This window comes from Lamprocystis purpurea DSM 4197, from assembly GCF_000379525.1.
Lineage (GTDB): Bacteria > Pseudomonadota > Gammaproteobacteria > Chromatiales > Chromatiaceae > Thiodictyon > Thiodictyon purpureum.
In genome coordinates, this window is the sequence record NZ_KB902523.1 from 1 (window position 1) to 51,513 (window position 51,513).

At 67.1% G+C, this 51,513-nt stretch carries 34 protein-coding genes; 11 read left to right on the plus strand and 23 right to left on the minus strand.

Features of this window, described 5'->3' with window-relative positions; genetic code table 11:
* On the minus strand, window positions 1-999 hold a 999-nt coding region (locus A39O_RS41160; RefSeq protein WP_020506951.1), incomplete at its 3' end, for an IS5/IS1182 family transposase.
* Window positions 1,000-1,269: 270 nt separating this feature from the next.
* Here A39O_RS41160 and argE point away from each other — a divergent pair.
* Entirely contained in the window at window positions 1,270-2,424 is a 1,155-nt protein-coding gene (gene argE / locus A39O_RS0122635) for an acetylornithine deacetylase (protein WP_026199662.1), read from the plus strand.
* Between the two features lie 40 nt (window positions 2,425-2,464).
* Here the strand turns inward: argE and A39O_RS0122640 are convergent, their stop codons facing one another.
* From A39O_RS0122640 to tagH, 7 genes are read right to left on the minus strand one after another with little or no spacing between them, the layout of a single operon-like run.
* Window positions 2,465-3,217 carry a PP2C family protein-serine/threonine phosphatase gene (locus A39O_RS0122640; RefSeq protein WP_040528519.1) on the minus strand — a complete coding sequence of 251 codons (753 nt, stop codon included), beginning with the start codon at window positions 3,215-3,217 and terminating at the stop codon, window positions 2,465-2,467.
* Window position 3,218: 1 nt separating this feature from the next.
* Entirely contained in the window at window positions 3,219-3,965 is a 747-nt protein-coding gene (gene tagF / locus A39O_RS0122645) for a type VI secretion system-associated protein TagF (RefSeq protein WP_020506954.1), read from the minus strand.
* Entirely contained in the window at window positions 3,962-7,540 is a 3,579-nt protein-coding gene (gene tssM / locus A39O_RS0122650; RefSeq protein WP_020506955.1) for a type VI secretion system membrane subunit TssM, read from the minus strand. The genes tagF and tssM overlap by 4 nt, the downstream gene beginning before the upstream one ends.
* Window positions 7,537-8,958, minus strand: a complete 1,422-nt coding sequence (icmH, locus tag A39O_RS0122655; protein WP_020506956.1) for a type IVB secretion system protein IcmH/DotU — start codon at window positions 8,956-8,958, stop codon at window positions 7,537-7,539. Before icmH ends, tssM begins: the two co-directional genes overlap by 4 nt.
* Before the next feature lie 3 nt (window positions 8,959-8,961).
* Window positions 8,962-10,296, minus strand: coding sequence for a type VI secretion system baseplate subunit TssK (gene tssK, locus A39O_RS0122660; RefSeq protein ID WP_020506957.1), 1,335 nt, complete (start codon window positions 10,294-10,296; stop codon window positions 8,962-8,964).
* 10 nt (window positions 10,297-10,306) lie between these two features.
* Complete coding sequence (gene tssJ / locus A39O_RS0122665) at window positions 10,307-10,828, minus strand: type VI secretion system lipoprotein TssJ (protein ID WP_020506958.1); 522 nt, start codon at window positions 10,826-10,828, stop codon at window positions 10,307-10,309.
* 53 nt (window positions 10,829-10,881) lie between these two features.
* Complete coding sequence (tagH, locus tag A39O_RS0122670; RefSeq protein WP_020506959.1) at window positions 10,882-12,603, minus strand: type VI secretion system-associated FHA domain protein TagH; 1,722 nt, start codon at window positions 12,601-12,603, stop codon at window positions 10,882-10,884.
* A gap of 134 nt (window positions 12,604-12,737) precedes the next feature.
* On the opposite strand from tagH, the gene A39O_RS34690 reads away from it, so the two are divergent.
* Window positions 12,738-14,390, plus strand: coding sequence for a serine/threonine-protein kinase (locus A39O_RS34690; RefSeq protein WP_051088872.1), 1,653 nt, complete (start codon window positions 12,738-12,740; stop codon window positions 14,388-14,390).
* Window positions 14,391-14,717: 327 nt separating this feature from the next.
* Here A39O_RS34690 and A39O_RS0122680 read toward each other — a convergent pair whose 3' ends face one another.
* Window positions 14,718-15,140: a tellurite resistance TerB family protein gene (locus A39O_RS0122680; protein ID WP_020506960.1), complete on the minus strand. Its 423-nt coding sequence runs from the start codon at window positions 15,138-15,140 to the stop codon at window positions 14,718-14,720.
* Between the two features lie 38 nt (window positions 15,141-15,178).
* Here A39O_RS0122680 and A39O_RS0122685 point away from each other — a divergent pair, with 38 nt between their 5' ends.
* The 6 genes from A39O_RS0122685 to A39O_RS37005 all read left to right on the plus strand — a co-directional run bounded on the left by A39O_RS0122685 (window position 15,179) and on the right by A39O_RS37005 (window position 29,685).
* Window positions 15,179-15,865, plus strand: coding sequence for a hypothetical protein (locus tag A39O_RS0122685; RefSeq protein WP_020506961.1), 687 nt, complete (start codon window positions 15,179-15,181; stop codon window positions 15,863-15,865).
* Window positions 15,866-15,954: 89 nt separating this feature from the next.
* Window positions 15,955-16,533, plus strand: coding sequence for a peptidylprolyl isomerase (locus A39O_RS0122690; RefSeq protein ID WP_020506962.1), 579 nt, complete (start codon window positions 15,955-15,957; stop codon window positions 16,531-16,533).
* A gap of 419 nt (window positions 16,534-16,952) precedes the next feature.
* A complete protein-coding gene (gene aceE, locus A39O_RS0122700) occupies window positions 16,953-19,607 on the plus strand; it encodes a pyruvate dehydrogenase (acetyl-transferring), homodimeric type (protein WP_020506964.1) in 2,655 nt (884 codons plus the stop codon).
* A gap of 34 nt (window positions 19,608-19,641) precedes the next feature.
* Window positions 19,642-21,294, plus strand: a complete 1,653-nt coding sequence (aceF, locus tag A39O_RS0122705; protein WP_020506965.1) for a dihydrolipoyllysine-residue acetyltransferase — start codon at window positions 19,642-19,644, stop codon at window positions 21,292-21,294.
* Between the two features lie 810 nt (window positions 21,295-22,104).
* Complete coding sequence (locus A39O_RS42880; RefSeq protein WP_020506967.1) at window positions 22,105-25,473, plus strand: PAS domain S-box protein; 3,369 nt, start codon at window positions 22,105-22,107, stop codon at window positions 25,471-25,473.
* Between the two features lie 27 nt (window positions 25,474-25,500).
* The gene (locus A39O_RS37005; RefSeq protein WP_245561962.1) at window positions 25,501-29,685 is read left to right on the plus strand and encodes a CHASE domain-containing protein; all 4,185 of its coding nucleotides are present in this window, start codon (window positions 25,501-25,503) and stop codon (window positions 29,683-29,685) included.
* A 15-nt stretch (window positions 29,686-29,700) separates the two neighbouring features.
* Here the strand turns inward: A39O_RS37005 and A39O_RS0122725 are convergent, their stop codons facing one another.
* From A39O_RS0122725 to A39O_RS43240, 7 genes are all read right to left on the minus strand, one after another.
* Window positions 29,701-30,150, minus strand: coding sequence for a hypothetical protein (locus A39O_RS0122725; protein ID WP_020506969.1), 450 nt, complete (start codon window positions 30,148-30,150; stop codon window positions 29,701-29,703).
* Window positions 30,151-30,672: 522 nt separating this feature from the next.
* Window positions 30,673-31,443: a PqiC family protein gene (locus tag A39O_RS0122730; protein ID WP_020506970.1), complete on the minus strand. Its 771-nt coding sequence runs from the start codon at window positions 31,441-31,443 to the stop codon at window positions 30,673-30,675.
* Entirely contained in the window at window positions 31,440-33,155 is a 1,716-nt protein-coding gene (locus A39O_RS0122735) for a PqiB family protein (RefSeq protein WP_020506971.1), read from the minus strand. Before A39O_RS0122735 ends, A39O_RS0122730 begins: the two co-directional genes overlap by 4 nt.
* Window positions 33,088-34,413, minus strand: coding sequence for a paraquat-inducible protein A (locus A39O_RS0122740; protein ID WP_020506972.1), 1,326 nt, complete (start codon window positions 34,411-34,413; stop codon window positions 33,088-33,090). Before A39O_RS0122740 ends, A39O_RS0122735 begins: the two co-directional genes overlap by 68 nt.
* A gap of 709 nt (window positions 34,414-35,122) precedes the next feature.
* Entirely contained in the window at window positions 35,123-35,425 is a 303-nt protein-coding gene (locus A39O_RS34710) for a hypothetical protein (RefSeq protein ID WP_020506973.1), read from the minus strand.
* A gap of 120 nt (window positions 35,426-35,545) precedes the next feature.
* A complete protein-coding gene (locus A39O_RS39065; RefSeq protein WP_157640347.1) occupies window positions 35,546-37,093 on the minus strand; it encodes a CHAT domain-containing protein in 1,548 nt (515 codons plus the stop codon).
* A 49-nt stretch (window positions 37,094-37,142) separates the two neighbouring features.
* A complete protein-coding gene (locus A39O_RS43240; protein WP_281170104.1) occupies window positions 37,143-37,268 on the minus strand; it encodes a hypothetical protein in 126 nt (41 codons plus the stop codon).
* A 210-nt stretch (window positions 37,269-37,478) separates the two neighbouring features.
* On the opposite strand from A39O_RS43240, the gene A39O_RS0122760 reads away from it, so the two are divergent.
* Together A39O_RS0122760 and A39O_RS0122765 are read left to right on the plus strand one after the other, a co-directional pair.
* Window positions 37,479-37,934 carry a DNA polymerase III subunit chi gene (locus A39O_RS0122760; RefSeq protein WP_020506976.1) on the plus strand — a complete coding sequence of 152 codons (456 nt, stop codon included), beginning with the start codon at window positions 37,479-37,481 and terminating at the stop codon, window positions 37,932-37,934.
* Window positions 37,935-38,087: 153 nt separating this feature from the next.
* Entirely contained in the window at window positions 38,088-38,432 is a 345-nt protein-coding gene (locus A39O_RS0122765; protein WP_020506977.1) for a TusE/DsrC/DsvC family sulfur relay protein, read from the plus strand.
* 24 nt (window positions 38,433-38,456) lie between these two features.
* Here the strand turns inward: A39O_RS0122765 and A39O_RS0122770 are convergent, their stop codons facing one another.
* The 7 genes from A39O_RS0122770 to A39O_RS0122800 all read right to left on the minus strand — a co-directional run bounded on the left by A39O_RS0122770 (window position 38,457) and on the right by A39O_RS0122800 (window position 49,647).
* A complete protein-coding gene (locus A39O_RS0122770) occupies window positions 38,457-39,506 on the minus strand; it encodes a protein-glutamate methylesterase/protein-glutamine glutaminase (protein ID WP_020506978.1) in 1,050 nt (349 codons plus the stop codon).
* A 17-nt stretch (window positions 39,507-39,523) separates the two neighbouring features.
* Window positions 39,524-40,126: a chemoreceptor glutamine deamidase CheD gene (cheD, locus tag A39O_RS0122775; RefSeq protein ID WP_026199664.1), complete on the minus strand. Its 603-nt coding sequence runs from the start codon at window positions 40,124-40,126 to the stop codon at window positions 39,524-39,526.
* A gap of 114 nt (window positions 40,127-40,240) precedes the next feature.
* Entirely contained in the window at window positions 40,241-41,092 is an 852-nt protein-coding gene (locus A39O_RS0122780) for a CheR family methyltransferase (protein ID WP_020506980.1), read from the minus strand.
* On the minus strand, window positions 41,082-41,378 hold the full coding sequence (locus A39O_RS0122785) for an STAS domain-containing protein (RefSeq protein ID WP_020506981.1): 297 nt from the start codon (window positions 41,376-41,378) through the stop codon (window positions 41,082-41,084). The genes A39O_RS0122780 and A39O_RS0122785 overlap by 11 nt, the downstream gene beginning before the upstream one ends.
* Complete coding sequence (locus A39O_RS43245; RefSeq protein WP_020506982.1) at window positions 41,378-43,459, minus strand: methyl-accepting chemotaxis protein; 2,082 nt, start codon at window positions 43,457-43,459, stop codon at window positions 41,378-41,380. The genes A39O_RS0122785 and A39O_RS43245 overlap by 1 nt, the downstream gene beginning before the upstream one ends.
* A gap of 77 nt (window positions 43,460-43,536) precedes the next feature.
* A complete protein-coding gene (locus A39O_RS0122795; RefSeq protein WP_020506983.1) occupies window positions 43,537-44,043 on the minus strand; it encodes a chemotaxis protein CheW in 507 nt (168 codons plus the stop codon).
* Between the two features lie 33 nt (window positions 44,044-44,076).
* Window positions 44,077-49,647: an alpha-2-macroglobulin family protein gene (locus A39O_RS0122800; RefSeq protein WP_020506984.1), complete on the minus strand. Its 5,571-nt coding sequence runs from the start codon at window positions 49,645-49,647 to the stop codon at window positions 44,077-44,079.
* Window positions 49,648-50,192: 545 nt separating this feature from the next.
* On the opposite strand from A39O_RS0122800, the gene A39O_RS0122805 reads away from it, so the two are divergent.
* Window positions 50,193-51,239, plus strand: coding sequence for an IgGFc-binding protein (locus tag A39O_RS0122805; RefSeq protein ID WP_020506985.1), 1,047 nt, complete (start codon window positions 50,193-50,195; stop codon window positions 51,237-51,239).
* The last annotated feature ends 274 nt before the right edge of the window (window positions 51,240-51,513 follow it).

The window sequence follows — 51,513 nt, forward strand, 5'->3', positions numbered from 1 at the left end:
ATGCACGGTCGTGAGCAGGTGGGCGTCGGGAACACTCGCCACCGTGGTCTCGACGTTCACGATCACATGCGCAGTCCCCGGGTCGCAGGTCTCCGTGAAGTGAACTTTGTAGCCAACCCAGTCCACGCTGCGCTTGGTGCTGTAGCGCGCCTGCGGGTCGTAAGGCGACTCGACCCGCTCGGCTAGAGCGGATAATTCGTGCCCCGGGCGCCACGCGAGCGCGCCGTCGCGCAGGCAGTATTGCTGCTCCCACACCTGCCGCAGTGTCTGTATCGCCGGGAGGTTGTTGAGCCAGGCCTGCGCGGGCGCCGCGTCGATGGCGTCCAACAGCACGTGCCCATCGCTCCCGATCTCGGCCGCCAGACCGTCGCGCGCCTCCTTGCCCGGGGGCAAGCGGTAGTTTTCGATGCGGTGGCCATAACGCTCGTACCAGGCGGACGGGGCGATCGTGCACAGCCAGTCGGGTACTACGCTTGCTACGGCATTCAACGCGGCACGCAGCGTTTCGCCGACCCGTTCCAGTCGGTTGAGGGTGCGTACCGCGGCCAGGATATGGGTCGAATCGGTGCGTTGACGACCGCGCGCCTTGAGCAACCCCATCTCCTGCAACTGCACCAGCAAGGTGTCGAGCAGACGCTGTTCGGCCTGTCCGGTCGTCAGGCGCGCACGAAATTCGCTCAACACGGTATGGTCAAATCCCGGATCGGTCAGCTCGAGCCCGAGCAGGTATTTCCAATCCAGCCGTCCCCGCACCGCGTCTGCTGCTGCGCGATCGGACAGGTTCTCAACGAACTGGAGCACGGTTACCCAGGCCAGGCGTCCCGGCGCCTCGGCCGGTTGCCCGCGTCGCGGGAACAGATCGGCAAACCGATCGTCGGTGTAAAGTGGACCCACGGCATCGGCGATCGTCAAGCAGAACACGCCACGCGGAAAAGCCGCGCAGGCAACCCTGCGGGTTTCTTCGGGAATCTCGAACGCTGGGGCGGATTGGAGTGACATCGGAGCCTCCTGGGGCAACGGGCAGTCAATCCTTTTGACACCGCGGAGCGTTAACAGGTTGCCGCCGAGTATGCGACTCGCAGGAGCCAGGAGAATTCGCCACCAGTGTCCGTTCCTCACCGCATCCTGCTCTTGGGCCGCTACGAGTTTGACTTATCCTTGGCCCATCACTAGCCTCAGGAGCTATCGACTCGGAAATCGACACCAAGATCCTAGGGGTCACCCGCCTTTCGCACTTCCCGTCGGGTACTCACACACTACGGAGCAGCCATGTCCAGCCAGGCCCCCGCCCTACTCCCGATGCTGCAAGGCTTGATCGGCACCCTGTCGGTCAGCAGTCTCGCGCCGGCCTTCGACCACAGTAACCGACCGCTGATCGATCTGTTGGCCGGCTGGCTCGATGCGGCCGGGTTCCGGGTCGAGATCCTGCCGATCCCCGGCCATCCGGGCAAGACCAATCTGCTCGCGACCCTGGGCGCCGGACCCGGCGGGCTGGTCCTGGCCGGACACACGGATACGGTTCCCTATGACGAGCCCTATTGGTCGTACGACCCACTGGCGCTGACCGAGGCGGACGGCCGCTACTATGGCCTCGGCACCGCGGACATGAAATCCTTTCTGGCACTGGCGATCGAGGCGGCGCGCGGGCTGACGGCGCGGGATCTGACCCGACCCCTGATGATCCTCGCCACCGCGGATGAAGAGTCGTCGATGACCGGCGCGCGCGCCCTGGTCGATACGGGCCGCCCGCTGGGACGCTATGCGGTGATCGGTGAGCCCACGGGTTTACGGCCGGTGCGCACACACAAAGGGGTGATGGGCGAGGCGGTGCGGCTGATCGGGCGCAGCGGCCACGCCAGTGACCCGCGCCTGGGCAACAATGCGATGGAGGGGATGCATGAGGCCCTGACCGCCATCCTCGCCTGGCGCGATGAGCTGCAGCGCACCCATCATCACCCGGCGTTCGCGGTCCCCTATCCGACCATCAATCCGGGTTATATCCACGGCGGCGACAACCCCAATCGCATCTGCGGCGAGTGCGAACTGCACCTGGACCTGCGGGTCCTACCGGGGCTCGACCCCACGGATCTGCGCGACGAACTCACCCGCCGGGTGTCGGCCGTGGCCGAACGGCGCGGGCTTGCCTGGGTGGTGGAGCCGCTGTTCCCGCCCATCCCGCCGGTCGAGACACCGGCGGGCGCGGCCATCGTGCGGGCCGGCGAGGCGCTGACCGGGTACGCCGCCGAGGCGGTCGGGTTCGGCACCGAGGCACCGTTTTTCGACCAGTTGGGGATGCAGACCCTGATCCTGGGTCCCGGCGATATCGCCCAGGCCCATCAACCGGACGAGTACCTGGAGATCGCGCGTATCCCGCCGACCATCGAACTGCTGCGCGGGTTCATTCGACGGTTTTGTATGGAATGAGGCCATCCTGGCCTGACACTGTCAGGGCTGGAAGCCCTGACTACGCACGCCGCTCAAACTGAACGACGACGGCCGTGACGTTGTCGCGTCCACCGGCCTCGCAGGCACGCTGCACCAAGGTCTGGGCGATAGGCCCGAGGTCGGCACCGCTATGAGTCAAGCCAAGCAGCACGGCAATTTCCGGATCACTCAGTTCCTTGTCCAGCCCGTCGCTGCACAGCAGGTAGCGGTCGCCGTCACGCAGGGGTTCGATGCGGGTGTCGATCTCAACCTGAACGTCCGCGCCGATGGCGCGGGCCAGGACATTGGAATAGGGATGGCCTTCGGCCTGTTCCGGGGTCAGCAGCCCCTGGTCGACCAGGGCCTGGACCTGGGTGTGGTCACGGGTGAGCCGGGCGATGACGCCGTCACGCAACCGGTAGACGCGGCTGTCCCCCACCCACAGGATGCCGCAGTGATCGCCGACCGCGATCAGGGTGACGATGGTGCTGCCGATGACGTCGCTGCCGGCGGCGGCGGACTCATCGAACAGCGCCCGGTTGACGGCCGTCAGGGCCGCGCGCACAGCGTCTCCTGCCGCCCCGAGCAGGCGTGGGTGCGGCAGGGCCGCGAGCGCCTCGACCAGCAGCCGACTCGCCCGATCGCCGTCGCGGTGCCCGCCCATCCCGTCGGCGACCGCCCAGAGCCCCAGGTCGGGGCGGTCCAGGAAGGCGTCCTGATTGACGGAGCGGCGCATCCCCTGATCGGTCGCACCACCCGAGATCCAGCGGAAGCCGGGGCAGGGATCGTCCACGTCACGCCTCCGGGCCCGCGGTGCGCGGCGCCTCCCCGAGCAGCCGCCAATCGCCCCCGGACCAATCGCCATTGAGAAGCGCGGCAAAGCCATCGGGCGGCGGCAACCCCTGACAGGCCAGCAGCGAGGGTGCGACCAGGTCGGACCCCTGGCTCCACCACAGGCTGTAGGCGAGGAACACCTGATTCATGGCCTGGTCCAGCAGGGTCAGGCAGGCCCCGTCGACCGGTCCGTCGGCCGTGCTCAGGTGCCAGGCATTGGGTCGTCCACGACCTGGCTCGGGAGGGCCGATCCTGCCATCCGCGCCGATGGGGTCACCCAGCGCCAGGACCTTGGCGTCGAAGTCATCCAACGAGAAGGGGTCATCGAGGACGGACAGGGCCAGCGCCTCCGCCCGCTCGAACCAGCCGGTGACCTGCAACAGCCGGCAGGGGTTGGTCCCGGTCGGCAGCGAACCAGCGAGGGTGAGTGGGAAGTAACGCCCCACCCGATCCACGCTCGGCATCAGGACCCCGGCCCAGGCCCCCTGCCCCGCCACGCCGGGACTAAGGACAAAGCGCCACAGTGGACTGGTGAGATAGTGCTCCAGCCACGCCTCGCCGAGACGGGTACGGCTGGCCGCCAGCGAGGCTTGCAGCCATTGGTCCCAGGGCTCGATCAGCGCGGTGGACAAGCGCCGGCCGACGAAGTCACCCAGGTGCGGGAGCTTGCCGTAGAACCCGGTCCCGACCGGGTTTCCCGTGCTCATAGCCGCTCCGGGCAGACGAAGCCGCGCAATTCGTCGAGTTGGAAGGGATTGCGCACACTCATCGCACGTAACTCGAAGGCTGCCGACAGCCCGCCCAGGGCAAAGGTCAGGCGGAACAGTTCCGGCTGTCCGGTGGGCTGCAGCCGGGCCCGGTCGAGCACCCGAAACCAGGCCCAGGGACCCTCTTCGGTCTGACCCGGCGTCTTTCCGTCGACCCCGGTGAACACCAACCGCACCTGGCCGAGCCCTTCAGGAGCAGGCCACTTGAGCACCTGCGCCTTGATTGGCCCATGGCGGTAATCAAGGAGTTGACCGCCCAGATCGAGCGTGACCTGGGTCGCCCGCGGGTCGAGACTGGTCGGGGTCAGTGCAAACTCCACCCCAGGGACCTTGGCCCCCGCCGCGAAGAAAGCGTCGCGGATGGTCGCGGCCCGCTGGAACGCGGTCAGGACCGACGCGGGGATACCCAAGTCGGCGTTCACCCAGCGCCACTGGCGGCGCGAGGTGTCCGCCAGAGGGGCCAGGTTGGTCTTGAAGAAGGTCTCCAGCAGTCTGCCGGGGCCGAACAGTTGCCCGAAGTCGGCCAGAGTGGTGTCCCTGGCGCTGCCCTTATCGAACGGATAGCGGCCTTGGATCGCCTCGCGACAGAATGGCAGGATCTCGGATGTCCAAAGATTGTTCAGGTGTGACCGCGCGCCCCCGGCCACCAGACCGGCGCTATCCTCCGCCAGCGCACCGAGCAATGCGGCGAGGACCGGCGGTTGGGCGGCGGCCGCCTGTTTGGCCGCCTGGATCTCGGACCCGGTGCCGACCGCCAGGGTGCCGCGCCCGGTGGTGGCGGCAGCAGCCACCGAACGCAGGTGCGCCCCGAGTTGACCGACACTCTCCAGGGACTTATCCAGCGGTGCGGGCCGATCGCCCTTACCCTGGACCAGATCGTGCAGCCAGGCGAAACGGCGCGTCACATAGGCTTCCGGCGCCTCGCCCGGCTGCTCTTCAGTGGTGGGGGTATCGAAATAGCGGCCGACCTGGTTGCGCAGGTTAGTGACCATGCTCGTGGCGCCGGCGGCCCTGGCCGCGATCTTGGCCGCCTTGTCGCCGGCCGCCTCCGATTCCGTCGGACGATCGAGTTCAGTCTCGCGGGCGGCCGCGACCAGCAGCCGACGCAACGGCGAGTCGTCCGGGGAGGCGAGCGCATCGGCCACCTCGGCCGCGTGCGGCAAATCCCGCGCCGGGACCACTGCGAGGTCTTCGAGCAGGCTGTTCCACTGCGCCACATAGTCGCGTAAGTAGGCCGTGCGGACGGCTTCGATCAGCGCCTTGGCCTCGGGGCTGCCGGGGGTGAGCCGCGCGGTCGGGCCCAGGACCCAGCTCTCCTCGGCCTCATCCGCGATCAGGCGGGCGGTCACCGCGTCGAACCCCTGATGGTAGCCCGCGTAGGTGTAGAGCGCGGGAATGCCCTGGTTGATCGGCTTGCCGCTGCGCCGCTGGAACACCAGCTTGGCCAGATCGCCGCCGGCGGTGGCGATGGTGAAGTCGGGCAGCCCCGCGCCCGGACCCGCTTGCTTCAACTGCGCATAGACCCGGGTGGCCGGCGGGGCACTGCTCAGGATCTCGCGCGCCTGCCCGATCAGATCCGCATCCAGCGCCAAGGGTAACGGACTCGGCCGGGTCTCCAGCAAGGCGGCCAGATGGCCGGCCAGGGCCTCGCGCTGCTCGGTCGTGGTCTCCCGCGGCAGACTGCGCGCCCAGTCACGCTCGATCCGGATTTGCAACTGGTCGGGGTCGTAGTGCTCCGCATCGCCCAGCATCAAATAGGAACGCAAGGCCTCGTAGAGAGTCGCCGGGTCGGCCGCGCCCTGGCGGATTTGCTCCTCCAGCCGCAGGATCACCGCGGGCAGCAAGACGCGCATCAGAACCCGTCGATAGGTCCGCTGCGCCTGGGAACCCAGCTTGCCCCCCTGATAGAGGCCGAATCCCATGGTCAGCGGTGTGCCGGCGTCGCGCTCGGCATAACCGCCGGAAATGCGGCGGGCGGCGTCGAGCAGCGGCAGGACGGCGAGCACATCGCGCCCGCCGGGCTCCAGCGCATCGATCTGCGTCTGGATCGCGGCGACTTGGGTGGCGACCTCGGCGATATAGGCGCGGTTGCGCGCGTAGCTCAGACTCCAGAGCGCGCCGGCCGTCACGGCGAGCAGCACGGCCCCCGCATAAGCGCCCCAGCGCAGCCAGCGCCGCCGCTGTTCCTGGCGCGGGTCGAGCCCGGCGAGCGGGGCCTCCGGAAACACCACATCGGTGAGCAGACGGTTGACGAAAAACGTCTTGGCAGTGCCGCTGAAGGGCGCCGGCCCCTGCCGCCCGAGGCCGAAGTTGGCGGCAATGGCCGCGAGCACCCGGTCGATCGGGGTGCCGGTCTGGGTGCCGCTGGTGAAATAGACCCCGCGGACCAGGGGCCGCACCTCATAGCGGGTGGACTCCAGCGCGTCGGTGAGAAACTGTTCGATCGTCTCGCCCAGCGCGGCGAACTGGCGCGGGAAGTTGAACACCAGACCGCGCCGCCGGGGGTCGCGCTCCTCCTGCATCCGCCCGAGCAGATGCTGATCGAGCCGCTGTGACAGCACCTGGTGCTCGGCGTGGAAACCGCTCAGTGTGCCCGGGGCCGTGGGGGCGGGGTCGAAGGGGAAGGTCATGCCCCACACTTGTTCGCGCCCCTCTTTGCCGAGATCCGCGAAATACTCCATAAAGCCGGCCACCAAATCGGCCTTCATGAACAGGACATAGAGCGGGACGCGAATGCGGAAGGCGGTGTAAATCTCCTGCACGCGCTGGCGGATCGCCTGGGCATGGGCGGCCCGCTCGGTCGGGGAGAGTTGCAGCAGATCGGATAAGCTGACCGCCACCAGCACCCCGTTGATGGGGCGCCGCGGGCGATGGCGCTTGAGCAGCGCCAGAAAGCCGGTCCAGGCGGCGTTGTCGACCTGGGCATAACTGTCCTGCGTGGTGTAGCGCCCCGCCGTGTCCAACAGCACGGCCTGATCCGAGAACCACCAATCGCAGTTGCGGGTGCCGCCCACACCGCGGACCGGGTCCTGCCCCAGCCGCTCGGCGAGCGGGAAGCGCAGCCCCGAATTGATCAGGGCGGTGGTCTTGCCGCAGCCGGGCGGGCCGATGATCAGATACCAGGGCAGTTGATAGACCCAGTGCCCGCCAAGCCCTTTGCGGCCCGCGGAGCCCTTGAGCAGCGACAGCGCCTCATCGAAGCGCTGCTTCAGCGTCGCCAGCTCCTCCGCGGAGGCCGCCTGCGTCGGGTCGGGCGCGGCGGCGGGACCGGCCGCGAGTTGCTCCATCAGGCGGCGGTTGCGCATCCTGGCCGCGACCGCCGCGCCGATCTGCCACAGCGCCCACAGGGCGAACAGACTGCCGATGACCCACCAGCGTGCCGCCTCCGGTTCGAGCGGTACGCGCCCGGCGAAGCCGAACAGGGGGCCGATGAACCACACCAGGGCCGCCAGCGCGGCGGTGCCCAACAGGGCCAGGAACCACCGTGCCGTGAGAAATCCAAACACTGCCTTCATGGTGCGAGTCCCTCGGCGCGGGGTCCGGACGGCGCCCCCGCGGCGGGCGATCTGGCCGCGCTCGGCCGCTGCAGCGTGATCTCGACGCGGCGGTTGCGCGCATCGCGGGGGTTTTCCGGTACCACCGGCTCGGCGTCGGCGCGGCCCTCGCCGGTGAAGCGTCCCGGGTCTTTGGTGAGCTGCCCGAGCCGTTTGGTCACCTCGTCCGCGCGCGCTTGCGACAGATGCCAGTTGGACGGATAGCGCAGCGACTTGATGGGGGCGCTGTCGCTGTGGCCGGTCACCAGCACCGGACCGGGCAGTTGCGCCAGGGCCGCGGCGATGCGCTCGATCAACGGTACGACCGTCGGGGTGAGGGTGGCCTGCGCCGAGGCAAAGAGCCCGTCACCGCGGATCGTCAGGGTCTGGCCTTGCGGTCCCTCGACGACGGCGATTCGCTCTGCGCCGATATCGTCGGCGAGCAGGGTACGCAGGGTGGTCCGGGGGACCTCGGGCGTTGGCGCGACCGGCGGCGGCAGGGCGCGGCGCGGCCGGTCCGCCGGATCGGGAATCCCCCGATCGAGGGTCGCCAACGACAAATAGACCGGGTCCGAGTCGCGACTGAGCGCGAACGTGAAGGCGGTGAAGAGTCCGAGCAGCAAGAGGCCGGCGACGGCGGAGAGCACCCACAGCGGAACCTGCTGGATCAGCGGGTCGCGCTGGGGCGTCACCCCCCGCCAGTGCGGAGAGAGTTCCCGCTCCGGTTCGCCGCGCTGGGCGCGGATGGTCTGGTACAGGTTGGTGCGGACCCGTTCGAGTTGATCGCGGCCCCCGTCACGCACCCGGTAGCGGCCTTCGAAGCCCTGGGCCAGACACAGATACATCAGTTCCAGAAGATGCAGGTTACCTGCCGGGTAGGTCAGCAGGCGGTCGAGCGCATCGAAGAACTTCTCGCCGCCCCAGGTCTCATTGTGGAAGCTGACCAGGAGCCCCTGCTTGCTCCAGATGCTCTGACTGCCCCACGGCGTGTCCAGCACCGCTTCGTCCAGCAGGGCGCACACGACATAACGGGCCGGCAGCACCGCTGTGTCCGCCAGGCCGCGGGCCCGGGCGCAGTTCTCGAAGTCCCGCACCTGACCCACCAGACGCTCGCGCAGCCCCGCCGGGTCACGGTGCGTTGCGCTGCCCCGCAGCTCGCTGGCGACGCTGAGCAGGTCACCGGCACAGGCGACCAGCGGATTGTCGGTGGCGATCGGCAGCGGCCGCGAACCCGCCCCAGGATCAGCCGCACCCGCCGGGCGCGGCGGCGCCGGACTGAACGCCGGGGGCGCCATGGGCGGCAGCGGTGCGCCGGCGGCCGACCGCCGGCCGCCCGGGGTCGGCCGGATGACGGTCGGACCCGCGTCATTGGGATCGAAGAAAGGATCGTCGACGGTCACAGGCTACTCCCGAATCGCCCATAAGGTGAGCTGCAAGCCCGGAAACTCGCCGCCGATGTGCAGTCCGAGCCCCCCGCCGACGGCCAGCGGTTTCCAGAACTCGCTGTTACGGTCGAGTTCGAAGTAGTCGCAGCCGGCGTGATAGGGAATCTCCAGGGGAGCCGTGGGCAGGGGCCGCAAAGCAATCCCCGGCAGGGCCAGTTTGACGAACTCCTGAATGCGCTCGATGGGTCCGACCTTGGCCTGCGCCGGGAAGCGGTTGCGCAGCACTTGCGAGTCCAGATCGGCCTGCGCGGCCAGCACGAAACGCGCCCCCGTGAGCAGGGACCGATCGGCCACCAGCGCCACCCGGAAACCGAACTTGCGTTCCTCGATCGGAATCGCCACGGCCCGCTCGACCAATTCGCGGCTGAGGTAGTCCCGCAGGCGCTCCATCAGCGGGGTAAAGGTCGCATCCAGATCGTCGTGCCGGTACGGCGCGAAATCCGGCGGGCGCTTGGATTCCGCGGCATAGGTGGCGAGTTCACCGGCGAGCCCGAGCAGAAAGCGGTAGCAGGACTCCGGATGCAATCCCTGGATGCGTGAGAGGTGGACCGTCACCGGTTCGCTGCGGTTGATCAACTGGAGCATCAGGAAGTCGGCCCAGTCCGCGACCCCGCCGCGCCCGCCGCCGCGCACCCGCCCCGCGCGCGCCTCGGCCTGGCGGTGCAGGAGCCCGGTCACCTCCTCCAGGAAACCGGCCAGGCGACTGGACGCCCGCACGTCCAGGCTGGGCGGGATGTACGCCTCATCGAGGACCACCAACCGGTCGGCGCGGCATTCCAGCACCCGCGCGACACCGCAGCAGGCAAAACCGTCGCGGGCGTCGCGCTCGCGCAGCAGACGCAGATCGAGGCGCCCGACCTCCAGCAGCGCCTCGGTGGCCGCGCCCAGACTGTTGTCACGCACCGTCAACTCACCGGCGCGGTAGCGCAGCATGGTCTCCTGGACCGCCGGGCCGCCGCTCTCCGGTGCGCCGGGGCGGCGCAGCGGCAGCGCCAGGTAGATGATCTGGCCGGCCGCGGCATCGTCGAGGAGCAGCGGCGCCGGCAGCGGATCGCACTGCGGAGCATCGACGGGGGTGCCGTCCGGCAGCCGGCCGACACACGCGGTGACGGCCAGCCGGCCCTGCGCGAGCAGATCCCGGTCGATGGTCAGCCGTGACAGGCCCCAGGGATAGGGGCAGCCGAGTCCGGATTGGGACTCCACCAGATGTTCCAGATAGCGGTCGTGTTGCTGGAAGTGGTGGGGCTGCAGAAACAGCCCCTCGGACCACAACACACGGTTGTCCCAGGCCATGGTCTCTCCCTCAGCGCAGTTGGGCGGAAACGGCCGCTGCCCGCACCTCGACCTGGACCGTATTGGTCTGGTCGGGCGTCAGCGCGACGAGCGCGCGCCATCCGGCGCGGTCGATATCACGAAAGGCCGCGACCACCCCAAGATAGCGGGCAGCAGGGTTCAACGGGTGCACGACCAGCCGCCGCTGACCCGGCACCAGTGTGACCTCTTCGCGCGCGATCAGGTCGCCGCCCAGCGTCGCGGGCTCGCGGTCGTAGAGGCTGAAGAAGTCCGCGCCTGCAAAGGCGCCCTCGCCCTTCAATTCGTAGAGCCGCACCACGATCGGCAGCGCCCGCCCGCTCGGGTCACGATTGGCATCGGGGGCGGCAATGACCTCGACCCGCAGTTCCGGCACCGGCTTCTCCGGCTCCTTCTTCGGGTCCTCGGGCTTGGGTTTGCTCCCGCAGGCCGTCAGTAAACTGATCGCTACTATCACTGCCGACAGACCCAGGAACTGTCGGCGCCGTGCCGGTCCGAATGGGGTTGCACTCATCGTTGCTCTCCTGAAGCCGGATTAAGTGGTTTGCTGTTCGGCGCACGCTGAAGTCAAAACGACGGGCCGGACCGGCCGGACCGGCCGGGCCCACGGCCCGCCGCCGGTCCGGCGGCCTTGGCGCGCGCCTGCGCCAGCCGCTGGATCTGATCCTCGTAGGCATGGGTAAAGGCGTCCCCGAACAACTGCATGAAGTCGTCCGCCGCGTCGGTCGCCACCTGCGCGAAGGTCTCGGTGAAGAGATCCCAGAAGCGCGCCTTGCGCGCCATGGGCAGGAGCTTGTCGAGTCCGGAGGCGGCACCCAGTCGCTGTTCCAGCTCGCCAGGCTCGAAACGCGCGAGCAGTGCGCGTAAGGCGGCCCGCAAGCCGGCGATCATCGCCATCTCGTGGGCCTGAATGTCTTCGAAGGCGGCGCGTGCGGCCTCGCCGGCCGGGAGATAGCCGGGGCCGGACCGGAAGAAGAGCCGCTCCAGCGCTTCGTCCACCCCGACGGAGAACTTATAGGGGTTGTTCTCGACGGCCCGGATGGTGGTTACCGCGCACCGCAGCTCGCTCTTGAACTGGGCGCGCACCTGCATGGTCGCGGTCAGGCCCGCGGTGAGGTCACGCATCAATTGCCCGGCCTCGCGCAGAAACAGGTCGGGATCACGGACCTGGGTCGGATCGCCGGTGCCCAGGCCGGCCAGAAAGGCCGCGAGCCCGCTGCCGTCAGCGCTCGGTAACGCGGCGGGCGCGGCGGCCGGTCCGGGGGCGGTCAGCGGGGTTGACTCGCCGACCGCGGCCGGCGGGGCCGCGGGGGCGACGCCGAGGCTGGCGGACCCTGCGTCCGGCGCATCGAACGCTGAACTCAGCGGGTCGTCTGATGGGGGCGTCGCAACGACGGGCGCCGCCAACGGGGGCGCCTCGAACACGGGTTCAGGGGCTGCCGCTGCCGGGGCGAACGGCTCCGTCCAGACCGGCTCAGCAAACGCGGCAGGCGCGGCAGCCGGCACCGCGGCGACAGAAGGACTGGCGGCTGCCGGACCCAAAGCATCCGCCATCAGGTCATATTCATCCGGGAATAAGGGTTCCGCGGGCCGCTGCGCCTGGCTTGAACTGGGTTGGCTTGACGCGGGTTGGGTCTCGGGCGCACGCAGGTAAACATGCTCGAAGGGGGTCGGTGCCGGCGTGAGCAGCGCCGCGTCCGCCCGCTCGGCGGGTCCGCCGAGGAAGGGGTCGAACGCCACGGCATCGGCGAATGGATCCTCGGCCTGAGCCCGCCCTGCCGCGGCGGCCGAGAGGGCGGGCGGACGCGGAGTTCCCGGCATCGGTACCCCGTTCCGACCGCCGGGGCCAAGGATATCCATGATGTCCGCGCTCGCGCTCAGTTCAGCGCCCGGCATCGGCACCTCGGCGCCGCCGAATCCGCACGGGTCGATCGCGTGGGATGCCGATTGCTCCGCGGGCGCGCCGCAGGCACCGGTCTCGACGCACAGCTCATAGCCGCCCACATGCAGGATATCGCCGACCTGGATCTGCACCTGCTGACCGACCGGCAGCCGCTCGGCGGCCTGATTGAGAAAGGTTCCGTTCGTACTCAGATCGGTGACCCACAGGGTGCCGTCGCGCAGTTCGACGCGCGCGTGATGCCCGGAGATGACACGCTCCGGATCGCTCAGCGGTAGATCGTTGTCCGGGCTGCGCCCGATCGTGCAACCCGGTGCGGACACGCACCAACTGACGGGCCGCTCGGGCGCCACGCCGCCGTAGCGCGCGACGGTTATCGTATACTCCATGCCGCACTGACTCGTTGCCGTTGGGTGGAGTTTCAGTATAGCTGACTTCTGCTCATGGTCTAAGCGTCGCCGGCCGCGTCCGGCAATCCAGAATCCGCGCGAAAAAAGTACCTCAAGGTCCGCGAAGGGGACAAATGAACGACGAAGCGACCAAGGTGATCGGGGCAGACAGCGCCTACGGCATCCCCCCCGGCACCCTGCTGGCCAATACCTATCGGGTCGAGCGCTTGCTCGGCGGCGGCGGGATGGGCGAGGTCTATCTGACGCGCGACGAGCGGGTCGGCGTCCAGCACGCGGTGAAGGTGATCCGCCCCTCGATGGCGGCCAACCGCCAGGTCATGGATCTGTTCTATCGCGAAGCCAAGGTTCTGCGCGGCGTCCGTCATGACGCCGTGGTGAGCTACGACGGCTTCGTGCGCGATGCGCAAGGACGGGACTACCTGGTCATGGAGTATGTGGACGGACCCTCGCTGGGGGACCGGCTGCGCGGCGGACCCCTGCCGGTGGACGAGGTGCTGACGCTGCGCGACCGGCTCGCCGCCGGGCTCGCCGAGGCGCACCGCCGGGGTGCCGTGCACCGGGATCTCTCGCCCGACAACGTGATTCTGCCGGGCAATCAGGTAGCCGCCGCCAAGCTGATCGATTTCGGACTCAGCAAGCTCACCGACCCGACCCAGGAGACCATCATCGGGTCATCCTTCGCCGGCAAGTACCGCTTCGCCTCGCCCGAACAATTCGGGCTCTGCGGCGGAGCGGTCGACGGGCGCTCCGACATCTACAGCCTGGGTCTGATCCTCGCCGCCGCCGCGCTCGGCCGCCCGCTGGCGATGGGTGAGTCCTTCGCGGACGCCCTGGCGACCCGTCAACGTGTCCCGGACCTCACCGGGATACCGGAGACCCTGCAGCCCTGGTTGGCGGCCATGCTCGACCCCGATCCGGCACGCCGTCCGGCGGACCTGGATGCCTTGTTGACTCAATGGCCCGCGGCGACCCGGGTCGGCCCGCTGACCCGCTCCGCCACCGCGGGTGACAAGACAGCGGAACCCGTTCGAACCCGCGTGCACGACCCGGCGCCCGCTTCAGCGCCGGCCGCGCGCCGCTCCCCGCGGGTGTGGCTCATCAGCGGCGGCGCGCTCGCGCTGGTCGCGGCGGCCGCCGGCCTCTATGTGGCGCTGCAACCACTGGAACCCGGCTTGCACTCGGGAACGGCGACAGGTCCGAATCACACGACCGCAACCAGGCCGACACCGCCCCTCCCGGCCGTTGCCGATCCCGACGCGCCCGCGACACCGGCCGGCAGCCTGGAGCAGCTCATCGCGGCCCACCGCGACGACGCGGCGCTCAGCACCGCCCGGAGCCTGATCGCGGCCCGTTCGGCGGCCCCCGCGGCCAGTGCCCAGCCGCTTCCGACCGGCGCCTTCCTGGCGCTGGCCGATCAGTTGCGGACCGCCGGTCGGCCGCACGACGCGTTCATCCTGGCGGAGGCCCTGATCGGCACCGGTGAAACGCTGCCGATCGACACCCTCTGGCCGCTGGCCCAGGATCTGCGCGCCGCCGGCCGCCTCGACCCCTGGTTCTTCCTGGTGCGCAACCTGGCGAATCGCAGCTATGGCCCGGCCAGCTTCGCCATGGGTGAAATGTACGATCCCCGGCACTGGTCGGCCGGCACCTCGCCACTTGCGAAACCTCGCGCGGACAAGGCCCGGGAATGGTACGAACAGGCGCTGCGTCAGGGGGTCCGCGAGGCCGGCGAGCGGCTGGACGCACTCAAAACGAACGGTTCGTAGGGGCGGGTTTCAAACCCACCCCTAGCAGCCTGTCGGACTTAGCCCCTACGATAAGGGCATGAGCCAACAAAAATGCTTTTTGTTGCTCCACAATCTAACGTAAAGTGATTTCCGCGAAAAATCCTACCCGTAGGAGCCCGCTTGCGGGCGACGGGTGGGGGCACAATGACGCGATTCCGGCAGGTCACGTCGCCCGCAAGCGGGCTCCTACGGAGCTTGATTCTTGATAGCGTCTTATTCGGAAATCGCCTAAAGTCCGACAGGCTGCTAGGCCAAGGCCATGTCCGGGCATCACATGCGAAGGCGATACCTCGCGACGCGCGCCGATCAGGACCCGGCCCCCAACTGATCCAGGTCCAGACCCCAGCGGTCCAGCATCTGGCGGTAGACCGTCAGTTCGGCGTCCGCGAAATAGCCGTCCGAGCGGGCGACCAACAGCAGCGCGCTGGCCAGAAAGCGTCGTTGGTCCGGATCGGTGACGCCGGCCAGCACGCCGTCCACCCAGTCCCGGTCCGCCAGACCCACGTAGCGGGACGTTCCGGCGTGGGCGATGAGGTCGTCGCAGTAGGCGTCGAACACCTGGGCGAACAGATCCCGATCCGCGCCCAGTGTCTCCAGTATCCCCAGGCGCTCCAGGATGTCGATCTCGCCCTCGGCGACATCGCCGTCGCAGACGATGAACAGTGCGATGAGCCGCAGGCTGGCCTGCGGGCTGTTTTCCGGATAAGGGGTCAGTTCGGGCTGGGTCATGAGGACTCCGTCGACGATCAAACAACGCAAGGCGCGGCATGATCGCACAGGCGGCCCCCGCGGACGATCAGAACCATTGCCAGGGTCCGCCCCGAACGCGGAGAATCAGCGGTTACGGCGCACGCGCCGCCATCACGGACCCCGCCGCCATGTTCTTCCCGATCCCCGAACCCGTCCGCCGTCAGGCCAAGACGCCGCATGAGCTGGCCATGGTCAATCTGGTGCTGTTCAATCTGCTGATGCTGATCGCCTTGCTGGGCGGGAGTTTCGTGGAGTCGGATTCGTCCCTGGCGCCGTACAAGGTTCTGGGGGTGGCGGTGCCGCTGGGTATCTCGCTCGCCATCGCGGGCTACACCTGGGTGCGCGCCCGGCGTGCCGCGCGGGACGGCCCCTGGTTTCTGGCCGCTCACTGGCGGTTGGCCGGCGCGCGCTACCAAGTGCTGATGATCGCCTATCTGGTCGGTACCGGCCTGATCGGACTGGGCTGGCTGTTGGCTCAGGCCCAAAAATCACCCGGCATGCAGGACCTGATGTTCATCGCGCTGCAACGGGTGGCGATTGCACCCATGTTGATAACGCTGATGGTGCTCGTCATGTTGGAGTCCGGCGCCATCTATCAGGCCCAGCGCGGCGAAGTGCCGAACCGTCTCGCCGAGCGCTGCCCGCCGCCCGCGGACCTCGCGGGAGCGGACACGGAGTTTGCATCGGCGCCGCCTGCGGCCTGATCATGCGCCGCCCGGCCGCAACCGGGCGAACCCGTTAGGCGAATCGCCTTAGAATCCGATTCACAATCACCACTCATCGCGGAACCCTCATGAATCTGACACCCAATCTGCTTGTCGCCGCTGTCCTGTCCGTCGGCGCCCCGACCGCCATGGCCGCCAACCCGAAAGTCGCCCTGGATGTGACCATCGGCGGCGAGCCCGCCGGCACCATCACCATCGAGCTGTTCGCGGACGTGGTGCCGAAAACCGCGGAGAACTTCCGCGCCCTGTGCACCGGCGAGAAGGGCATGGGCAAGAGCGGCAAACCGCTGACCTATGCGGGCAGCACCTTCCACCGCATCATTCCGGGCTTCATGATCCAGGGCGGCGACTTCACCCGCGGCAACGGCACCGGCGGCGAGTCCATCTACGGTGAGAAGTTCGAAGACGAAAACTTCAAGCTCAAGCACTTCGGCCCCGGCACCCTGTCCATGGCCAACGCCGGCCCGAACACCAACGGGTCGCAGTTCTTCATCACCGTGGCCGACACCTCCTGGCTGGACGGCAAGCATGTCGTCTTCGGCAAGGTGGTCGACGGCATGGATGTGCTGAAGAAGATGGAAGCCCAGGGCAGCCGTGCCGGAACCACGCAGTCCGAGGTCAAGCTGGCCGCCTGCAAGCAGGTCTAAGGAAGGGTTCACTAACAAGTGAAGCAGTTCCATTAGGGACTGCTTCTCGCGTTGTCGTTGTCGTAATCGTTGTCGTAATCGGAGAAGCGATTCAATGTGGGCATGAGCGGCCCGCTGTCGATCGGGCGCTACTTCGCCGCCGTCTCCACGGCCGCCAAGCGTCTGAAAGGCTGCGCTTCGATCGCCACGCCCGAGACCAACGCATCGTTGTGCTGCTTGCGACGCTCGGACAGCGCAACGACGCGGTGCGCGAGAACCCTCGCCGGTATCACAAATCCGATCACGACAACGACAACGACAACGACGGAAAGGCACCCCTACATTGAGCCGGTGCATTCTAACCATTGCACCTCACTGCCCGCTGATATACTCCCAGTGTCCCGCGCCCCTTTCGTTGCGACCACTTTCCGGGAATCCCTATGAACAACCCCTCCGATATTGACCCCCAAGAAACCCAGGAGTGGCTCGATGCACTCGAGGCCGTGCTTGACCAGGAAGGCGCCGAGCGTGCCCACTTCCTGCTGGAGCGGCTCATCGACAAGGCCCGGCGCTCCGGAGCCGACCTGCCCTATAGCGCCAACACCGCGTATCTCAACACGATTCCGGTAGCCCAGCAGCAGCCGTTCCCCGGCGATCGGGCGATGGAGCGGCGCATCCGCTCCTTCGTGCGCTGGAACGCCATGGCGATGGTGGTTCAGGCCAACCGGCTGTCCACCGAACTGGGAGGCCACATCGCCTCCTTCGCGTCCGGCGCCACGCTCTTCGATGTCGGCTACAACCACTTTTTCCATGCCCGCACCCCCGAGCACGGCGGCGATCTGGTCTTCGTTCAAGGTCATTCGGCTCCCGGCATCTATGCCCGGGCCTATCTGGAGGGCCGGATCAGCGAGGACCAACTCCACAACTTCCGCCAGGAAGTGGACGGCGGCGGACTGTCCTCCTACCCCCACCCCTGGCTGATGCCAGATTTCTGGCAGTTCCCCACGGTATCGATGGGGCTCGGTCCCATCATGGCGATCTACCAGGCGCGCTTCATGCGCTATCTGCATGACCGCGGGATCGTGGACACCAGCAAGCGCAAGGTCTGGGCCTTCCTCGGCGACGGCGAGATGGACGAGCCCGAGTCGCTGGGGGCGATCGCGCTGGCCGCCCGCGAGGGGCTGGACAACCTGGTGTTCGTGGTCAACTGCAACCTGCAGCGCCTGGATGGTCCGGTGCGCGGCAACGGCAAGATCATCCAGGAACTGGAGCGCGACTTCCGCGGCACCGGCTGGAACGTCATCAAGGTCATCTGGGGCAGCTACTGGGACAAACTGATCGCCCGCGACAAGGACGGCCTGCTCCTGAAACGCATGGAGGAGTGTGTCGACGGCGACTACCAGACCTACAAGGCCAGGGACGGCAAGTATGTGCGCGAGCACTTTTTCGGCGCCTATCCGGAACTGCGTGAGATGGTGGCCAACATGACCGACGAGGACATCTGGCGCCTGAACCGCGGCGGCCACGATCCGGCGAAGGTCTACGCCGCCTATGCCGCCGCCATGCAGAGCAACGGCAAGCCCACGGTGATCCTGGCCAAGACGGTCAAGGGTTATGGCATGGGCGTGGCCGGCGAGGGGATGAACATCACCCACTCGCAGAAGAAGATGGGTGAGGATTCGCTGAAAGCCTTCCGCGACCGCTTCAATATCCCGATCTCCGAGGATCAGATCGCTGCCGCCCCCTTCTACAAGCCGGCACCGGACAGTGCCGAGCAAAGCTACCTGCTCGAAGTGCGCGAGCGTCTCGGCGGCTTCCTGCCCGCCCGTTACGACGATGCGGCAGCACTCGAGGTCCCGCGGCTGGAGGTCTTCAAAGCGCTGCTGGAAGGCACCGGCGAGAAGGAAATGTCCACCACCATGGCCCTGGTGCGCATCCTGAATCTGCTGGTGCGCGACCCGCAGATCGGGCGCTTCGTGGTCCCGATCGTGCCGGATGAGGCGCGTACCTTCGGGATGGAGGGCATGTTCCGCCAGCTCGGCATCTACTCCTCACTGGGGCAACTCTATGAGCCGGTGGACGCGGATCAGGTGATGTCCTATCGCGAGGACAAGAAGGGCCAGATCCTCGAAGAGGGCATCAACGAGGCCGGTGCCATGTCGTCCTGGATCGCGGCGGCCACGGCCTACGCCAATCATGGCCAGGCGATGATTCCCTTCTATATTTATTACTCGATGTTCGGCTTCCAGCGCATCGGGGATCTGGCCTGGGCGGCCGGCGACATGCAGGCGCGCGGCTTCCTGATCGGCGCCACCGCCGGGCGGACCACGCTGGCCGGTGAAGGGCTCCAGCACCAGGACGGTCACAGCCACCTGATGGCGGCGACTATTCCCAACTGCGTGTCCTACGACCCGACTTACGCTTACGAGTTGGCGGTGATCGTTCAGGACGGCCTGCGCCGGATGTTCCAGAACCAGGAGCGGTGCTTCTACTACATCACCGCGATGAACGAGAATTATCCCCAGCCGGCCATGCCGGAGGGCGCCGCGGCGGGAATACTCAAGGGAATGTACCGCATCCACGCGGGTGAGGCGCGTGCCCATCGAGTGCAGTTGCTGGGCGCCGGCACCATCCTGCGCGAGGTGGAGGCCGCCGCCGAGTTGCTGGCTCAGGATTTCGACGTGGGTGCCGATGTCTGGAGCGTCACCAGTTTCAACGAACTGCGGCGCGAAGGCATCGACGCGGAACGCTGGAACATGCTCCACCCGGATCAGGAGCGGCGGGTCACCTTTGTGGAATCGCAACTGGCCGCGACCAGCGGCCCGATCATCGCCGCCACGGATTACATGCGCGCCTACGCCGACCAGATCCGCCCCTACTGCCCGCGCCGCTATGCCGTGCTCGGGACCGACGGTTACGGACGCAGCGACCTGCGCAGTCAGTTGCGCAAGTTCTTCGAGGTGAATCGCTATTACGTGGCCGTGGCCGCACTCAAGGCCCTGGCGGACGAGGGCGAGATCCCCGCGGCCACGGTCGCGCAGGCAATCGCGAAATACCGTATCGACCCGGACAAGCCCAACCCGGCGACGGTCTGAAGCGCCCGGCAACACAGGTCTTGGAGAACATTGCGTGGCAACTGTCGAAACTATCCTGCTGCCCGACGTCGGGGACTTCGCGGACGTCGAGATCATCGAGATCCTGGTCGCACCCGGCGACCGGATCATCGCCGAACAACCCATGCTCTCACTGGAGAGCGACAAGGCGACCATGGAGGTTCCCGCGCCGCGCGCCGGCGTGGTCAAAGAATTGCTGGTCAAGCTCGGGGACAAAGTCAGCTCTGGCCGCCCGCTGTTGACGCTGGAGACGGAGGGCGAGTCGACGGCTCCGGCCGCCCCGGCCGCAAAACCAGCCCCGGCCGCAGCGGCTCCGGTCACCGCGGCAGCGGCAGCACCCGCCACCGCCCCGGCGCGTGCCGGTGCTGCTGAAACGCTCTCGGTCGTGCTGCCGGACATCGGCGACTATACCGATGTCCCGGTGATCGAAGTCCTGGTGAAACCCGGTGATCAGATCGCGGTGGATCAATCCCTAGTGACCCTGGAAACCGACAAGGCGACCATGGAGGTGCCCTCCCCCTACGCGGGTCTGGTGGAGAGTGTCGCGGTCAAGGTCGGGGACAAGCTGACGCAGGGCGATCTGATTCTGACCTTGCGCGGCGAGGCCGCCGCAACGCCAAACGTGGAGACACCGGCATCGCAACCGACCCCGGCGGCGCCCGCCGCCCGTGCCCCCGGAGAGCCCGAACCCCGCCCGGCGCCGGTGCCCGCGCGCCCGGAAGACCTGGCCCTGACCGGGGCAAAGCCCCATGCCAGCCCTGGAATACGGCGCTTCGCCCGCGAGCTTGGCGTCGATCTGCGCCTGGTCACCGGCTCCGGACCCAAGGCCCGGATCTTGCGCGAGGATGTGCAGGGCTATGTCAAGGGTGCCCTGGCCGTCGGTGCGTCGCCCCTGGCGGCAGCGGCCGCACCCGCCGCCGGCGCCCTGCCCTTCGGCCTGACGGCCGCCGCCGAGGTGGACTTCGCCAAATTCGGTCCGGTCGAGGTTCAGGAACTCCAGCGCATCAAGAAACTCAGCGGCCGGCACCTGCACCGCTGCTGGCTCTCCATCCCCCATGTCACGCAATTCGAGGACGCGGACATCACCGACCTGGAGGACTTCCGCAAGGCGCAGAAGGATGCCGCCGAGCAGGCCGGGGTCCGGCTCAGCATCCTGCCGCTGCTGCTCAAGGTCGCGGCCGTGGCGCTCAATCAGATGCCCAAGGTCAAGTCATCGCTGAGCACGGACGGCGAATCACTGATCCTCAAGCAATACACCCACATCGGCGTCGCCGTGGACACCCCCGGCGGACTGGTGGTCCCGGTGGTTCGCGACGTTGACAAGAAAGGGATCTTCGATCTGGCGCGGGAACTCGGCGACCTGGGTAAGAAAGCGCGTGACGGCAAACTGCTGCCCACCGACATGCAGGGCGGCTGTTTCACCATCTCGAGCCTGGGGGGCATCGGCGGCACCCACTTCACCCCCATCGTCAACGCCCCGGAGGTCGCTATCCTCGGAGTATCGCGGGCGGACCTGAAGCCGGTGTGGAACGGCAGCGAGTTCAGGCCCCGGCTGATGCTGCCGCTGTCGCTCTCCTATGACCACCGGGTCATCGACGGGGCCGAAGGCGCGCGTTTCACCACCCTGCTCTGCCACCTTCTGGCGGACATCCGGCGGCTGTTGCTCTGAGCGCCTCAACCGGCGGCGGACCGAGCGTCGCCCGGGTGCGTTCCAAAGTGATGTCGTCACAGACGCGCGTCGGATGGGCAGAGCGAGAGCGATGCCCATCCGGCCACCGCGATGGTGGATGCGGCGCGCACGACCGATGGGCGGGGTCCCCAACACTGAGCGGCGCGCCTTATCCACCCTACAACTGGAACACACCCGAAGATGACCAGGCATGGGCGCAACTGCTGAGCGATCCAATCGTCCATAGTAGCATTCCGTTGCTGAAATGGACTGAAGCGGAGGCGCTGGACACCCGCCTGCGACTGCGCTCCTTTGCGGACGATTGGAGTGATGCTGGTATGGACGCTTACAATGAACGATAGGCGTGGTGACGTCATTCTAGTGAAGTTCCCAACTCGGTGATGAACAGTGCGGACTTTCGCACGCAAGACCATGTTCTGTAACGGGGCGGCAACTCCGGGGCCGAGCGAGGTGGGCGGATTTATGATCAAGGCCCGCCAGTCCTATGTTAAATCACCCCTCAAAGGCGTGGCTTTACCCCAGGGTGAGATGACGCCGATCGGCTACGTACTGATGCAGCACGCGGAGCGTCTCGGGCGACCGACCAAGGCTTACGAAGCGCGGCGGGGCGGCGATCACAGATTCAGACGACAGAGCACAGATTTCCGCCGGATTGCGGTGCATACTGTGCCTATATGACGGTGCAGTGGTGCCTGCCGGGTAGCCGTGCAACCGGCGAGGCGCCCACACCGTACCCGGACCGACCCAGAAACCGGCTGCGGCTCGCCGGCCGCGCGATCGAGGACGTCCATGTCTCTGGCAGTTCACCCGACCGGTGTCCATGATGAATCCGACAGCCTGCTCGATGCGCAGGGCGGACGGCCGACGCTGACCATCGGGATTTCCGAAGACCGCACGTTGAGCGACGCGGCCGGGGCTTGCGCCGGGCCGCAGTCGACACCGGCGGGCTCGAACCTGTTGCAGACCATTCTGCGGGCCATCCCCGACCTGATCTGGCTCAAGGACCTCAATGGTGTCTACCTCGCCTGCAACCCGACCTTCGAACGGTTTTTCGGTGCGGCGGAGGCCCGGATCATCGGCCGCACCGACTATGATTTTGTCGATCGGGAACTCGCCGACTTCTTCCGCACGCACGACGTCCAGGCCCTGGCCGCCGGCGGGCCGACCGTCAACACCGAATGGCTGACCTTCGCCGCGGATGGTTACCGCGGCCTGTTCGAGACCATCAAGACGCCGCTGCGGGACGCCGCGGGCGAACTGATCGGCGTGCTTGGAATCGCCCGCGACATCACCAAACTGCGCGAGGCCCAGGAGGCCTTGCGCGAGCGTGATGAGATTTTTCGCGCCATCGTCACCCAGGCGACCGACGGCATCATTCTGGTTGATGCGCAGACGGCCCGCTTCGTCGAGTTCAATGATGCCGCCTGTGCGGCCCTGGGCTATACGCGGGAGGAGTTCGCCCAGTTGGGCATCCCGGACATTCAGGCGGAGCACGACCGAACGGGGGTGGCCGCCGAGATTCGCAAGATCCTTGAGACGGGCAGCGGGGATTTCGACACCCTGCATCGGCATAAGGACGGCAGTCTGCGGCATGCGCGGGTGAGCAACCGGGCCATCGAGTTCAAGGGTGGGCACTACCTGTCGGCGATCATCACCGATATCACCGAGTCCAAGTCGGCCGCCAGGGAGTTGGATCTGCACCGCCATCACCTGCAAACGCTGGTGCAGGCGCGCACCGCCGAACTGGAGGTCGCCAATCAACGACTGCACAAGAGCGACCTGCGCCTGAAGGCATTGTTCGAACTGAGTCAGTCGGCGCCCGACCTGAATGAGCAGGAACTGCTGCAACGCGGTATCGATCTGGCTGTCAGCTTGACCGACAGTGCGATCGGATACCTGCATTTCCTGGAACTGGATCAGGAGACGATCCAGCTCTGTGCCTGGTCGAGCCAGGCCAAGGAACAGTGCTCCGCGACCAATACCGGTCATTACTCCGTCTCCCAAGCCGGCATCTGGGCCGACACGGTGCGCACCGGACAGCCGGTGATTCATAACGACTACCAGCAGTTGACGCAGCGCGCGGGCTATCCGGACGGTCACACTCACCTGATTCGACACCTGGGCGTTCCGGTCCGCGAGGGGGGGCAGATACGGATACTCATCGGGGTGGGAAACAAATCCAGCGACTACGATGCGAGCGATGCGCAGGAACTGCAACTGATCGCCGAGGATCTGTGGCGGATCATCGCCCGGCAGCGCACCGCGGCCGCCCTGGCCCAGGCCAAGGAAGCGGCGGAGGCGGCGAATCGCGCCAAGAGCACCTTTCTGGCCAATATGAGCCACGAGATTCGCACCCCGATGAACGCCATCATCGGGTTGACCCATCTGCTGCGCTCCGAGATCACGGTGCCCAGGTCTCAGGCGCGGCTGGGGCAGATCGGCGAAGCGGCTGCACATCTGCTGGGGATCATCAACGACATTCTCGATCTGTCGAAAATCGAGGCCGGGCAGTTGATTCTGGAGGATGGCCAGTTCAATCCGCTCGAATTACTTGAACACGCGATCGGCATACTGGCGGAACGTGCGACGGCCAAGGGTTTGAACCTGATCGCCGAGGTCGATCCCGCGGTGCCCAGGATCCTGCGCGGCGACCCCCTGCGGCTCGGACAAATTCTGCTCAACTTCATCAGCAATGCAATCAAGTTCTCCGAGCAGGGTCTGATCCGGGTGCGCGCCGATTTGGCGGATGACCAGGACCGGCACGTCCTGCTGCGGCTCCGCGTCGAGGATCAGGGCATCGGTCTGGCCCAAGCGCAACAGGAGCGTATCTTCCAGGCCTTCGCCCAGGCCGATGATTCGACCACCCGCCGCTACGGCGGGACCGGTCTGGGACTGATCATCTGTCGGCGTCTGGCGGAGCTCATGGGGGGGCGGGTCGGGGTCGATAGCGTTCCGGGCCGCGGCAGTACGTTCTGGCTGATCGTTCACACCGAGTCGGTTGCCGCCGGCGCCGAACTGACCCGGAGCACAGCACCACTGGCGCTGCAGTCCGGACATCGCTCGGGTGAAACAGCAGAGGAAGCCCTCGCGCGCCGCTACCGGGGGGCACGCATCCTCCTCGCGGAGGACGATCCGGTCAATCGGGAGGTCACCGGTGAGTTACTCGGCGGCCTGGGTCTCATCGTCGATGGGGTCGCCACCGGTCAACAGGCGGTGGGGCGCGCCCTGACCGGCGGCTACGACCTGGTGCTGATGGACGTGCAGATGCCCGTCATGGACGGACTGGAAGCGACCCGGCGCATCCGCGCCGCCACGGCGGCGCGGCTGCCGATTCTGGCCATGACCGCCAACGCGTTCGATGATGACCGCCGCCGCTGTCTGGCCGCCGGCATGGACGATCACATCGGCAAGCCGGTCGAGCCCGAACGGCTCTATGCTGCGCTGCTGCGCTGGTTGCCGACACCTCCCGAGCCGGGCGAGCCGGCGTCGCGGCCAACGGCAGTGCCGCCGACAGTGCCGGTCATGAGCGACCTGCGACAGATCCTGTCCGCGACTCCGGGTCTCGACCTGAATGCCGGTTTGCAATGCGTGCGCGGCAAACTGGGCAGTTATGTCCGCCTGCTGAAGATGTTCGCGCAGGGCCACGGCGATGACGCACTTCTGTTGCGCGGCTATCTGACCGCCGGCGACACGGTGCAAATCCGCCATCTCGCGCACACGCTCAAGGGCCTGGCACTCACCCTTGGTGCACGGGAGTTGCACCAGCGCGCCCTGGCCCTGGAACAAGCCCTGCGCGACGCGGCGCCGGATCTGGACGTGGCGGCGTGCATCGGCCTGGTTGATCAGGCGTTGGGTCCGCTCCTGGCAGCGATTGCAGGAATCGACGGAATCGAAGGAGCCGAATCAAGCCCCGCCGTCTCGCCGCCGCCCAGTTGGGATCGGGCCAAGACCGACGAGATCCTGATTCAGCTCGAAGCCCTGCTGGCCGATGACGACACCCAGGCCAGAAACCTGTGGCGTTCCGCGGAGACACTGATACAGCCCGTGCTGGGGCCCGCCGCTGCCCGCCTGGGCGAGGAGATCGAGGCCTTCGAGTTCGAGCAGGCACTCGCCACCCTGCGCCGGGTTGTTGCCTTGCCCGCATTCCGCGAAGAATAGGGCGATTACCGGAACATCCAGCGGACCATGCCTGACACCCGGACGCCGCAGCATCGACAGCTCAGGCTCGCCTGGTTGAGCCTCATGGTCGGTCTGCTGCTGACCGCACTGGCGACGCTCTACACCAAGACCGACGTCGCGGCGCTGAACCGCCGCGAGCTCACACTGATCGGCGAGGAGATCGCGGCCAAGATTCAGGCCAGGCTCCACACCCATGCCCAGATTCTGCGCAGCGGGGCAGCCTTCTTCGCCGGATCGACGGAGGTCACCCGGGAGGCGTGGCGACAGTTCATCGAACGCAGCAAGATCTATCTGAATCTCCCCGGCATTCAGGGTATCGGCTTCGCACTGCTGATCCCGGCCGACCAACTCGCCGGGCATCTGGCGCAACTGCGTGCGCAGGGGTTCCCGGACTATCGGGTCTGGCCGCAGGGCGAGCGCAGCCTGTATTCATCCATCGTCCTCCTGGAGCCGTTCTCCGACCGGAATCTGCGCGCCTTCGGCTATGACATGCTCACGGAGCCGGTGCGGCGCGCGGCGATGGAGCAGGCCCGGGACCAGGACGTCGCGGCGCTCTCCGGCAAGGTACTGCTGGTGCAGGAGACCGATCAGGACGTCCAGGCCGGTACCCTGATGTATGTTCCGGTCTATCGACCCGAGCAGCCGACGCTGACCGTCGATGAACGCCGTGCCGCACTGCTCGGCTGGGTCTACAGTCCTTATCGCATGAACGACTTGATGCACGGTGTGCTTGGCGGTTGGGACCTGCAGGAGACCAAGCGCATTCGCCTGCAGATCCATGACGGCGACCTGATCTCCCCCGCGACCCTGCTATACGACAGCCAGCCGACCAAACCGGGGGGCGCGGCGGCCCGCGCGACGGAGTCCGTGCGCGTCCCGATCGACTTCAACGGCCATGTCTGGACGCTGGACTTCTCGCACGCGCAACCACTCATGCCCGCACTCGCCGACGCACGGGTCTTGCTGATCGCAACCAGCGGTACGGCCATCAGCCTGCTGCTGACCGCGCTGGTCCTGGCGCTCACCAGCAGCCGTTCGCAGGCCGTGCGGCTGGCGTCGGAACTGCTGGCGCGGGAGCGGCTGGAGCAGGCCCTGCGGACGAGCGAGGCGCAGTACCGCCTGCTGGCGGACAACACGACTGACGTGCTGTGGCTGTTGAATCTCGAAACGGGGAACTGGACCTACATGAGCCCGTCAGTCGAGCGGCTGCGGGGTTATACCGTCGCGGAGGTCATGGCCCAGTCGGTCGAGCAGGTGATGACGGCCGAGTCCTACGCCTACGCACAGGCGCAGATCAGCGAACGGATCGCGCGGTTTCGCGGCGGCGCCCCCGGAACCCATGCTTACCGCGACGAGATCGAGCAGACGCATCGCGACGGATCAACCGTCTGGACCGAGGTCAACACCCGTTATCTCTGGAACGATCAGGGCGAACTGACCCTGCTCGGCGTGACCCGCGATATCACCGCACGGAAACGCATTGAGCGCGCACGCGATATCGCACTGACGAAGTACGAGACCCTGTTTGAGCACTTTCCCTTGGGCATCAGCGTCGCGGACGCGACGGGCGTGATTCTGGATGCCAATCCGATCGCCGAGACCCTGCTGGGCGTCACCACGCAGGAGCATCTGCAACACCCGCTCGACCACCGCGCCTGGCGCATCTGCCGCCTGGATGGAACACCCATGCCGCCCGCGGAGTTTCCCGCCGTGCGCGCGCTCCACGGCGGACAGGAGCTTTATTTTGCGAAAATGGGAATCATCAAAGCCGACGAGACCGTCACCTGGCTCAGCGTCACCGCCGCCCATTTGCCGCTGCGGGGTTACGGCGCCGTCGTCACCTACGGTGATATCAGCGAGCAGGTGCGCAGCGAGACCGCGCGCGAGGCGGTCAGCGCCGTGGCCCGGCTGGCAGTCTCGTCCGACTCGGCGGAGAGCTTCCGCAGCGCCCTTCCTCCCCTGTTGGCGACCAGGCTCGGATTCCCGATCGTCGCCATCGAGACCTTTGACGCGGTACGCGCGGAGATGGTCTTTGCCGGCTCGGTCGGGATACCCGCCGCGGTCGATGGTCCCTTGCGCATCCCCGTGGGCGCGACCCTGTCCGGCCAGGTCGCCATGACCGGCACGTCCTTGGTGGAACTCGCCGCGGATACCAGATCGGAATACTCGGACCAGGCGCTGAAAGCGATCGGCGTGGTGACCTTCCTGTGCGTTCCGGTGATGCTTGGCTCACGGGTGCTGGGGACCCTGTCGTTGGCCGATACGCGCCGCCGTCCGGACGCGTGGCGGTTGCCGGCGACGCTCCAGACCATCGCCGATACCCTGGCCGACGCCACCGCGCGTTTGGAGACCCAGTCCGCGCTGCGTGAGAGCGAGCGCAACTACCGCGGCCTGGTTGAAAATCTGCACGCCGGCGTGGTCGTTCACAGACCGGATACAAGCATCCTCTTCTCCAATCCGATGGCCTCGCACCTGCTGGGACTGACGTCGGAGCAACTGCGCGGCCTTGCGGCCATCGACCCGCGCTGGTGTTTCCTGCGGGAAGACGGCACGCGCATGCCGGTGAACGAGTTTCCGGTCGCGCGTGTCGCGGCTTCCGGAACCGCCTTGCAGAATCTTAACCTGGGGATCATCAGGCCCGATCGCGACACGCCGACCTGGGTGCAATGCGAGGCCCATCCAATCCGCGATGAGCAGGGCCGACTTCGGCAGATCTTTGTGACCTTCTTCGATATCACCGAACGCCAGCGGGCGCTGGCAGCGCTGCGTAAGAGCGAGGCCTTGCTGAACGAGGTGGGCCGGATGGCCGGGATCGGCGGCTGGGAAGTCAATGTGGAGCGAGGCGAACTGACCTGGACGCAGGCCGTTTATCGAATCCACGAAGTGGACGATCGCTATATCCCGACCGTCGACCAGGCTATCGCTTTCTATACGCCGGAATTCCGCCCGGTGATTGCGGCGGCGGTACAGCGGGCCGTCGATCAGGGTCAGCCGTTCGACCTGGAACTGGAAATCACCACCGCGGAAGGACATCGGCGCTGGGTCCATGCGATTGGCCTGGCCACGACCGAGCACGGAAAAACCATAATCATCTCCGGTGTCACCCAGGACATCACCGAGCGCAAGCAGGCCGCGCTCGAGCTGGAGCACCATCGGCATCATCTGGAATCGCTGGTGGCGTCGCGGACCCTGGACCTGATGGAAGCACGTGACGCCGCGCAGACGGCCAACCGTGCCAAGAGTGCCTTCCTGGCCAACATGAGCCACGAGTTGCGCACGCCGATGAACGCCATCATCGGTTTGACCCACCTGCTGACGCGGGAGATCACCGCCCCGCGGGCCCGCGAACGGCTGGTCAAAATCAGCGAGGCCGCGCAGCACCTGCTCGGCATTCTCAACGACATCCTGGACCTTGCCAAGATCGAGGCTGACCGCTTGTCGCTCGACACGTCCGATTTCGCCTTGACCCCCGTCCTGGAGCGCGCGGCCGACCTGGTGCGCGTGCAGGCCGCGGCGAAGGGGCTGCGGCTGACGATTGCGGTCGACCCCGCATGCCCGGACAGCTTGCACGGCGACCCACTGCGCCTGGGTCAGATGGTCGCGAACTACGTGAGCAACGCGGTGAAGTTCTCACTGCATGGTGAGGTCCGGGTGCGGGCCTGCCTGGCGGAGCAGGGTCCCCGCGACTGCGTGCTGCGGATCGAGGTCGAGGATCAGGGTATCGGCCTGACCCCGGAACAGCAGGGACGGTTGTTCCAGCCGTTCGTGCAGGCCGACAGCTCAACGACCCGCGAGTACGGCGGCACCGGCCTGGGACTCGTCATCGTGCAGCGCCTGGCGGCCCTGATGGGCGGCCAAGTGGGCGTCACGAGCACCCCCAGTGTCGGCAGCACCTTCTGGCTGACCGCGCGCCTCGGTCGCGTGATGCCCATCGATCGGCCGACACCGGTCGCGGCGGCGCCGCCCGGCGAGGCGGATCGGGCCTTGGTTCGCCTGGTGCTGGACCAGTTGGAACGTCAATTGCCGACCGGTGATGTCACTGAGACTTGGTCGGAGTTCGCGCCACTGATCGAGGCCACACTGGGACCAACAGCGGTTGAATTAGGGCAGGCGATCTCCTGCCGCGACCTTGACCAAGCCCGGTGCGCCCTGCGTCAGGCACAGGAGGCCTTGAGCTCCCGGTCGGATTGAGCGGCGGCGGCCGGGTCAGGCGACTGCCGCCGGCCGGGTCTGTTCCAGTTTGCGCACCAGGGGATACAGGTGCTCCGTTTCGCGCTGGATACGGTCCATGATCAACCCGAAGACCTCGTTGGTGTCCCCGACGAAGGCCTCATGATCGGCAATCTTCAATTCGCGCCGACGCTCATCGCCCCAGTCCTTGACGTAGGCAGCGAAGATCCGCTTGATCTCCTGCGAACCGGACAAAAACCGATTCGCGGTATTGGTCATGGTGCGGTCCTGACTCTGGATCAGGTGGCCGCAGATCTGGGCATCGACTTTTTCCATGTGCTCCCGGACGCGGCTGACATACTCAAAAAAAAGATTGCGGGCACACTCGGTGTCACACATCGAGCGGTCGCGAATCAGATACAGAAAAACGTTCGATAATTCAGTAATTTTATGATTTTGTTCATGGCATACCGTGAAATCGGTCATCGCTGCTCCACCTTATCACTAGAGACGATCGGGTCTGTCTGGTTCTTTTCATGGCGGGTCGATCGCGGGGTCTATCAGTACCCGCGCGCCCATGACCCCTGATGCATCGCGCGGGGGCCAAGTGGACGTGATGTCCTATCTTACAGTTTACAAGCGATCGACGTTGCTGGACACCACCGCGCGCAGCAGTTCCAAATTTGGGTGGCCGCCGCCAACAGCGTGTCGGCAGCGAGGCCGATGGTGGATGCGCTGCGCTTATCCACCCTACGAAACCGGCTCCGTTGTAGGGTGGATAAGGCGCGCCGCTCGGTCTCAGGGACTCGGCACGGCGGTCGCGCGCGCCGCATCCACCAGAGGTCGCGCGGTGCCGCCCAAATTTGGAATTGCTGCACCGCGCGGATGCGATCAACGACAACGACCAAGACAGCGTACCCGGAATCTCGATCACCACATCAGCGCGTAGGATGGGCAGAGCGCGAGCGATGCCCATCCGGCCACCGCGACGCTTGACGATGGGCATCGCTATCGAGTTTGGGCAAGTATTCCTCGTAGGTTGGGCTGAGGAACGAAGCCCAACGCGTAGCCAAACGTAAGGCGCTGAAATGTTGGGGTTCGTTCCTCACCCCAACCGACGGGTTGCCCGCTGGTCGACAGCGGCTTGGGCAGGGTCCGCAGCACGGCGGCCACATCCTTGCTGAAGGCCCCCAGGGTCGCGCTCATCGCGGCAATCAGTGCCGCCTGATCGGCCGGCGGGCGCAGGGGCTGGCGATAGGTGTTCTCGTGCACGGCCAGCGCCTGTTCAAGCATCGGGTCGAGGACCGCCCAGCGCACCTTGAGCACGGCCTCGCCGCCGGGTGTGCCCTCAAAGGTCAGGATGTCCGCGGTGATCCTGAAGTCCAGCGGATACCGGACCTCACTTGGAAACAGCAGGATCCGGCTGGTGCCGACCAGGTACGACAGGTTCTCGCTCCAGACCCGCAGGAAGTCGTCCTGGATGGTCCCGCCCCAGCGGTTGTATTCATCCACTGCCAACCGGTTGCCGGCGTCCCGCGAAACGATCTGCGGCCGGTCGAGAAAGGCCGGAAAGGTCACGGGACCCAGCCCGATCCCGAGCGCCCCGCCCGTCATGGCGCCCTGCCCGGCCGCCGCCGGCAGCGGCGAGAGCGAAAAAAAGGTGGACGGCGGTGAGCCGGCGCAGCCGGCGACCGCCAACATCCAGACCAGGGGCCTGGACCAGATTCCGTGGAGCACGATCCCCAACCGTCGGCGGCCGGCCGTTCGCGCGCGGTTCATCGCCCGCCCCCCTTGCCCTTGAGCAGCGCTTCCGGATGACGTTCCAGATAATCGGTCAGGAGCCGTACGGAACGTGCGGCAGCCGATAACTCCTGGAACATACGCTGCATCTCGATATACATGGGGGCATTCTCCGACACGATCGCGTTGGCGGATTTGAGGGTCGCGGAGGTGTCCCGCAGGGCCGTACTCAGTTCGGGTGCGATCTGGGAATTCAGTCGCTCCGCGGTCTGTCGAAACGCCGCCAATGCAGCATCGGCCTCGACGATCGCCCCCCGCAACTCTTTGGAACTGAGCAGCGCGTTGGCACTGGCCAGCGCCCCCGCCGCGTCCTGGCCGAGTTGTTGGATCGGCAGGGCGTCCAGTTTATCGAGAATGCTGTTGGCCTTGGTGGTCAAGGCATCGAGCGGAGCCGGCACGGTCGGCAGCACCGCGTACTCGCCGTGCTTCCCGAGCGGCTGAGCCGGGGCGTTCGGATGGAAGTCCAGATCCACATAGAGTTGGCCGGTCAACAGACTGCTGGACTTGAGCTGGCCGCGCAGACCGTTGGCGACCAGGCGCTCGACCACCCCCTGTTGATTGATCCGGTCGCGGTCGCCGCGCACCCCGATGCGCTCCGGTTCGACCTCGATCAACACCGGGATTTGAAACTCGAAGTCCTCCGGATCGAAGGTCAACTGCACATCCAGCACCGCACCGATACTGATCCCGCGCAGCAGCACCGGGGCACCCACGTTCAAGCCGTTCACCGACCCCTGAAAGAACAGCAGATAGCGTTCCTTGTGCGCGTAAGTCTTCGCATGCGCCTCCTCGCGGCCTCGATAGAGGTGGAAAACCTCATTGACCGCCGCGGGTTCACGCGCCCCATCGATGGTATCCGGGGTATCGAAGGACACGCCGCCGATCAGCACCGACAGGAGCGACTGGGTATCGACCTGGATTCCGTTCGTCGAGATGGAAAAGTCCACCCCGCTCGCGTTCCAGAAGCGCGTATCCCTGGTAACCAGTCGATCATGGGGGGCAGAGACAAAGACCTCGATGCTGACGGCCCGCCCGTCCGCGTCCAGCGCATTGCCGGCCACCTGCCCCACCTGGATCTGACGGTAATAGACCGGCGAGCCGATGTTGAGCGAGCCGAGCGTCGGCGAGCGCAACTGGAACCGCTTGCCCGGCTCTGAGGTAGTGAACAGCGGCGGCTCCTCGAGACCCACGAAGTGGCGCTCCGCGTCGCCCTCGGTCACCGGGTCGATGGCGATAAAGGGTCCGGACAATAAGGTATCCAGACCGGAGACCCGGCTGGCGGTCACCCGCGGACGCTCGACCCAAAAGCGCGTACCGCGGGTCAGGTAATCGGCCGCGCCGTGCTTGAGATGCGCGGTGACCACCACGCTCTTGAGGTCGTCACTCACGTCGATGCTGGTGACCTCGCCGACATCCACATCCTTGAATTTGACCTTGGTCTTGCCGGCCTGCAGCCCGGCCGCGGTGGCGAACTGAATATAGATCGTCGGACCCTGCTCGGAGAAGGTCTTGAAGGCCAGCCAGCCACCGATGATCAACGCCACCAGTGGAATCAGCCAGACGACCGACACCCGGTCGCGGCGGATCGTGATCGCCTGCGGCAGCGCGGCTTCGGTGTCGTTGTCAGGCTGGTCTGGTGCGGCCACGGGCGGCACCGGCCGTGGGACGGCCCCGTTCTCGGTCTCCGACATGATCCGACCCCCTCCCCTGCACCCCGGTGCGTTCCAGGTTATCCCAGATCAGACGGGGATCAAATGACATGGCGGCAATCATGGTAATGACCACGACCGCGCAGAAAAAGATGGCGCCCGATTCCGCTTCGATACTCGCCAGATTACCCAAACGCACCAGTGCGACCAGGATGGTCACCACAAAGATGTCCACCATGGACCACCGGCCGATCGTCTCGATGATCCGGTACAGCAGGGTGCGCTCGCGCGGCCGCCACGACGAGCGCAACTGCACCGAGACCAGCAGGAAAATCAGAATCAAGAGTTTGAGCAACGGCACGAAGATGCTGGCCAGGAACACGACCGCGGCCAGCGGCCACATCCCGTGCGTCAGCAGAAACACGACACCGCTCAGTATCGTATCCGATTGGGTGCGTCCGAGCGATGTCACCGTCATGATCGGCAGCAGGTTGGCCGGAATGTAGAGGATCACGGCGGCCAGCACCAACGCCCAGGTGCGCTGCATGCTCCGTGGTTTGCGATGATGCAGCACATCGGTACAGCGCGGGCAGCGCTCCCGGCGCCCGTCGAACAGCGCGGCCCGTTGCGGGACTACCAGTTCACAGACATCGCAGCCGATGTACGCTTCACCCGGCTCCAGCGGACGGGCGACGGCGCCGCGCACCGGCACCCGCGACCACACCAGATCCGGGTCCAGCGCCGCCTGGGCCGCCGCGAGGACGAAGATCAAGGCGGCAAAGGCAAAGAGCGAGACGCCGGGGACGATCGTCGCCATGTCCGAGAGCTTCACCACGGCCACCAGGATACCGAGCATGAACACATCCATCATGCCCCAGGGGGTCAGGGTACGAACATGGCGGAACAGGGTCGGCAGCCAGCCCGGCAACCGGTCACCCGTCAGCGGAACCAGGACGATCAGCAGCAAGGACAATTGCAGGCCGGGCGCCAGCACACTGGTAAAGGCCACCACCGCGGCGATCTCCCACTTGCCCTGGTCATACAGATCCAGTATCCCGGTGAACAGCGTGGTCTGTGTCATCTGACCCTGCATCGAGAACGACAGGAAGGGGAAACTGTTCGCGATAATGAACAGCAGCAGCCCGGCGATCGTCAGTGCCAGCGTCCGGTTGAGACTATCCGGCCGGTCACGGTGCAGAGCGCAGCCGCACCGAGCACACACGCTGGAACCGCCGGGCGGCAGCGGCGGATTGCGCTGGAGCAGACCGCATTCTTTACATTCGGTTAGGGTGTCGTGCATGGGGAATCGGTTGTAGGGTCCGCTGCGCGGACCAACGGCATCGCAGGTCCAGCGCCGGCTGTGTAAGGCCAAGCATGGTCTTGATCATCCCGCACCAAGACACAAAGATCACGTCGTTGGGCTGAGGAACGGACACTGGTGTCCAATTCGCTAACCCATTGACGCAAAGCGTATCCTTAACATGTTTTCAATGGGTTACGGGGCTCTCTGGGCATTTAGCCACCAAGGGGGAGCGTTGGGATTCGCTCTCGCTCACCCCAACGGTCATGGCAACCCGCGGACTATGGGCGACGGGCGCGCACCGAATAAAGAAGATGCTCTCACAAAGACACGAAGACACGAAGAAGAAAAGATCTTCAACGCGACGGGGTGTGATCAACAGTGCTGGGGTCAGGCCTTTCGGTAGGATGGGCATCGCTCTCGCTCTGCCCATCCTACGCGCTGAACGTCGCGCAGCGACCTTGTGGGAGCGGCGTCCCGCCGCGATGGGGCCGGGCGCGTCACCGCAGCGTTCGAGGTCACCGCGGCACCGCATCGCGGCGGGACGCCGCTCCCACGGGAGACATTCACTTTCCGGGACGGCTGATGTTCCTTCCATGGCCGTTAGCCGGCCGACTGGACTCCAAATGCGCATCGCTGGCCGGAACGATGATCAAGGCCATTCCGACCTCAGTGGTAACCGCGAGGGCCTTGGTCCGCACAGCGGACCCTACTCCCGCCGCACCAATTCCAACAAGGCGTCCGGGTCCAGATCCGCCAACGGTCGGGCGCCATCGGCCGTGATGGTCAAGACCTCCACCCGGCGCTCGATGCGAATGCGTGCGGCGGTCTCGATCAGCGTCGTCGCGCGGCGGCGTTTCGCGATGCGATCGGCGACATCGAGCACCGCCGGCAGGGCGCTCGGAATCGACAGCACCAACGCCGCCACGGCGACCGGATCGACCGTCTTGTGCTGTCCCGCGGCGGCGGCCTCCAGTCGCCGCGAGTGGCGAGGGGGCGGGGTGGCCGGCACTCTCGAGGAGTTGCACGACGTCCCGGTCGAGTTGCGTGGCGGCTGGGTAGCTGTCGGCTTCCAGCGCGCGGATGGCGCCGGCGCCGCAGGTCGCGGGCCGTCGGATCGGATCGCAGGGCCTCATCGAGCCGCGCCAGCTCCTCCTGGACGCCGAAGCGGCCGTGCAGCACCACCAGGGTCAGGTCGTCGCGGCGCCGGTTGGCCAGGCGTGCCGCCAGGCTCGATTTGCCGAGCCGGCCCATGCCGGTCAGCAGCACCCCGGCGTCGGTGTTGCCGTCGAGGACCCGCAACGCCTGTTGCAGCTCCCGGCGACGCCCCACGAACAGGCCATGGGCGGCCACCGGCACCGTCTTGCCAAGCAGGTCTTTCTGCAGGTGGTCGGCCGGCAGCAACGAGCGTTTGCGCCCGCCGCCGACCAGCGGGCGCGCCCCGTCGCCGCGGCTGCAGAGCCACAGGCGGGCGTGGTGCCAATGGCGGCTGAGCTGCGCATCGGCCGCGTCGAGCAGGGCGCGGCGGGCCTCGGCGAGCGCCAGGGCCAGGGGATCGCGCGCGGCGAGCCGGTTGGGCTGCGAAGGCGGTGGCCGCCCGGTCGGCGACCGCGCCGTCCCAACCGATGACGGCCGGCAGGCCGGCCTGGATCAGCGCGCTGGTGAGCGAGTGAGTCAGAGCCTCCGCCGCGGCCGGGGCAGGCGCGCCAAGCTGCTTGCCGTCAGCCGCCGGCGGCAGTCCGGTCCCCAGACGGTCGGACGCCGCGGCGCTGAGACAGGCGGACAGAAACAGGAGCCGCGGCGGCGCCGGGCGCAAGGCGCGCAGCAGTCCGGCCGCGTCAGTGGGATCGGGGCCGCCGCGCCCGTCTTCGAGCAGCAGGATGGGGCGCAGGGTCTCCCCGGCGTTGGCCTGCCAGGCATGATGGCCGTGACAGGACAGGTGCAGCACCGGCAGGCCCCCGGCGGCGGCGAGGTGTTGGCCCAGGGTGTCGGCCTCGCCGCTCTCCTCCACCAGCAGGTCGAGGTGGGTGGTGCCCACGGCATCGAGGATGGCGGTCTCCTCGGCCTCGTAGTCGAGCTCGGCGGCGCCCGCCGGGGCGGCGGCCATGAAGGCGAGGCCCAGCCGGCAGTCATCCAGGGCGGGGAATGGCGCGATGGGTCCAAGGCGGCGCTGGGGGCTGAACTGGAGCAGGGCATCGGCGGCGAGATAACCGTTGTCGTTGGCCAACAGTTCCCAGGGCGCCTGGAGCAGGGCCCATTCCACCGGGCTTGGGGTGCGGTTGGGGCAGTGGATGCTGAACAGCAGCGGGGGCGTGGCGCCCTCCAGCAGCCGGTCGAGGAGGCGCTGATCGCCATCGACCCAGCGGTAGAGGTCGCCGCCGATGGCAAAGGCCGCGGCCGGGTCCGGGCGCTGCTCCAGGAAGGCGTAGCGCACGGCCAGTTCCTGGAGGAAGCGCAGCGCGTCACCGTCGAGCGGGCGCCCGGAGCCGATCGGCGTGTCGTCGACCAGCAGGCTGAAGCGGTCGTCTTGAACCAGGATGCCGGCAGTCATGCGGCGGTGCCCCCGAATTCGGAATTCCTTGGACTGGACGGTGATTGTAGGCGATTTCCAAGTTCGGGTGGCCGCCGCCAGCAACGTGTCGGCGGCGAGGCTGATGGTGGATGCGCTGCGCTTATCCACCCTACAAAACCGGCTCCGCTGTAGGGTGGATAAGGCGCGCCGCTCGGTGTCAGGGACCCGACACGTCGGTCGCGCGCGCCGCATCCACCAGGGATCGCGCGATGCCGCCCAAATTTGGAATTGCTGGCAACGTGTCGGCGGCAAGGCTGATGGTGGATGCGCTGCGCTTATCCACCCTACAAAACCGGCTCCGCTGTAGGGTGGATAAGGCGCGCCGCTCGGTGTCAGGGGCCCGGCACGGCGGTCGCGCGCGCCGCATCCACCAGGGATCGCGCGATGCCGCCCAAATTTGGAATTGCTGTCGGCAGCGTATCGGCAACGCGGCTGATGGTGGATGCGCTACGCTTATCCACCCGACAACAGGCTTCGCTATCGACTTCGCTCCATGCCCAGCATCGACTTCTACACCCTGGAACCCACGAGCCCCGGCGACCGGTACCTGCTGACCTGCCACCTGGTGGAGGGTCTGTATCAGGACGGCACACGGGTCCTGATCCATTGCCCGGAGACCGAGCGCGCCCGGCACCTGGATCGGCTGCTTTGGACCTACCGCCAGGACAGCTTTATCCCACACGGGCTGGTGGGCCAGGTCGACCCCGCGCTGACGCCGATTCTGATCGGTGCCGACCTGGGCCGCGAGACCGCGGCCGCGGTCTTGATCAACCTTGCCGCCGAGGTTCCCGCCGAGTTCGCGCGGTTTGAGCGCGTGTGCGAGCCGGTCGATCAGGATCCGGCGGTGCGCGCGGCCGCGCGGTTGCGCTTTCGCTATTACCGCGATCGGGGATTCCCCCCGCAACATTACCCGATGCGGCTGCCGCGCGACGCGGCGGATCCCTGGTAGAAGGCGCGGTCAGCCGTCCGCTCCCGCGCTTGCGATCGACCGGGTCTTGACCTGGCGATTTTCTCGACTATAGTCGTACTCGTGACCTGAATCACTGGGCACATCGAAAAAACTAATTAGAATACACGAATATACCTTAGGAGTGGAGAGACCATGAGACAAACGAATCTGCATGAGCCGGCGTCCGGCGGGGCGCGTCCGTTGCCGACCGATGGTGACGGATTCCTGGTCGATGCGGAGCTCTGGAACCCCGGCATGGCCCGCGTCATCGCCAGAATGGATGACGTGGGGCCGCTGACCCCGGACCATTGGTCGGTGATCTACTACCTGCGCGAGCATCGCCTGACCTACGGCGCCATTCCCCCGGCCTCCCAGATCTGCCGCGTCCACGGCATGGAACGTGATGCCGTGCGCCGGCTGTTCGGCTCCTGCCGCCAGGCCTGGCGCATCGCCGGGCTGCCCCATCCGGGAGAGGAGGCGCTCAGCTACATGAGCTGAGGCGATTGCCTCGAATAAACATCCCTAATCCCCCAACAGCCGCCGCGCGATCTGATCGAGCGGCAGCACCCACTGCGCCGCCTCGAGCTTGACGGCCGCGCCGGGCATACCCCACACCAGACTGGTCGCCTCGTCCTGGGCGATGGTGCGGGCGCCGGCGCGGCGCAAGGAGAGCAGACCCTGGGCACCGTCGCGACCCATGCCGGTCAGCAAGGCGGCGCTCACCACTTGGTCCGGCAGGCGTGCCGCCGATTCGAACAGCACATCCACCGAGGGCTTGTGACGGTTGACCGCGGGTCCGTCATCGAGCCGACAGCGCAGTTGTCCGCCGCCGGCCCGCAGATGCAGGTGGCGGTCGCCCGGGGCGATGTAGACACAACCCGACTCCAGCAGGTCGCCGTCGGCCGCCTCACGGACCACCAGCGGCCCGAGTGCATTCAGACGCTGCGCGAAGAGCCGGGTGAACAGCGCCGGAAGATGTTGGCAGATCACCACGGGCGGGGCACCGACCGGCAGGGCTCCGAGCACCGCACGGATCGCCTCGGTGCCGCCGGCGGACGCCCCCAGGGCGATCAGATGGCCCCCTGCATGATCCGGCAGGCTCCAGTCCGCGGCGGCGGCCGTCGCCTGCTGCGGTCCGGTCGCGACCAGTCGGCGGACCTGGCTGTGCGCGGCAGCCCGCACCTTGGAGCGGATCTCAGCCGCGAATTCAGCCAGCCGGTTGACCAGGTCATGGTCGGGCTTGGCGACGAAGTCGACGGCGCCCAAGGCCAGGGCATCGAGTGTGGTCTCGGCTCCGGCGCGTGTATGGGCTGAGATCATGACGACCGGCATGGGCCGCAGCCGCATCAGGTTGCGCAAGAAGCTGATGCCGTCCATGCGCGGCATTTCCACATCCAAGGTCAATACATCGGGGTTCAGCTCCTTGATCCGCTGCCGGGCGAGATAGGGATCGGCCGCGGTCCCGACCACCCGGATGTCACCGTCGGCCGCGAGCAAGTCGGTCAACAACTCGCGCACCAGGGCGGAGTCGTCCACGATCAGGACCCGAATGGGTTCGCGGGAAGCGTCCATGACGACCTCTGTCAGGGTTAAAAGAACTCGATCTCACCGCCGATCGGCCGGCTTGCCAATTCACGAACATAGTGTCGTTCGCGCGCAATCACGTCACCCTCCCCGCCGCGCCGCAGCTTGCGCACCCGTACCCGCCCCTGCGCAGGGAAGAAGATGACCTTGCGCGGATGGTCCCCGCCCAGATCGTCGGCCACCAGCGGCACGCCCTCCAGCGCGAGATAAGCGCGTACGAAGGCGCTATTGCGCGCCCCGACTTCGCTCGGGATGGTCAAGACCCGGGCGCCGCCGAAGACTTTGGCCTCCAGATTGGCGCGCCGGCCGCCGAGCCGCAGAATCTCGTTGATCAGCAGTTCCATGGCGTGATTCCCATAGCGGGCGGCAGCACCCGCGTAGTCATCGTGCGGACCCGGCCGCACCGGCAGCATGAAATGGTTCATGCCGCCAATCCCGGTCTCCCGGTCGCGGATGCAGGCCGCCACGCAGGAGCCCAGCACCGTCACCACCGCCTCGGTGCCGGTCACGTAGAACTGTCCTGGCAAGACCTTGGCCGCGATACCGCCGCAATCCGGGTCAAGATACCGCCGCACCGCACCGCAGTACACTGGCCCAGGGTTGGTCATCGGGATCACGCGCGGCAATTCCAAATGTGGGCGGCGTCGCGCGGCCCCTGGTGGAGGCGGCGCGAACGACCGCCGTGCCGGCTCCATGACACCGAGCGGCGCGCCTTATCCGCCCTACAAGGGAGCCGGTTTTGTAGGGTGGACAAGTGCATAGACGGTACGCGCAACCGGTCGGAAACGCGGCGCCAGCCCGATCAGCGATTCCGCGTGGCCCAGGAACAAGTGCCCATCCTCCGCGAGTCGATCGGCGAGCCGCTCAACCAGCACCCGCTTGGTCGGCGCATCGAAATAGATCATGACGTTGCGGCAAAAGATCGCATCGTATTCGCGGCGCAGCGGCCAATCGCCGATCAGATTGAGCCGTCTGAAATCGACCAGCGCCCGCACCTCCGGGCGCATGCGGATGTGCCCTTCCTGAGCGCCCCGCCCCCGCAACACCCACCGGCGCCAGGGCAACCGGGTCAGACAACCCATCTGCTCGGTGGTGTAGACGGCCGCTTGCGCCTGCTCCAGGGCCTGGGTATCCAGGTCGGTGGCGAGGATGCGCAAATCCCGTCGCTGCACGTCGGGCAGCCGTTCCAGCAGCACCATGGCGATGGAATAGGGCTCTTCACCGGTGGCGCAGCCGGCGGACCAGATGCGGATCGGGACCCCCGGCCGGGCGGCCCAGCGCGGCACCAGATGGTCCGCCAGGTAGTCGAAATGGTGCGCTTCGCGGAAGAACCCGGTGAGATTGGTGGTGATGGCATTGATGAGTTCGATCAGTTCGCTGCCGTCATCCTCACGCAGCCGTGCCACATACGCTTTGAAGTCCGTGAGGCCCAGCAGGCGCAGGCGCCGGGCCAGACGCGCGTAGAACATTTCGAACTTGCCATCGGTGACGACGATCCCGGTGTGGTCGACCACCAACCGGCGCAGCGCCATGAAGTCGGCGCGCGTGAAAGCGTACTCACGCTTAGCCGGCATCGGGCCGGACGTCCGCGGTGAGACCCAGCGGGGCCGTCAGGCCGAGCAGGGCCGCGCCGCTCAACAGCGCCGGACTGGCACCGGTCCACTGGACCGCTATCCCGCGGGCGGCGGCATCCCGACACAACACCGCGAGCAGTTGCAGACCGGCGGTGTCGATCGCCGCGACCGCGCGGCCGTCCAGCCGCAGGCCGCGATGGCTGCCGAGCAGCCCCAGGAGTTGCTGCCGCAGGGGTTCGAGATCACCGATCGTGAGCGCTGCCGGCAGCACCAGTGCGGCGTCCATCAGAACTCGGTCCACTCGTCGTCACGGTGATCGAAGACCCGACCCGAACGGGACGCCTCAGGCCGCGACCGGGCGCGGGCCGACCGATCCCCGGCACGTCCGCCGCCATGACCCAGGGCGTAGGTCGGCGACCTGGGGGACGGTAATGCATCCTGCGCGGACTGGGGTGCAGCTCCGGGCTCCCCATCCCCCGTCCGGAAGAAGGCGACGGCCCGCTGCAGTTCGCGCGCCTGATCGTCCAGCGCGGCGGCGGCGGCAGCCGCTTCCTCCACCAGTGCCGCATTTTGCTGGGTGACCTCGTCCATCTGCAAGACCGCCTTGTTCACCTGCTCGATGCCGATCGATTGCTCACGACTGGCCGCGCTGATCTCCGCCACCACGTCGCTGACCTCCTGCACCGCGGTGACGATCTCGCGCAGGGACGCACCGGATTCCTTCACCAGACGGCTGCCCTCCTCGATCCGGCTGACGCTGGCGGAGATCAGATTCTTGATCTCCTTGGCCGCGTCGGCACTGCGGTGCGCCAGTTGACGCACCTCACCCGAGACCACGGCGAACCCACGCCCGTGTTCTCCGGCACGCGCCGCCTCCACCGCCGCGTTCAGGGCCAGGATGTTGGTCTGGAACGCAATCCCGTCGATAACGCCGATGATGTCCGCGATCTGCCGGCTGCTCGCGTTGATCTGCGTCATCGCCTCGACCGTCTGCGCCACCACTTCGCCCCCGTGCTGCGCACGCGCCTTTGCAACCAGCGCCAATTGATTGGCCCGCTCGGCATGGTCGGCGTTCTGGCGCACGGTTCCGGTCAGTTCCTCCATGCTGGAGGCGGTTTCCTCCAGAGACGCTGCCTGCTCCTCGGTGCGGCTGCTCAAATCCATGTTTCCCTTGGCGATCTCACCGGCGGCACCGGCCACTTGATCGGTGGCCGCGCGCACGTCGCCGACCACGCCGCGCAAGCGCTCCACCATCTGATCCATCGCCTGCATCAATTGGCCGAGCTCGTCTCCGGAGCGGCGGCGCAGATGCTGATCCAGGTTGCCCTGGGCGATTCCCTCGGAGAGCGTCAATGCCTCGTCGACGGGACGCGTGATGCCCCGCGCGGTCAAACTGGCGGCCAGCGCGATGCCCAGCATGGACAAGACCGCGACCGCGAGATAGACCAGGGTGAGCCGATCGACGGCCGCGAACGACTCGCTCTTATCCTTGTCGACGATCAACCCCCAGGTCAGACCGGGGACGATCTCCACTGGTCCAAAGGCGGCGAGCACGGGTTCGCCGCGATAGTCCAGGGTCAGCAGGGTCGCGGTCTGACCGGCCAGCGCCGCACGACTGGCCTGGGTATCCACACCGTTGCGTTCCACGGTGCCGGTCAACGACGCCGCGACCGAGCGCTCCTCGTGGTCCAGCCGGACACCGGAGCGCAGCCGTTTGTCCGGGCCGACCAGGTACGCCTCACCAGTGGCACCCATCCCCGCGCGTTCCTGCATGATCGCGTCGATCGCATCGGACGCCAACTGCAGGACCAGCACGCCCGCAAACCCATTGCCGCCCGCGAAGGTCTCGCCCAGGAAGGCGGCCGGGGCATTGTTGGCGGGGGTAAAGGGCGCGAAGTCGACGAAGATCACACCGGTCTGGGTGTTGCCGGTGCGCCCGTCACGCTCGCGCACCTGCCGGAATACCCGGCCGAGACCCGTCTGCGCATAGGCCGCCGCGGTCACATCGGCCCCGCGCAATGCCGCGGCCCCGACGCTTTGCAGCACCCGCCCGTCGCGATCGATCAGGTAGAGGGCGGCGAAGCCGCGCCGGGCGGCAAAGCGCTGCAAAAAGTCTTCAGGGGGCGGCGCGGACAGTTGGGAGAGCACGTCAGCCAGAATCTGCGTACTGGCGACACGGCCCTGCATGAACTGCACCACGGCCGTCTGTTTATTGACGCGCGCGCTCTTGAGGGCGTCGAACACCCCGTTGGTCATCGCCTCGCTGGCGATCCGGAAGGTCAAGACACCACCGATGGCCAGCGGCACGAGCCCGATGAGCCAGAACGCGATCAACAGCCGGTTGCGAAGCTTCAGATTCTTGAACATGTCTGCCCCTCGGTGGGCGTGGCGGTGTGAAAAGAGCGGTTGGCGATCCGCCGTCGGCCGTCAACGGTGTGATCAGGTCACGCGGTTGCGGCCATGCCTTCTCCCAGCGCCAGTTCCAGCAAGCGATCGCTGTCCAGCAGCACGATCATCCGGCCGGGGACCTCCGCCAGCCCGACCACGAAGGAGCGCTCGATCGGGCCGCCCAAATCCGGCGGCGGCCGGATCAGCGCCTCATTCAGGCTGTGCTCATCACAGACCGCATCGACCACCATCCCCACCACCTTCGCCTGATCGCCCTGGCCCAGGTTCACCACGATGACGACGGTGCGCGGACCATAGGGTTGGGCCGGCAGCCCGAGCCGCTCACGCAGGTCGATGATGGGCACGACACTGCCGCGCAGATTGATGACTCCCTTGACGAAGGCCGGCGTGTTGGGCAGCGGAGTCGCCGGCTCCCACACGCGGATCTCCCGTACCTTAAGGATGTCGAGCCCATACTCGGCATCGGCGAGTTGGAAGGTCAGAAATTGGCGGATCGCCCCTCCGGTGATGGCGGGGGCCGGCGCCTGGTCGGGACGCTGCATGGGTTTACCAATCGATGAAGAGCGTTAGGAGTGTCAGGGACCCGCCCCCGTAACCACCGTGCTCCCGGCCCCGGTCCAGGCCCGCCGCGCCGGGTCGTACATGTCCTCAACCGCCGCGGGCGGATGCGCGTAGGACCCCGGGGTGACGGCCCGCACCAGATAGCCCAGTTGGAACTCGGTCGGGTCGTCGGCGTCGCGGTCCACGGCGGCGATGAAGCGGTCCGAGCGGAATTCCTGGTGGGCCGGGGTGTCGAGCAGGTTCAGCCCGGGCACGGCGCCGATGTCCCCGGACTTGAGCAGGTTGGGATTGTCGATCTCCAGACCGGCGGGCAATGGATCATCGACGATCAAGCGCGCCGCCTGTTGGCGGTTCGCGCGCACCGTGACGACGGCCAACAGCCGGCGGCCCTGGGGCAGGCTGGTCAACTCGGTGCGTCGACCGTCCAGATCATAGTAGGCGCGCTCGATGACATAGCCGTCGCCGCCGGCGGGCGGCGCGATTCGGGGGACGCCCAGGGTGCCGACCATGGCATCCACCGGCTGAGTTCCCAGGTTCGCGATGACCACGGGGGCGGCGCCGAGCCGGGCGTCGTCGAAGTGGCCGAACCAGGCTCCCTTGACCGGCGTGCCGTCGACCGCGAGCGCGAGCCCCGCCCCGCTCGTGTTCAGGGCTTGGGCCGCGAGCAGCAGCCAGGTGTTGTCCTGGGTGCTGCGCCAGGTTTGGCGGGCGGCCAGGTCCTGGACCTGGCCGGCCAGGGCGCGCAGGTCCAGGGCGGTACTGCCGGACTCGGCGGCCAGGGCCAGCACGGCGGCGGCATCACGCAGGGGTGAGCCGTAATCGGCACGCCAACCGGTGACCGCCGGCGATCCGTTCAGGGCCGCGGCGGCTGCATTCAGGGCCTGGTCGGCGCGCGTCCGGTCACCATAGAGCGCCAGCGCGGCGCCGATCTGGGCTTGTGCCATCGGTGACCCCAGATCGCCGAGCCGCTCGTCGGCGAGATAGCGCAGGTCGCCGATGGAGGCACGGCCGTTGCGGGCCAGCACATAGACGGCATAGGCGTCCGCCGGCCCCGGATTGGTATAGGCGCCGCGATTCTTGAGGTTATCCAGGACCGCGTCCAGGGCCGCCTGGGGAACCGCGAAGCCGCGTTCGCGGGCACGGGTCAGGAAGTCGGTGGCGAACGCGGACAACCAGAGGTCTTCGCCGCCCGGACTCCAGGCCCCGAAACTGCCGTCAGCCGAGGTATTCGCCAGGATGCGGGTGATGGCGTCGCCGATCCGCGGGCCGACCGCGGCATCGCCGCGCAAGCCCGCGGCCAGCGCGACCTCGTCCAGATAGAGCAGCGGCAGCGCGCGGCTGGTCAGTTGCTCGGTGCAGCCGTGGGGATAGCGGTCGAGGGCGCGCAGGATGCCGGCAATGTCGAGCCGACCGGCGCGGCTGACCGAGACCAGGACCTCCCCGGTACCCGGCACCAGACCCTTGAGCAGATCCGCGCTCAGGCGCAGGTCGCCGCCGCCGGGAGCCAGTTCATGCCGGGTCGTGTTGAACTGGGCCGGGGCATTGTCACGGACCCCGAGGGTCAGACGCTTGGACAGGGCCACACCGGTCGGTGTGGTGACGCGCACCACCAGCGTCTCGTCACCGACGGCGAGCGCCTCCAGCGGGAAGCTGAGATCCTGACGAACGCCGGGGTCCAGATCGATGCGGTGACTGACCTGCGAGGCGGTCTTGAGCAAACCGCGTTCGGCGGTGATCTCGACCTCGGCGCTGGTGGCGGCCGTGGGCGCCGCGCCGGGCTGGGGAGCGGTGTCCGCCTCCACCAGGGTGAGCCCGAGCAGCAGCCGCGAGCGATCTCCGGGCGCGAGGAAGCGCGGCAGGCTGGCGCTCACCACCACCGGGTCGCGCACCAGGGCATCCGCCACCCCGTGGCCCACACCCGCGGCGGTCCAAGCCATGGCCATCAACCGCACGGTACCGTTGAAATCCGGAATCGGGACCTGGACCAGGGCCTGACCCTGCGCATCCAGCCGCACGACACCCGAGAAATAGGCCATCAATTCCTCGCTGGGCGGCGGTGCCAGCATGCGCATCCCGCCGCCGTCACCGCCGGAACGCACCACGCCGGGGGCGCCCTGCATCCGATCGATCAACTGACCGTAGAGGTCGCGAAATTCCAGGCCCAGGCGACGCTGGCCGAAGTACCAGGTGTCCGGTTCCGGCGGCTGATAGCCGGTGACATTGAGGATGCCCTGATCTACCGCGGCCAGGGTGACATAGGCCTCGGTACCGGGTTCGAGATTGGGGATCGCGACGCGCACCGGCAGGCTGCCGCGGGGACGGATGCCGGGGTCGACACCCAGGTCGATCCTGAGGCGGCGCTCCTGCGGATCGACGCCGGCCCAGGCCAGCCCGATGGCCCGACCCGGCATCCGCCGGGCGGCCAGATCCATCGGCCGATAGACGGCCGCGGTGACATAGGCGCCGGGGCCCCAGTCGGCGGTGACCGGCAGTTCCAGGGTCGCACCCGCGGCCGGCACGGCAACCGCCTGCATGGTGATCAGGCGGTCATCCACCACCATCACCAGCGCCAGGCTGGGTTCGGCGGTCTTGCCGCGCGGCTCGAGATGCACCCGCGCCCGCTCGCCCACCCGATAGCTTGGTTTGTCCAGGGACAGCTTGATCTGATCCGGCGTATCGGCCGCGCGCGGCGCCACATACCAACCGGCCTCGAAGCCCAGGCTGGCGGGCAGCAGGTCAGCGGCGTCGATACGCAGCCGGTAGGCGCCCCAGGCCACCGGGGCCTCGATCCGCCCGGGGCTGTCCGCGTCCAGCGTCAGAGTGCCGCTGGCCACCCGCTTGGTCCGCTCGACCGGCTCATAGTCAAAGCTGCCGTCCGCACCGCGATACCACTGGAAGTCCGATTCGATCCGCTCCAGGGTCCAGGCCAGTCCGCCGGCGGCCCGGCGCGTCCCGTCACTCGCCAGGGCGATGACCTCGAATCCGGCGGTACCGCCCTCCTCCACTTCCCCCTCGAACAGCGGCCGGACGCCGATGCGCGCCTGGCCGTCGAGCACCGGCAGGCTCAGGCTGCGCTCCACCGGCCGACCACCCGCGTCCAGCACCCGCACCAGCAGGTCGGCGGTCAGCAGCCGGCTGGTCGGGGTCAGTTCGGGCAGCAGAATTTGGATCTCAGCCGCGCCGGCCGCGTCCGTGGTCACGGGGTCGAGCGGTTGCTGCGCCGTCTCCGGTGCATCATCTACGAGACCGAAGCGGTAGCCGGGATAGGCGGCGAGGCTTTCAGCCACCTTGACCAGGGTCTCGCCCTCGACCTTGAGTCCGGCGGCGGGCGCGCCGTACAGGAAGCGCGCCGTGATCGGCAGGCTCGCCAGGGCGCGCGGGTCGAGCCCGGCACCTGGGGCCTGGAGCGCGAAATCCAGCCGCTCGGGCTGGAAGTCTTCCACCAGGAAGGTCGTCTGTGCCAGCGGCTCGCCCTTGGGATCGGCATAGGCCAGCGCACGCCAGGTACCGCGCTGCGCGGACCCGGTGAGCACCAGATCCGCCTGATGACCGCCGAGGCCGGTGTCCTCTACCTGCATCCGCTCGCGCTCCACCCCGTCGGGGCGGCGAATCACCAACGTCAACGGCACGCCGGCGACCGCCCGCGCCTGCGGGTCGCGCACCAGGGCGGTCAGATGCACCGTCTCGCCGGGCCGATAGACGCCGCGTTCGGCCGTCAGGAACAGATCCAGCGGCTTGGGCGCGGGGCGGCCCTCGACGCCACGGTCGGAAAGGTCGAATGGATTGCGGGTCAGATCCAGGAAGCCGTAGTCACCATCGGCCGCCTCGGCGGTCACCAGCACCGGCGCATTGCCGCCGCTGCCGCGCAGCAGACCGGGTTCGAAGCGGGCGTAACCGGCGCTGTCGGTGGCGGCCGTTCCCAGCACCTCGTTGTTGCGGGCGACCAGCCGCAGCTTCACCCCGGCAACCGGGGCCGCGCTGGAGAGTGACCGCACCAGGGTGTGCAGTCCGTCGTTGCCGGTCAGCGTGGTCAGACCCAGATCGGACACCACGAACCACTGGGTGGCGACCGCTGACGAACACCCGTCCTCACACGACTGACTTTGCCCGGGGGTCAGGAGGCGGGCGGGTTTGGCGGTCAGTGCGTAGACACCGGGTTTGAGATCCGGCACCAGGGCACCGACCGGAATGGCCGTGGTGACCTCCTGGTTCAACTGACCCTGAACCTCGACGGTCCCGGTCCAGATTTCCGCACCGCTCTGATCCGCGATCTGCTCGGATTGATAGGGTTCGAGCTGTTTGAGAAAGGGCCCATCCCCCAACGCCGACGCGATGGAGCGGTCGCCGATACGGTAGACCTTGGCTTCCAACCGGTCGGCATTCACCGAGACCACCGGGATCGCGGCCTCGCCGCCCTTGGGCAGCACATAGGCGCGGCCCGCGAAGCGCGCCGCGGGGGAACGGTCGCCGACCTTGATGTCCAGGTCGACCGTCTGCTGGAGCGTCTCACCCGTAGTCGCGGGCAGACCTTGCCGCACCTGGACGGCATAGCGCCCCCCGTGGCTCACGCCATCGACACAGATCTGACGCTCCTCGACTTCCACCGCGAGGCCCTGGCCGTCCGGGACCTTCACGAAATCCGCCAGATCGGGCTTGCGCCGCTCCAGCGCCTCGGAGAATTCGATGCAGACGCGCGGCGTGGCGCTCTCCGCATCCACTCGATGATTCGTGATACGGAACCCGTGATCGGCCCGGAGCTTGTCCAGATCCTTGCGCGCCGCCGGGTCCTCCTGCACGGCCAGGGCGGCGGTCAAGGCGCCCATGGCCGGACGCCACTGCTCGCGAACCTGGAGGGCGCGCCCCAGGGCCAGCAGCGACTGAACCCGCTGGGCCTCGTTCGTGGCCGTGAGATAGGCATTGACCGCAGCGGCACTGGCCTGCGCCTTGCGCTGTTGCCGCAGGTTCCAGTCGTCGGGCTGTGCGGCAGCCAGTGTCTCGGACAGGCCGACCCACAGTGTCGAGTCGTCCGGGGCCAGGCGCACCGCCGCCGCGGCGAGACTCACCGCCGGCTCGCCGTTGCCCGTCCCACGGGCGGCGCGCAGGGCCGCCGCCAATTCAGGCAAGCCCTGATCTTTCAGCGTCTTCAAGGCATCCGGCGCCATCAGACCGGTGAGACCCTGAGCCAGTTTGCCGGCCGCGGCCAGGGTATCCGCCGGGAGGAACCCCAGATCGGCGGCGCGACGCTCGGCCAGGCTGGCGCCTGCCCCGTCCACCACCCGTCCGGAGATAGCCCCCACGAAAGTCCGCAGATCGCGAAACTGATCCTTGAGGAAACACCAGCGCGCCTTGGTGTTATAGGTGAACGCGCGGCAATTGGCCGTCGTGAGACAGGCCGTCTCGCAGGCCGCCAGATCCACGTCTTTCAGCACCTGGATATCGCGGCCGTAATAGTCCGCGTCCTCGATCACCAGCAACTGACGGCTGGGCGCCGGGGCCGCCAGTGTCCAGGCGGGCACCAGTGCGGCCAACAGCAGCCAGAGCGGGAATGACAGCGGGACACGCCGCGAAAACCTGAGGCCGGACATGGAACAACTCCTGTCGAGTAGTGGGCGCACCTGATCAGTATAGAGCCTGTCGCCCGCGCGGGCACGCAGGGCTTAAGGGATCTAGGTCAAATGGCCAAAGTCGAGAGGTAGTCCTGTGATCTGTCGGAGAGGCTCCGCAACATTGACAGGAAAAAATTGAGAACTCGATTGGTTACCGCTTACTGCACGCTGCGCGGACTCGTAGATTGCAGCACTATCCCTTGCTTACCGCGTCAAACCCCCCGACTTCCGGCCGAATCCCTCCGTACGAACGTCACCAGGGCACGAATATTGCTTAGGTTGCGTTTAAGCCTGGATCCATTATTATCCGCGCGGCGCGCTCGGCCATACCCGGAGAGCGGCTGTGTCGTCGTGTGACGCGGGCCGTGAGCCGTTCCCCAAGCACCGGCCGCGGTGGACACGATCTGCTCTTCCAACAGGGTGCAGACGAATAACAAGAATTATGCACAACCAAAAAATGAGAGAGGGAAGGAGTGATGAGATCCAACTCGAAGTCAACGCACAGATCAAGATGGCGGCCAGGTTTGATCCTGAGCGCCCTGGCACTCGCCGGCATCGTCCGCATCGCCGCAGCAGCGGCACCGCCCGTCCAGTTTTTCTATGCACCCTTCCCGGAAGACCAGCTCTTGGCTGGACTCCAAGCGATCGAGTCGGGCGGTCCGGACGTCGACCCGGTTGCGCCGATGCAGACCTACATATCGTTGGCGGCGATCGCCGACGGGACCATCATCTATTACGACCATTGGGAGGACGGCTACGAAGCCGACATCGACGCGCCGACGCAGTCGACCACCAAGATCTGGGGTGACGGCAACAGCGCCAACGGCTTTCCGCCCGGCGTCCCCTCGGACCTGATCAATGCGGGTACGGTTGTTGTCATGAACAACCCCGTGCCGCTGCCGCGGAGCCCAACCGAGATCCTGTTCGACGGTCGCGACAAGATCGCCGCGTCCAAGACCATCTCGATGACCAAGACCGGCTGGGCCTCAGGCTCCAACACCCTGCTCGCCGGCAGCGTGGAGATGTTCGACACGGACAACTGGGGGATCGATTACATCGTCCCGGTCGGCGAGGATATTCCCGCGTCGACCGGCTATGAGATGTTCGAGTATACGGGCCTGGTGATCCTGGCCCGCGACGACGCTACGACCATCAACATCGACGCCGACGCAAATGGCGTCTTCGAAACCAGCCTGGTGCTGGCCGAGGGCCAGAGCCACCAGGTCAACGGCGGTGTGTCGGTCGGTGCCCGCGTGACCTCCGACAAGCCGGTGCAAGTGGACCTGCTGACCGGGGACATCGCATCCAGCTACGAGAGCCGCGACACCGCCCTGCTGCCGACCAATCTCTGGACCGGAAGCTATTACACTCCGGTCTCGACGACCAGCGATGGCGGAGGTATAGGAATCCCATCGACGGCGGTCTGGCTTTACAACCCTGCAGCCTCCGCGATCACCGTCGCCTACCAATATCGGTCCGGCGGGATCGTTCAAAGTTCCAGTACGTCCGTCCCGGCAGGCAGCTACACCAAGGTTATCCTGAACAACGGGACCGGATACGAATGGCACTAATTTAGTCTAACAGACTGAAAATAATAGGGGCCAACCCGCAAGAGTGGTAGGCTGAAGGTTGCGACACCCAACCCATCACCCTGCGAGCCAGCCCCCATGCATCCTAACCANCGCGCCGCGACGCAGCAACGTGTCCTTGAGGAGGCCGCGCGGATCGACACCGGCGGATTCTTTAATTTGTTGACCGGCCCGCAGCTGCTCGATCACGTCGCCGCGTTGGTGCCGGCCCATCGTGAGCGGGCCTTTCCCCCGACGAAGACCTTGGCGATGTTCA

What these genes read in the sequence shown, in the direction of transcription:
- argE (WP_026199662.1), top strand. Translation starts at nt 1,270, where the DNA reads ATGTCCAGCCAGGCCCCCGCCCTACTCCCGATGCTGCAAGGCTTGATC.
- tagF (WP_020506954.1), bottom strand. Translation starts at nt 3,965, where the DNA reads ATGAGCACGGGAAACCCGGTCGGGACCGGGTTCTACGGCAAGCTCCCG.
- tssM (WP_020506955.1), bottom strand. Translation starts at nt 7,540, where the DNA reads ATGAAGGCAGTGTTTGGATTTCTCACGGCACGGTGGTTCCTGGCCCTG.
- tssK (WP_020506957.1), bottom strand. Translation starts at nt 10,296, where the DNA reads ATGGCCTGGGACAACCGTGTGTTGTGGTCCGAGGGGCTGTTTCTGCAG.
- tssJ (WP_020506958.1), bottom strand. Translation starts at nt 10,828, where the DNA reads ATGAGTGCAACCCCATTCGGACCGGCACGGCGCCGACAGTTCCTGGGT.
- tagH (WP_020506959.1), bottom strand. Translation starts at nt 12,603, where the DNA reads ATGGAGTATACGATAACCGTCGCGCGCTACGGCGGCGTGGCGCCCGAG.
- A39O_RS34690 (WP_051088872.1), top strand. Translation starts at nt 12,738, where the DNA reads ATGAACGACGAAGCGACCAAGGTGATCGGGGCAGACAGCGCCTACGGC.
- A39O_RS0122680 (WP_020506960.1), bottom strand. Translation starts at nt 15,140, where the DNA reads ATGACCCAGCCCGAACTGACCCCTTATCCGGAAAACAGCCCGCAGGCC.
- A39O_RS0122685 (WP_020506961.1), top strand. Translation starts at nt 15,179, where the DNA reads ATGATCGCACAGGCGGCCCCCGCGGACGATCAGAACCATTGCCAGGGT.
- A39O_RS0122690 (WP_020506962.1), top strand. Translation starts at nt 15,955, where the DNA reads ATGAATCTGACACCCAATCTGCTTGTCGCCGCTGTCCTGTCCGTCGGC.
- aceE (WP_020506964.1), top strand. Translation starts at nt 16,953, where the DNA reads ATGAACAACCCCTCCGATATTGACCCCCAAGAAACCCAGGAGTGGCTC.
- A39O_RS42880 (WP_020506967.1), top strand. Translation starts at nt 22,105, where the DNA reads ATGTCTCTGGCAGTTCACCCGACCGGTGTCCATGATGAATCCGACAGC.
- A39O_RS37005 (WP_245561962.1), top strand. Translation starts at nt 25,501, where the DNA reads ATGCCTGACACCCGGACGCCGCAGCATCGACAGCTCAGGCTCGCCTGG.
- A39O_RS0122725 (WP_020506969.1), bottom strand. Translation starts at nt 30,150, where the DNA reads ATGACCGATTTCACGGTATGCCATGAACAAAATCATAAAATTACTGAA.
- A39O_RS0122730 (WP_020506970.1), bottom strand. Translation starts at nt 31,443, where the DNA reads ATGAACCGCGCGCGAACGGCCGGCCGCCGACGGTTGGGGATCGTGCTC.
- A39O_RS0122735 (WP_020506971.1), bottom strand. Translation starts at nt 33,155, where the DNA reads ATGTCGGAGACCGAGAACGGGGCCGTCCCACGGCCGGTGCCGCCCGTG.
- A39O_RS0122740 (WP_020506972.1), bottom strand. Translation starts at nt 34,413, where the DNA reads ATGCACGACACCCTAACCGAATGTAAAGAATGCGGTCTGCTCCAGCGC.
- A39O_RS0122760 (WP_020506976.1), top strand. Translation starts at nt 37,479, where the DNA reads ATGCCCAGCATCGACTTCTACACCCTGGAACCCACGAGCCCCGGCGAC.
- A39O_RS0122765 (WP_020506977.1), top strand. Translation starts at nt 38,088, where the DNA reads ATGAGACAAACGAATCTGCATGAGCCGGCGTCCGGCGGGGCGCGTCCG.
- A39O_RS0122770 (WP_020506978.1), bottom strand. Translation starts at nt 39,506, where the DNA reads ATGGACGCTTCCCGCGAACCCATTCGGGTCCTGATCGTGGACGACTCC.
- cheD (WP_026199664.1), bottom strand. Translation starts at nt 40,126, where the DNA reads ATGACCAACCCTGGGCCAGTGTACTGCGGTGCGGTGCGGCGGTATCTT.
- A39O_RS0122780 (WP_020506980.1), bottom strand. Translation starts at nt 41,092, where the DNA reads ATGCCGGCTAAGCGTGAGTACGCTTTCACGCGCGCCGACTTCATGGCG.
- A39O_RS0122785 (WP_020506981.1), bottom strand. Translation starts at nt 41,378, where the DNA reads ATGGACGCCGCACTGGTGCTGCCGGCAGCGCTCACGATCGGTGATCTC.
- A39O_RS43245 (WP_020506982.1), bottom strand. Translation starts at nt 43,459, where the DNA reads ATGTTCAAGAATCTGAAGCTTCGCAACCGGCTGTTGATCGCGTTCTGG.
- A39O_RS0122795 (WP_020506983.1), bottom strand. Translation starts at nt 44,043, where the DNA reads ATGCAGCGTCCCGACCAGGCGCCGGCCCCCGCCATCACCGGAGGGGCG.
- A39O_RS0122800 (WP_020506984.1), bottom strand. Translation starts at nt 49,647, where the DNA reads ATGTCCGGCCTCAGGTTTTCGCGGCGTGTCCCGCTGTCATTCCCGCTC.